The 57,671-nt window shown below is 67.1% G+C and carries 42 protein-coding genes, 1 tRNA gene, 3 rRNA genes and 1 pseudogene (2 of these 47 cut by a window edge); 12 read left to right on the top strand and 35 right to left on the bottom strand.

What is annotated here, in order from left to right:
- On the top strand, positions 1 to 734 hold the 3' portion of the coding sequence (locus ACOGI8_RS06950; protein WP_419856138.1) for a type ISP restriction/modification enzyme. 106 nt of this gene lie to the left of the window's left edge; 734 of the gene's 840 nt are visible here — the last part of the coding sequence; its start codon lies off the left edge, out of view; its stop codon occupies positions 732 to 734.
- A 9-nt stretch (positions 735 to 743) separates the two neighbouring features.
- On the top strand, positions 744 to 1,043 hold the full coding sequence (locus ACOGI8_RS06945; protein ID WP_419856137.1) for a hypothetical protein: 300 nt from the start codon (positions 744 to 746) through the stop codon (positions 1,041 to 1,043).
- A 27-nt stretch (positions 1,044 to 1,070) separates the two neighbouring features.
- Here the strand turns inward: ACOGI8_RS06945 and ACOGI8_RS06940 are convergent, their stop codons facing one another.
- A complete protein-coding gene (locus tag ACOGI8_RS06940) occupies positions 1,071 to 2,753 on the bottom strand; it encodes a thiamine pyrophosphate-binding protein (RefSeq protein ID WP_419856136.1) in 1,683 nt (560 codons plus the stop codon).
- Positions 2,754 to 3,017: 264 nt separating this feature from the next.
- The gene (gene leuS, locus ACOGI8_RS06935) at positions 3,018 to 5,903 is read right to left on the bottom strand and encodes a leucine--tRNA ligase (protein ID WP_419856135.1); all 2,886 of its coding nucleotides are present in this window, start codon (positions 5,901 to 5,903) and stop codon (positions 3,018 to 3,020) included.
- 84 nt (positions 5,904 to 5,987) lie between these two features.
- Here leuS and ACOGI8_RS06930 point away from each other — a divergent pair, with 84 nt between their 5' ends.
- Together ACOGI8_RS06930 and scpA are read left to right on the top strand one after the other, a co-directional pair.
- Positions 5,988 to 7,544, top strand: a complete 1,557-nt coding sequence (locus ACOGI8_RS06930) for a methylmalonyl-CoA mutase family protein (protein WP_419856134.1) — start codon at positions 5,988 to 5,990, stop codon at positions 7,542 to 7,544.
- Positions 7,541 to 9,850, top strand: coding sequence for a methylmalonyl-CoA mutase (gene scpA, locus ACOGI8_RS06925; protein ID WP_419856133.1), 2,310 nt, complete (start codon positions 7,541 to 7,543; stop codon positions 9,848 to 9,850). The genes ACOGI8_RS06930 and scpA overlap by 4 nt, the downstream gene beginning before the upstream one ends.
- Before the next feature lie 21 nt (positions 9,851 to 9,871).
- Here scpA and ACOGI8_RS06920 read toward each other — a convergent pair whose 3' ends face one another.
- Positions 9,872 to 10,426: a hypothetical protein gene (locus ACOGI8_RS06920; RefSeq protein ID WP_419856132.1), complete on the bottom strand. Its 555-nt coding sequence runs from the start codon at positions 10,424 to 10,426 to the stop codon at positions 9,872 to 9,874.
- 71 nt (positions 10,427 to 10,497) lie between these two features.
- Here ACOGI8_RS06920 and meaB point away from each other — a divergent pair, with 71 nt between their 5' ends.
- Complete coding sequence (gene meaB, locus ACOGI8_RS06915; protein WP_419856131.1) at positions 10,498 to 11,484, top strand: methylmalonyl Co-A mutase-associated GTPase MeaB; 987 nt, start codon at positions 10,498 to 10,500, stop codon at positions 11,482 to 11,484.
- A 58-nt stretch (positions 11,485 to 11,542) separates the two neighbouring features.
- On the opposite strand, the gene ACOGI8_RS06910 is transcribed toward meaB, so the two are convergent.
- Together ACOGI8_RS06910 and ACOGI8_RS06905 are read right to left on the bottom strand one after the other, a co-directional pair.
- On the bottom strand, positions 11,543 to 12,502 hold the full coding sequence (locus ACOGI8_RS06910; RefSeq protein ID WP_419856378.1) for a ribonucleotide-diphosphate reductase subunit beta: 960 nt from the start codon (positions 12,500 to 12,502) through the stop codon (positions 11,543 to 11,545).
- A 188-nt stretch (positions 12,503 to 12,690) separates the two neighbouring features.
- Positions 12,691 to 15,219 (bottom strand): ribonucleoside-diphosphate reductase subunit alpha, encoded by a 2,529-nt coding sequence (locus ACOGI8_RS06905; protein ID WP_419856130.1) that lies wholly within the window; start codon positions 15,217 to 15,219, stop codon positions 12,691 to 12,693.
- Between the two features lie 382 nt (positions 15,220 to 15,601).
- Here ACOGI8_RS06905 and ACOGI8_RS06900 point away from each other — a divergent pair, with 382 nt between their 5' ends.
- Positions 15,602 to 16,861, top strand: a complete 1,260-nt coding sequence (locus ACOGI8_RS06900; RefSeq protein WP_419856129.1) for an NAD(P)/FAD-dependent oxidoreductase — start codon at positions 15,602 to 15,604, stop codon at positions 16,859 to 16,861.
- A gap of 13 nt (positions 16,862 to 16,874) precedes the next feature.
- Here the strand turns inward: ACOGI8_RS06900 and ACOGI8_RS06895 are convergent.
- The 6 genes and pseudogenes from ACOGI8_RS06895 to ACOGI8_RS06870 all read right to left on the bottom strand — a co-directional run bounded on the left by ACOGI8_RS06895 (position 16,875) and on the right by ACOGI8_RS06870 (position 21,343).
- Positions 16,875 to 17,246, bottom strand: a pseudogene (locus ACOGI8_RS06895) (DUF427 domain-containing protein).
- Positions 17,247 to 17,336: 90 nt separating this feature from the next.
- Complete coding sequence (locus ACOGI8_RS06890; RefSeq protein WP_419856128.1) at positions 17,337 to 17,945, bottom strand: DUF6642 family protein; 609 nt, start codon at positions 17,943 to 17,945, stop codon at positions 17,337 to 17,339.
- A 14-nt stretch (positions 17,946 to 17,959) separates the two neighbouring features.
- Positions 17,960 to 18,037: transfer RNA gene (locus ACOGI8_RS06885), tRNA-Pro, on the bottom strand.
- A gap of 53 nt (positions 18,038 to 18,090) precedes the next feature.
- Positions 18,091 to 18,336, bottom strand: a complete 246-nt coding sequence (locus ACOGI8_RS06880) for a hypothetical protein (protein WP_419856127.1) — start codon at positions 18,334 to 18,336, stop codon at positions 18,091 to 18,093.
- Entirely contained in the window at positions 18,333 to 19,724 is a 1,392-nt protein-coding gene (gene der, locus ACOGI8_RS06875; protein ID WP_419856126.1) for a ribosome biogenesis GTPase Der, read from the bottom strand. Before der ends, ACOGI8_RS06880 begins: the two co-directional genes overlap by 4 nt.
- Complete coding sequence (locus ACOGI8_RS06870) at positions 19,721 to 21,343, bottom strand: DUF512 domain-containing protein (protein ID WP_419856125.1); 1,623 nt, start codon at positions 21,341 to 21,343, stop codon at positions 19,721 to 19,723. The genes der and ACOGI8_RS06870 overlap by 4 nt, the downstream gene beginning before the upstream one ends.
- A gap of 45 nt (positions 21,344 to 21,388) precedes the next feature.
- Between ACOGI8_RS06870 and ispH the strand changes: the two genes are divergently transcribed.
- Genes ispH through ACOGI8_RS06855 form a run of 3 tightly spaced genes read left to right on the top strand, consistent with a single transcriptional unit; the run spans position 21,389 to position 23,009 of the window.
- The gene (gene ispH / locus ACOGI8_RS06865) at positions 21,389 to 22,432 is read left to right on the top strand and encodes a 4-hydroxy-3-methylbut-2-enyl diphosphate reductase (RefSeq protein ID WP_419856124.1); all 1,044 of its coding nucleotides are present in this window, start codon (positions 21,389 to 21,391) and stop codon (positions 22,430 to 22,432) included.
- A gap of 43 nt (positions 22,433 to 22,475) precedes the next feature.
- Positions 22,476 to 22,748 carry a type II toxin-antitoxin system Phd/YefM family antitoxin gene (locus ACOGI8_RS06860; RefSeq protein WP_419856123.1) on the top strand — a complete coding sequence of 91 codons (273 nt, stop codon included), beginning with the start codon at positions 22,476 to 22,478 and terminating at the stop codon, positions 22,746 to 22,748.
- Between the two features lie 18 nt (positions 22,749 to 22,766).
- Positions 22,767 to 23,009, top strand: a complete 243-nt coding sequence (locus ACOGI8_RS06855; protein ID WP_419856122.1) for a type II toxin-antitoxin system RelE family toxin — start codon at positions 22,767 to 22,769, stop codon at positions 23,007 to 23,009.
- A gap of 36 nt (positions 23,010 to 23,045) precedes the next feature.
- On the opposite strand, the gene ACOGI8_RS06850 is transcribed toward ACOGI8_RS06855, so the two are convergent.
- From ACOGI8_RS06850 to ACOGI8_RS06820, 7 genes are all read right to left on the bottom strand, one after another.
- On the bottom strand, positions 23,046 to 23,741 hold the full coding sequence (locus tag ACOGI8_RS06850) for a lysophospholipid acyltransferase family protein (RefSeq protein WP_419856121.1): 696 nt from the start codon (positions 23,739 to 23,741) through the stop codon (positions 23,046 to 23,048).
- The gene (gene aroA, locus ACOGI8_RS06845) at positions 23,738 to 25,828 is read right to left on the bottom strand and encodes a 3-phosphoshikimate 1-carboxyvinyltransferase (RefSeq protein ID WP_419856120.1); all 2,091 of its coding nucleotides are present in this window, start codon (positions 25,826 to 25,828) and stop codon (positions 23,738 to 23,740) included. The genes ACOGI8_RS06850 and aroA overlap by 4 nt, the downstream gene beginning before the upstream one ends.
- Entirely contained in the window at positions 25,825 to 26,967 is a 1,143-nt protein-coding gene (locus ACOGI8_RS06840) for a prephenate dehydrogenase/arogenate dehydrogenase family protein (RefSeq protein WP_419856119.1), read from the bottom strand. The genes aroA and ACOGI8_RS06840 overlap by 4 nt, the downstream gene beginning before the upstream one ends.
- 72 nt (positions 26,968 to 27,039) lie before the next feature.
- Entirely contained in the window at positions 27,040 to 30,663 is a 3,624-nt protein-coding gene (locus ACOGI8_RS06835; protein ID WP_419856118.1) for an indolepyruvate ferredoxin oxidoreductase family protein, read from the bottom strand.
- A gap of 195 nt (positions 30,664 to 30,858) precedes the next feature.
- Entirely contained in the window at positions 30,859 to 31,701 is an 843-nt protein-coding gene (locus ACOGI8_RS06830; RefSeq protein WP_419856117.1) for a pseudouridine synthase, read from the bottom strand.
- A 5-nt stretch (positions 31,702 to 31,706) separates the two neighbouring features.
- Entirely contained in the window at positions 31,707 to 32,510 is an 804-nt protein-coding gene (gene scpB / locus ACOGI8_RS06825) for an SMC-Scp complex subunit ScpB (RefSeq protein WP_419856116.1), read from the bottom strand.
- Positions 32,507 to 33,313, bottom strand: coding sequence for a segregation and condensation protein A (locus tag ACOGI8_RS06820; protein WP_419856115.1), 807 nt, complete (start codon positions 33,311 to 33,313; stop codon positions 32,507 to 32,509). Before ACOGI8_RS06820 ends, scpB begins: the two co-directional genes overlap by 4 nt.
- An 86-nt stretch (positions 33,314 to 33,399) precedes the next feature.
- Between ACOGI8_RS06820 and trpS the strand changes: the two genes are divergently transcribed.
- Entirely contained in the window at positions 33,400 to 34,401 is a 1,002-nt protein-coding gene (gene trpS, locus ACOGI8_RS06815) for a tryptophan--tRNA ligase (protein ID WP_419856114.1), read from the top strand.
- A 146-nt stretch (positions 34,402 to 34,547) separates the two neighbouring features.
- Positions 34,548 to 35,933, top strand: a complete 1,386-nt coding sequence (locus ACOGI8_RS06810; RefSeq protein ID WP_419856113.1) for a hypothetical protein — start codon at positions 34,548 to 34,550, stop codon at positions 35,931 to 35,933.
- Positions 35,934 to 36,056: 123 nt separating this feature from the next.
- Here the strand turns inward: ACOGI8_RS06810 and ACOGI8_RS06805 are convergent, their stop codons facing one another.
- The 3 genes from ACOGI8_RS06805 to ACOGI8_RS06795 all read right to left on the bottom strand — a co-directional run bounded on the left by ACOGI8_RS06805 (position 36,057) and on the right by ACOGI8_RS06795 (position 39,096).
- Positions 36,057 to 36,362, bottom strand: coding sequence for a superinfection immunity protein (locus tag ACOGI8_RS06805; protein WP_419856112.1), 306 nt, complete (start codon positions 36,360 to 36,362; stop codon positions 36,057 to 36,059).
- A gap of 78 nt (positions 36,363 to 36,440) precedes the next feature.
- The gene (locus ACOGI8_RS06800) at positions 36,441 to 37,367 is read right to left on the bottom strand and encodes a tyrosine recombinase (protein WP_419856111.1); all 927 of its coding nucleotides are present in this window, start codon (positions 37,365 to 37,367) and stop codon (positions 36,441 to 36,443) included.
- Between the two features lie 64 nt (positions 37,368 to 37,431).
- A complete protein-coding gene (locus tag ACOGI8_RS06795; RefSeq protein WP_419856110.1) occupies positions 37,432 to 39,096 on the bottom strand; it encodes a CTP synthase in 1,665 nt (554 codons plus the stop codon).
- 148 nt (positions 39,097 to 39,244) lie between these two features.
- Between ACOGI8_RS06795 and ACOGI8_RS06790 the strand changes: the two genes are divergently transcribed.
- Positions 39,245 to 40,750 carry an amidohydrolase family protein gene (locus tag ACOGI8_RS06790; protein ID WP_419856109.1) on the top strand — a complete coding sequence of 502 codons (1,506 nt, stop codon included), beginning with the start codon at positions 39,245 to 39,247 and terminating at the stop codon, positions 40,748 to 40,750.
- 43 nt (positions 40,751 to 40,793) lie between these two features.
- Here ACOGI8_RS06790 and ACOGI8_RS06785 read toward each other — a convergent pair whose 3' ends face one another.
- From ACOGI8_RS06785 to ACOGI8_RS06720, 14 genes are all read right to left on the bottom strand, one after another.
- Positions 40,794 to 41,936: a hypothetical protein gene (locus tag ACOGI8_RS06785; RefSeq protein ID WP_419856108.1), complete on the bottom strand. Its 1,143-nt coding sequence runs from the start codon at positions 41,934 to 41,936 to the stop codon at positions 40,794 to 40,796.
- Between the two features lie 31 nt (positions 41,937 to 41,967).
- Positions 41,968 to 42,870: a glycosyltransferase gene (locus ACOGI8_RS06780; protein ID WP_419856107.1), complete on the bottom strand. Its 903-nt coding sequence runs from the start codon at positions 42,868 to 42,870 to the stop codon at positions 41,968 to 41,970.
- On the bottom strand, positions 42,867 to 43,928 hold the full coding sequence (locus ACOGI8_RS06775; RefSeq protein ID WP_419856106.1) for a copper transporter: 1,062 nt from the start codon (positions 43,926 to 43,928) through the stop codon (positions 42,867 to 42,869). Before ACOGI8_RS06775 ends, ACOGI8_RS06780 begins: the two co-directional genes overlap by 4 nt.
- A 13-nt stretch (positions 43,929 to 43,941) precedes the next feature.
- Positions 43,942 to 45,114: a putative cytokinetic ring protein SteA gene (steA, locus tag ACOGI8_RS06770; RefSeq protein WP_419856377.1), complete on the bottom strand. Its 1,173-nt coding sequence runs from the start codon at positions 45,112 to 45,114 to the stop codon at positions 43,942 to 43,944.
- Between the two features lie 2 nt (positions 45,115 to 45,116).
- Entirely contained in the window at positions 45,117 to 46,718 is a 1,602-nt protein-coding gene (recN, locus tag ACOGI8_RS06765) for a DNA repair protein RecN (protein ID WP_419856105.1), read from the bottom strand.
- Complete coding sequence (locus ACOGI8_RS06760; protein ID WP_419856104.1) at positions 46,718 to 47,587, bottom strand: NAD(+)/NADH kinase; 870 nt, start codon at positions 47,585 to 47,587, stop codon at positions 46,718 to 46,720. The genes recN and ACOGI8_RS06760 overlap by 1 nt, the downstream gene beginning before the upstream one ends.
- Positions 47,584 to 48,444, bottom strand: a complete 861-nt coding sequence (locus tag ACOGI8_RS06755) for a TlyA family RNA methyltransferase (RefSeq protein ID WP_419856103.1) — start codon at positions 48,442 to 48,444, stop codon at positions 47,584 to 47,586. The genes ACOGI8_RS06760 and ACOGI8_RS06755 overlap by 4 nt, the downstream gene beginning before the upstream one ends.
- 64 nt (positions 48,445 to 48,508) lie before the next feature.
- Entirely contained in the window at positions 48,509 to 49,528 is a 1,020-nt protein-coding gene (locus tag ACOGI8_RS06750; RefSeq protein ID WP_419856102.1) for a 2-oxoacid:ferredoxin oxidoreductase subunit beta, read from the bottom strand.
- 88 nt (positions 49,529 to 49,616) lie between these two features.
- Positions 49,617 to 51,497 (bottom strand): 2-oxoacid:acceptor oxidoreductase subunit alpha, encoded by a 1,881-nt coding sequence (locus ACOGI8_RS06745; protein WP_419856101.1) that lies wholly within the window; start codon positions 51,495 to 51,497, stop codon positions 49,617 to 49,619.
- A gap of 128 nt (positions 51,498 to 51,625) precedes the next feature.
- Entirely contained in the window at positions 51,626 to 52,732 is a 1,107-nt protein-coding gene (locus ACOGI8_RS06740) for a class I fructose-bisphosphate aldolase (RefSeq protein WP_419856100.1), read from the bottom strand.
- 120 nt (positions 52,733 to 52,852) lie between these two features.
- Positions 52,853 to 53,704: a hypothetical protein gene (locus ACOGI8_RS06735; RefSeq protein ID WP_323673612.1), complete on the bottom strand. Its 852-nt coding sequence runs from the start codon at positions 53,702 to 53,704 to the stop codon at positions 52,853 to 52,855.
- A 275-nt stretch (positions 53,705 to 53,979) separates the two neighbouring features.
- Positions 53,980 to 54,096, bottom strand: a 5S ribosomal RNA gene (gene rrf / locus ACOGI8_RS06730).
- Positions 54,097 to 54,172: 76 nt separating this feature from the next.
- Positions 54,173 to 57,255: ribosomal RNA gene (locus ACOGI8_RS06725) — 23S ribosomal RNA — on the bottom strand.
- 283 nt (positions 57,256 to 57,538) lie between these two features.
- Positions 57,539 to 57,671: ribosomal RNA gene (locus ACOGI8_RS06720) — 16S ribosomal RNA — on the bottom strand (it continues 1,387 nt past the right edge of the window).
- Together the 16S, 23S and 5S rRNA genes form the textbook arrangement of a ribosomal RNA operon.

The following is a 57,671-nucleotide window of genomic DNA, read 5'->3' as shown; positions in this document are numbered from 1 at the left end:
ACATCTCCAAGGACGACATCTGGGAGTACCTGTACGGCGTGATGCACTCGCCGGAATGGCGCATGGACTACCGCCACGACCTGCAACGCAACCTGCCGCGCATCCCGCTGGCCGACGACTTCGAGCCGTTCCGGGCAGCTGGGCGCAAGCTGATGGACCTCCACATCGGCTACGAAACCGTCGACGAGTACCCCGTGCAGTGCCTCGTGGATGGCGAGCCAGACGAGGGCGACGCCGACGGCAGCGCATACCGGATCGAGGGTCGGATGCGCTGGGGCAAGGGCTCTGACGGCACCGAAGACCGCACGGTGCTGGTGGTCAACAACCGGTGCCAGCTTGTGGGGATTCCAGTCGAGACGGTGCATTACACCGTCTCGGGGCGCACCCCGCTGCAATGGGCCATCGACAGCCTCCGCGTCAAGCACGACAAGGCATCAGGCATCATCGACGATCCGAACGGGTGGCGCGACTGGGCAGACGAGCCGTTCAATCTGATTCGCCACCTGCGCCGACTGGTGACCGTGAGCTACGAGTCGGCCCACATCATCGCCTGGTTGCCGACCTCGCGCCCCGGTGAGTCGCACCTGTACGAGCCCGGCCCCGTCACTCTGGCCGACATCATCGAATCGCAGGGCAAGGGACCTCCTCTCGAAGACTCCACTGGCGTCATCTACACCGACGAAGAATTCGTCGCCCATCTCGAATCAATTCCATACGACACCGCTCCCGAGTGACCAGGGATCGTGCCGACGTACGCCTCCTCCGCGCGGTTTCGCCGCGACATTGCGAAGCTCACGAGAGCACAACGGCAAGAGTTCTACACCGCACTCGCACTCTTCGTTGCCGATCTGCGAGAGATCGAATCCGGCAACCGACACTGGTTCCGGAAGGGAATTGTCAGCAAGCTGCATGGTGTCGACGGCTTGTTCGAATTCCGCTGGGCAGACGACGGACGGGCCACATTTTCCCTGGGAAACCCGCCCCGGCAAGGACTGCGGCACATCGAGTGGCGCCGCTGCGGCACCCACGACATCCTGCCGTAGAGCCGACCGGCGGAAGTGCGGCTCCGGCTATACGTAGGTGGAGCCCTTCATGGCGCCGCGGTCCTGGCGGATCTCCACATTGACCAGTGCCGGCATACCCGAGTCGAAGGCTCGCTGAAGCGCAGGTGCGATCTGGTCAGGCTCGGTCACGTGCTCGCCATGACCGCCCATGGCCTCGACCACCTTGTCGTAGCGGGTGTAGTTGAGCTCGGTGGCCACCACCCGGTCCTGGCCGTAGAGGCCAGCCTGCGGCCGCAGCATCTGGCCCCACGCAGCGTCGTTGCCGACCACGCCCACGATGGGCAGGCCGAATCGCACGGCAGTGTCGTACTCGAAGCCGTTGAGCCCGAACGAGCCGTCGCCGTAAACGATCAGTACCCGCTTGTCTGGGTGCGCCTTCTGCGCCGCCAGCGCGAACGGCATCCCGACGCCGAGGGTGCCGAGCGGGCCAGGGTCCATCCAGGTGCCGCGCCTGGGCACCCGGATCACCTTGGAGGCCTGGGCCACGATGTCGCCGCCGTCACCGATCACGATCATGTCGTCGGTGACGGCGTCGGCGATCTCGCGGCACAGCCTCAGCGGGTCGATCGGCACCTCGTCGCTGTTGAGCTCGGCGCTGCGGGCCTCGTCCAGCTCGGCTTCGCGCGTGCGCAGCGCCGCGAGCTGTGCGCTGGCGTCCACGGTCACGCCGGTGGCCTTGAACACGTCCAGCAGCGCATCGAAGTTGGCACCGAGGTTGCCGACGAGGCTGACATCGGCGGGGCGGTTCTGGCCGATGAGCGTCTCGTCGAGGTCGAGTTGCACGATGCGGGCGTCGGCGGGGATGGCGCGGCCGAACTTCATGCGGAAGTCGAGCGGCGTGCCGGCCAGGATCACCACGTCGGCGGCTTCGAGTGCTTCCTTGCGAGTGAGCGAGAGGAACGACGGGTGATCCCACGAGATCTCCCCGCGTGCCATGCCGTTCACGTAGCACGGCACGGACGTGGCATCCAAGAATGCCGCTAACGCGTCGCCGCCCTCGCTCCATTTCAGTGCCGTGCCCGCCATCACGACGGGCCGCTCCGCAGAAGCGATCAGCTGGGCCGCCTGTTCGGTCAGCGGAGCTGCAGCCGCAGCGGCCACCCGGTAGTCGCGAAACCGGGGCACCTCGACGGCATCGAGATCGACCGGCCCGTGCAGGATGTCCATGGGTATCTCGAGGAAGGCCGGGCCGGGCACACCGCTGAGTGCCGTACGCACGGCCAGTTCGATGTACTCAGCGATGCGGCGGGTTTCGCCGCATGCACCCGACCATTTCGTCACCGGCCGCATGAGCGACACGTGGTCCATCTCCTGCAGCGAGCCACGGCCAGCGTGCTTGAACGGCCCCTGGCCGCCGAAGACCAGGATCGGCGAGTTGGCCCGCCATGCATTCGCCACGCCGGTGACGCCGTCGGTCACCCCGGGGCCCGCGGTGAGGATGGCCACGCCCACCTTGCCCGGGTGCAGGCGCGCCCACGCGTCGGCGGCATGCGTCGCTGCTTGCTCATGGCGGACGTCGACGACCTCGATGCCCTCGTCGAGGCAGCCGTCGTAGATGCCCATGACGTGCCCGCCCGACAAGGTGAACACGCACTCCACCCCGGCCGCCTTCAGCGCCTTGGCGGCCAGCTTGCCGCCGTGGGTCTCGGTTTCCGTCACGCCCAAGGCGCGCCGTTCCTTGCCGCTCATCTGGAACCTCCGCAAAACAATCCTGTCGCAAGAGCTTGGCACGCGGCCTACCTTTGCGCCGCGGCGTACAGCCGTCTATCGCCCGCCGAGCGCGGTGCCTCTCATGCTTTTAGCCCCTACAGGGCCAGCCTGCGCGAAGAGCCGCACCAGCGAACCGGTGCGGCTCCGAGCGACCCGAAGGCCAAGGGCCGAGAGAAGGTTCTCCGCCGCGGCACTTCACACGCTCGGCGTCGGGCTCGATTCCCGATCGGTCCACTGCCGAGCCTAGCTGAGCACGATGTTCACCAGTTTGCCGGGGACCGTGACGACGCGCCGGATGTCTGCGCCAGCAGTGAGCTGGACGATGCGATCATCGGCCTTGGCGGCGGCTTCGAGATCGGCCGGCGAGATGCCGGCGTCGACCGTGATGCGGCTGCGGACCTTGCCATTCACCTGCACGGGCACCTCGATCACCTCGGCCGACAACAGTGCGGGGTCTGCCTGTGGGAATGGCGCGTAGACGATCGTGGTCGAGTTCCCGAGCTTCGACCACAGCTCCTCGGCCAGATGCGGCACCAGCGGTGCCAGCAAGCGCACCAGCACATCGGCGACAGAACGGGGCGTCGGACCGCCTCGGCGGGTCAGCTCGTTGTTCAGCTCGGTGATGCGAGCGATCGCCGAGTTGAACCGCAGATCCGACATGGCGTCGGTGACTGCGGCGATGGTCCGGTGCACCATCCGCTGGAGGTCAGCGTCGGGCGCGACGTCGGCGACCGTCAGCTCGCCGGTCTGCTCGTCGACCAGGCTCCGCCACACCCGCTGCAGCAGCCGGTGCGAGCCAATCACCGAATGCGTCTCCCACGGGCGACCCTGATCGAGCGGACCCATGAACATCTCGTAGGTCCGCAGCGTGTCGGCCCCGTACGCGCTGTAGATGTCGTCGGGCGTGACCGCGTTGCGCAGCGACTTGCCCATCTTGCCGAAGTGGCGGGTGACCTCGGCGTCGCCCCAGAAGAACTTGCCGCCGCGCTCGACGACCTCCGACGCTTCCACGTACACGCCCCGGCTGTCCTGGTAGGCAGCCGCCTGGATATAGCCCTGGTTGTACAGCCGGCCGAACGGCTCGGGGCCGCTCACGTGACCCAGGTCGTACAGCACCTTGTGCCAGAAGCGCGCATACAGCAGGTGCAGCACGGCATGCTCCACGCCGCCGACATAGAGGTCGACGCCCCCGACGCCGCCATCGGGGTCTGCCATCCAATACCGCTCCACCTCGGGATCCACCAAGGCGTCGTCGTTGGCGGGATCGAGGTAGCGCAGGTAGTACCAGCACGATCCGGCCCACTGGGGCATCGTGCTCAGCTCACGACGGTATGTGCGCTCGCCGTCGCCCAGGTCGTAGGTGGCGGTGGCCCACTCGGTGGCACGGCCGAGCGGCGGTTCAGGTTCCGACGACTCGTCCAGCGCCCGGGGTGCCCAGTCGATCAGCTCGGGCAGCTCTACCGGCAGCTCGCTTTCGGGCACTGCCAATGCAAGACCCGTCTCGTCGAACACGATCGGGAACGGCTCGCCCCAGTAGCGCTGCCGGCTGAACAGCCAGTCCCGCAGCTTGTAGGTGACCGTGCGGCGGCCGCAGTCCCGCTCCTCCAGCCAACCGCAGATGGCGTCGATGGCGTCGGCCTTTTCCAAGCCGTTCAAGAAATCGCTGTTGATGGCCGGCCCGGGACCGTCATAGGCCTCGCCGTCGAAGTCTGGCGGCGGCTGCACGGTGCGCATGATCGGCAGCCCGAACTGGACGGAGAAGTCCCAGTCGCGCTGGTCCTCTCCGGGCACCGACATGACCGCGCCCGTGCCGTAGTCGATCAGCACGTAGTCGGCGACGAACACCGGCACCGGCGCGCCGCTTGTGGGCACGCGGCAGTTCACGCCCAGCCACACGCCGGTCTTGTCGCGCTCGGTCTGGCGCTGCAAGTCGGTCATCGCTGCTGCCTGGGCCCGGTACGCGTGGAGGGCCTCACGGGGCGTAGTGGCACCCCCGGTCCAGCGCTGATCGGTGCCAGAGGGCCACACGTCTGCGACCAGCTCGTCGACGAGTGGGTGCTCGGGCGCCAGCAGCATCGCCGTCGTCCCGTAGATCGTGTCGGGACGGGTGGTGAATACCTCGATGGCTGGGCCGGAGCTGTTCGCATTGGAGATGGCTAAGCCAGAACTGCCGGGCTCGGCGTCGGTCGCGAAGCTGATGTATGCGCCCTCGCTTCGGCCGATCCAGTTGCGCTGCATGAGCTTGACGCTCTCGAACCAGTCCACTCGGTCGAGGTCGGCCAGCAGCCGGTCCGCATATGCCGTGATGCGCATCATCCACTGCTTCATCGGGCGGCGGAAGACTGGATGGTTGCCCCGGTCGGACCGCCCCTCGTTGGTGACCTCCTCGTTGGCCAGCACCGTTCCCAGCGCAGGGCACCAGTTGACCGGGGCTTCGCCCAGATAGGCCAGACGGTGCTCGTCGAGCTCGGTACGCCGCTCGACGTCGCTCATCTCGGCCCACACAGCACCGCTGGTGGTTGCCTTGCCCCCGGTCTCGAACAGCTCGATCAGCTCAGCGATCGGGCGGGCCCGCTGCGCGTCGGCGTCGTACCAGGAATTGAAGATCTGCAGGAAGATCCACTGCGTCCAGCGGTAGTACTCGACATCGGTGGTGGCCAGCGATCGCTGGTCGTCGTGCCCGAGCCCCAGCCGGGCAAGCTGGCGCGACATGTTGGCAATGTTCCGCTCCGTGTTGACGCGGGGGTGCTCACCGGTCTGGCGGGCATGCTCCTCAGCAGGCAGACCGAATGCGTCGTAGCCCATCGGGTGCAGCACCACGTAGCCGCACATGCGCTTGAAACGTGCATACACGTCGGTGCCGATGTAGCCCAGCGGATGCCCCACATGCAGTCCCGAACCCGATGGGTAGGGGAACATGTCCATAATGAAGAGCTTGTTCTTGTTGGTCGCCGGATCCGCCGGCGACGTGCCGGGATTGGGCGTGCGGTAGGTGCCGTCGGCCTTCCACCTCTCCTGCCAGCGCAGCTCGATCTCGTTCGCCATCTCGGCGTTGTAGCGATACGGAGGGAGCTCGCTCCCCTCAGCTGAATGCGCGACAGCGACGTCGGCCGATGAGGGGGGATTCATGCGGGAAAGGATGCCACGGTCACCCGCAAATCACTAAGAGAGAGCCACATTCCCGTCCGGAAGGTGACCGCTACCCTGCGGACCGTGGCCGAGACATCCCCATCGCAGCACGACACCGCGCTCAGCGATCCTGGCTTCGCGGATGTCTCCGAGAGCGACTGGGAGGCCGCGGCCGAAGGCGCGCTGCGGGGCGAGCCGCTGTCGTCGCTCCACTCGACGCTGCTCGACGGCATCGAGACCGCCCCGCTGTACACCGCGCATCGCCACGGCACCGAGGCTGATCCGTCAGGCTTGCCCGGCAGTGCACCGTTCACCCGAGGCGCCGCCGCCGCAAGCGGCGCACTGGGCTGGGAGGTGCGCCAGATCCACGACGTACGACTCGCGAGCACGCCCGATGCCGTCGCCGTGGACACGACATCGGGCGTGGATGCCGTCACTGTTGCCCGGGGCTGGGACGCCGACGGTGATGCCGTCGCACTCGCGGCAGGCATCGGCGATGCGGCCGGCGCCGGCGTAGCGATCCACTTGCAGTCCGGCGCATCGCCCGCGCACGCCGCGGCTCTGCTAGATGTCTTCGACCGTCACGGTGTGGAGCTCGCAGGGCTGCGCTCGTGGCTGGGTCTCGACCCGATCGCGGCGGCCGCAAGCGGTTGGCACTGGGCCAATCCGGGTGACTGCGCCACGCTCGACTCCTCCATGTGCAGCGCAGCGCGCAGCGCCGCCGAGATTGCGCAGCGCTCGCCTGGGGCCGTGCCACTGGAGGCTGACGGGTCGGTCTTCGCCGATGCCGGCGCCGGCGACGCCACCGAACTGGCGGCGATGCTCGCGACCGGGGTGGCGTGGCTGCGGGTGCTCTGCGACAACGCCGACGGACCGGGGCTCGACCCGGCTGCGGCTGCCGGCCTGCTGGGCTTCACGCTGTCCGCAGGACCCGACGCATTCGTGGTGACCGCCAAGTGCCGGGCGCTGCGGATGTGCTGGACCCGTGTGCTCGGCACCTGCGGCGTCGACGGCGTCGACGGCGTCGGCGGCGAGGGGCCGCCGATGCGGCTCCACGCCGTCACGGCGACAGCCATGCTGAGCGCTGTCGACCCGTGGGTGAACATGCTGCGCGCCACCACGGCCACCTTCGGCGCCGCAAACGGCGGCGTCGACGCCATCACGGTCCGCCCCTTCGACGCCGTCAGCACTGGGGCGCCGTCCAGCGGCCTGGGGTGGCGCGTCGCCGCCAACACGCAGCTGATCCTTCGTCACGAGAGCCGCATCGGATCGGTCATCGATCCCGCCGGGGGAAGCTGGTACCTCGAAGACCTCACGCGCAAGCTGGCGCACGCAGCCTGGCGCCGCTTCAGGGAGATCGAAGCGACCGGCGGCATGTGCGCTGCGATGGCCAGCGGCGATCTGGAGGCATCGATCGCCGCCGAACGAGCGCTGCGCGACGAGCAGATCGCCGCCGGCCAGCACGTGCTCGTCGGCGTCACCGACTTCGTGGACTCGCAGGCTGCGCAGGACTCGGGGGCGAGCGTCTCCGCTGGCGAACTGGCCGGCACGCCTGCGGTCGGGCTGGGCGTGCACCGCTGGGCAGCGCCCTACGAGACTGGGACGAATGACGAAGCTGTGACGGGAGATGCAGGGTCATGAGCGTCATCGGCGACTTCTCGAACGTTCAGCTTGACGACACCGGGTCGGCCCAGGCGAGCTCGAACGGCGCTAGCCGCCCTGGATCATCGACGCCGCCCGAATCGTCGGCACGAGCAGCGTGGGCGGAGCGATTCGCCTCCGAGACCGGCCGCGCCCCCGCTCCCAGCACCACGCCCGAAGGCATCGACATCGCGCCGCTGTACGTCGCTGCGGACGTCGCCGACCTCTACGACAGCGGACCCGACACCGGCGGGAACAGCCCCGCAGGGCGCACGTACCTCGACGGCTACCCCGGCTTCGCCCCGTACCTGCGCGGTCCGTACCCCACGATGTACACGAACCAGCCGTGGACCATCCGCCAGTACGCCGGCTTCTCCACCGCCGAAGACTCCAACGCCTTCTACCGGCGCAACCTGGCCGCAGGCCAGCGCGGCCTGTCGGTCGCCTTCGACCTCGCGACCCACCGGGGCTACGACTCGGACCACCCCAGGGTGAGCTCGGACGTGGGCATGGCAGGTGTGGCCATCGATTCGATCCTCGACATGCGCACGCTGTTCGACGGCATCCCGCTCGACCGCATGAGCGTGTCGATGACCATGAACGGGGCGGTGCTGCCGGTGCTGGCGCTCTACGTGGTGGCGGCCGAGGAGCAGGGCGTCGCGCCCGCGCAGCTCACCGGGACCATCCAGAACGACATCCTCAAGGAGTTCATGGTCCGCAACACCTACATCTACCCGCCCCAGCCCTCCATGCGGATCATCAGCGACATCTTCGAGTTCACCTCGGCCGAGATGCCTCGCTACAACTCGATATCCATCTCCGGCTACCACATGCAGGAAGCCGGGGCGACTGCCGACCTCGAGCTGGGCTACACGCTGGCCGACGGCCTGGAGTACCTGCGCTGCGGCATCGGCGCCGGCATGGGCATCGACGACTTCGCCCCGCGCCTGAGCTTCTTCTGGGGCATCGGCATGGACTTCTTCATGGAGGTCGCCAAGCTGCGCGCCGCCCGGCTGCTGTGGGCCAAGCTGGTCGCCGGCTTCGAGCCCGAGAATCCGCGGTCGCTGTCGCTGCGCACGCACTGCCAGACCTCGGGCTGGTCGCTCACCGCCCAGGATCCGTATAACAACGTGGTGCGCACCTGCATCGAGGCCATGGCCGCCGTCGACGGTCACACCCAGAGCCTGCACACCAATGCCTTCGACGAGGCGTTGGCGCTGCCGAGCGACTTCAGCGCGCGCATCGCCCGCAACACGCAGCTGTTCCTGCAGCACGAAGCCGGCGCGACCCGGGTGATCGACCCCTGGGGCGGGAGCTACTACGTGGAGCGGCTCACCGCCGAGCTGGCGCAGCGGGCTGCCGCCCACATCGACGAGATCGAGCATCTCGGCGGCATGGCTCGCGCCATCGAGGCCGGCATCCCCAAGATGCGCATCGAAGAAGCCGCCGCGCGCACCCAGGCCCGCATCGAGGCCGGGCAGCGCACGGTTGTCGGGGTCAACCGCTACAGGTCTGAGCTGTCCAATGAAGTCGACATCCTGCGCGTCGACAACGCCGAAGTGCGAAGCGCCCAGCTAGCAAAGCTGGACCGTCTGCGAGCCGACCGCGACGCCGATGTGGTGCAACGCTCGCTGGACGCGTTGCGCGAGGTAGCCCGCAGCGGCGAGGGCAACCTGCTGGCCGCATCCGTCGACGCGGCGCGCTGCCATGCCACCGTGGGAGAGATCAGCGCGGCGATGGAGGACGCCTTCGGGCGGCACACTGCCCAGATACGCACGATCAGCGGCGTGTACGGGAGCGAGATGGCTGGCGACAGTTCGGGCGACGCAGGCGACGGCAGTACCGGTCCGATGGCAGCCGCTGTCGATGCCGTACGCAAACGGGTTGCTGCCTTCGGCGAACAGACCGGGCGGCGGCCGCGCATCCTCATCGCGAAGATGGGCCAGGACGGCCATGACCGGGGCCAGAAAGTGGTGGCCACCGCCTACGCCGACCTCGGCTTCGACGTCGACATCGGCCCCCTGTTCAGCACACCTGCCGAGACAGCTCGCCAGGCCGTCGAGAACGACGTCCACGTCGTCGGCGCCTCATCGCTCGCCGCGGGCCACTTGACGCTGGTGCCGGCGCTGAAAGAAGCGCTTGGCGAGCTCGGCCGGCCCGACATCCTGATCGTGGTCGGCGGCGTCATCCCGGCGCAGGACTTCGACGCGCTGCGCACGGCAGGCGCCGCCGCCATCTACCCGCCAGGAACGGTCATCGCCGAAGCTGCGGCCGAGATGCTGGATCTGCTCGAAGGGACTGGCTAGAGCCCTGCCGCGGCCGCAGGCTCAACGATGGCGGCGTCCCACGTTGCGGACCTTCTTCTTGGCCCGAGCGGCGCGGTAGGCCGAGCTGGACGCCGCTCGCATGCCGCGCGGCGCGGCCGCGAGCCGCGCGTCGGCTTCTTCTAGGTGGCTGTGGTAGCGGCGGTGCACCCACAGCTTCTCGTCGCCGACGACGATCTGCCCCCACGCCGAGCCGCGGATGTCGAACGGCGCTGTGCGCTCGATGCGGTCGAGCAGCTCGACCGGCTTGGCCGGCCTCAGCGCCCGGGTGCGCATGACCACGATGTCGGCATCGGTCAGTGCGAGCAGGCGGTAACGCGACATAGTCAGCACTGCTGCTGTCGCGAAGACCGTCGTGGAGATCAGGCTGACCTGCACCCACGGCAGATCCACCGTCAGCACGATGCCGGCCAGCGCCGCCACGCCGATCACCAGCATCGAGAAAGGGTGCAGCCCGCCCTGCGCCGGCACGAGTGCGTGCAGGTGGTCGCCTTGGTTCAGGTACTGCTCGGCGGGGTGAGAACGGTCCCCCGTGCGCATCCGCTTCAGCAATCCCACCCGCACATTGTGCCCGAAGTGCCGGTCCGCGCAGGCAGGCCGTCGCCGTGGCTCCCGGTACCTTGCTACCGATGGCCGAAGTCAATGTCGCTGAGCTTGCCGCTGGCGTGCGCGCCTGCGACCGCGCCGCCATCGGCCAGGCCATCACGCTCGTGGAGTCGCGGCTGGCTGACGATGCCGAACCGGCGCAGGAGCTGCTCGCCGAGCTGCTGACCGACACCGGTGGTACGCATCGAGTGGGCATCACCGGTGTGCCCGGCGTGGGCAAGAGCACGCTCATCGAGACACTCGGAACTGCGCTGACGAAGCAGGGTCACCGTGTGGCCGTGCTGGCCGTCGACCCGACGTCGGCGCTGCACGGAGGCTCCATCCTGGGTGACAAGACCCGGATGACGGCACTGGCCAATGACCCAGATGCCTTCGTACGGCCCTCGCCAACGGCCGGACAGCTCGGCGGGGTGACGCGGGTGACCCGCGAGACGATCCTGGTGCTGGAAGCAGCGGGATTCGATGTGGTGCTCGTCGAGACCGTGGGCGTCGGCCAGTCAGAGACGGCCGTGGCCGGCATGGTGGATTTCTTTGTGGTGCTGATGCTGCCGGGCGCCGGCGACGACCTGCAAGGCATCAAGAAGGGCATCCTCGAGATCGCGGACCTGATCGCGGTCAACAAGGCCGACGGAGACAACGTCGAGCGGGCCGCCAACGCGGCACGCGACTACCAGCTGGCGCTGCACATGACCAAGCCGGCGTCGCCGACTTGGACTCCCCCGGTGATCACCTGCTCAGGTCTGACCGCAGACGGCCTCGAGACGCTGTGGGACCACGTGGCCGAGCACCGCCGGCTCATGTCGGCATCGGGCGAGCTGGCAGCCCGCCGGGCGGATCAGCGGGTGCGCTGGATGCGCGCCATGCTGACTGAGCGCATGCGCGCACGGCTGACGACGCGTGCTCAGGACCTGCTGGCCGATCTCGAAGACGAAGTGCGAGCCGACCGTCTGACGCCGACCGCTGCGGTGGACCAGCTGATGGCAGCCTTCGACGGGTCGGCGGACGCCTAGCGAGAAGTCCTCGTCGAAGGCGACCTCGCCTAGAAGTCCTCGTCGAAGGCGACCTCGCCTAGAAGTCCTCGTCGAAGGCGACCTCGCCTTCGATGCCGACCTGGTAGGCGGCGACGGTGCGCTCGAAGAAGTTGGTGAGCTCCTGCACGTCCTGCAGTTCCATGAACGAGAAGGGGTTCTTGGAGCCGAAGTTCTTCGGCAGCCCGAGCTGGGCCAGCCGCTGATCGGCCACGAACTCCAGGTAGGACCGAGTGTCGGCGACAGACATGCCCGCCACGCCGCCTGACAGCACGTCGCGCGCGAACTGCGTCTCGACGTCGACCGCCTCGACGATCATCTCGCGGATCCGATCGGCGAGATCCTGGTCGAACAGGTCGGGCTCCTCTGAGCGGATCGTCCGCACCACCTCGAACGCGAAGTTCATGTGCGCCGACTCGTCACGGAACACCCAGTTCGTGCCGGCCGCCAAGCCGTTCAGCAAGCCCTTCGACCGCAGGAAATAGACGTACGCGAATGCCGCGAAGAAAAACAGCCCCTCGATGCACGCCGCGAAGCAGATGAGATTCAGCAGGAAGGCCTTGCGGTGCTCGACGGTGGAGAGCTGGTCGAGCGACCACACGCTGTCCATCCAGCGGAAACAGAAGTCGGCCTTGGCGGCAATGGAGGGAATGTTCTCGATGGCCGAGAACGCCGCCGCTCGCTCATCGAGATCAGGGATGTAGTGATCCAGCAGCGTCAGGTAGAACTGCACGTGCAGCGCTTCCTCGTACAGCTGCCGGCTCAGGTACATGCGAGCTTCGGGGCTGTTGATGTGCTGGTAGAGGTTCAGCACCAGGTTGTTGGCGACGATCGAGTCGCCGGTGGCGAAGAACGCCACGAGCCGGTTGATGAGGTGCCGCTCGGCAGGCGCCAGCTTGCGGTTGAGGTCGACGATGTCGTCGGAGAAATCGATCTCCTCGACCGTCCAAGTGTTGCGGATGGCGTCGCGGTACATGTCGAAGAACTGCGGGTACCGCATCGGCCGCAGTGTCAGCTCGAAGCCAGGGTCCAGGATGTTGCCGCTGCGGACAGCGGAACCGGCGCCCGGGCCGGTCTGCGACCCGCCGTCTGGAAGCGGCTCGGGCCCCAATTCGGGCGCTGTCTGCACGAGTGCCATGGGGATCCTCTGTCTGTGTCAGGTGGTTCTGCCAAATTGCTCGCGACGCCTCATTCGCAGGCTTCGCAGGTCTCGGGGTTCTCCAGCGAGCACGCCACGGCATCGGCTGCTGCTGTGTCGGCGGCTGTGTCGATGACCGCGGCGGCCGAGCCCGCCGCGGCTGGGTCGGGCATGGTCGAGACGGTCGCTTGCGTTGCGGCGCCGCCGTTGGGCTGGCCCCCATCGCGCTGGGCGCCATTGCTGGGAGATGCGTTGTCGGTCGTGGTCTGGTTGATGCGCGTCGCCGGTCGGGAGCGCAGGTAGTACGTGGTCTTCAGGCCCGATTTCCAGGCGTGCATGTACATCGAGGAGAGCTTGCCGATGTTGGGGCTCTCCATGAACAGGTTCAGCGACTGGCTCTGGTCGATGAAAGCGCCCCGTGCGGCGGCCATGTCGATGAGCGCCCGCTGGGGCAGCTCCCACGCAGTGCGGTACACCGAGCGGAGGTCATCGGGGATCTCGGCGATGGCCTGCACCGAACCCTCGGCCATCTTGATCTTGTTGGCCATGGCCTCGCTCCACAGGCCACGCTGCTGCAGCTCTCGCACGAGGTAGCGGTTGATCTGCATGAACTCACCCGACAGCGTTTCTCGCTTGAACAGGTTCGACACCTGCGGCTCGATGCACTCGTAGCAGCCGGCGATGGACGCGATGGTGGCAGTGGGCGCAACGGCCACCAGCAGCGAATTGCGCAGCCCGTGCTGGCCGATCCGCTCGCGCAGCTCGGCCCAGCGTTGAGGTTGGGACGGCTCGATGCCCCACAGGTCGAACTGCAGCTCTCCCGCAGCGGCTCGTGTCTGGTCGAACGCGCCGTGCGGCCCGTGCTGGCGAGCCAGCTCGCAGCTTGACCAGACCGCCCAGTAGTAGATCTCCTCGGCGATGCGGGCCGCGATCTCGACCGCCTCAGGCGAATCGAACGCCAGATTGAGCTGGAAGAACACGTCCTGCAGGCCCATGACGCCCAGCCCGACCGGACGCCAGCGCTCGTTCGACCGGGCGGCCTCGGGCGTCGGGTAGTAGTTGATGTCGATGACGCGGTCCAAGTAGGGCACCGCCGTGCGCACGACCTCTCCCAGTGCGTCGTAGTCGACGGTTCTGCCGCCATCCGGGCCCTGCCGCACGAACTTGGCGAGATTGACCGAGCCGAGATTGCAGACCGCCGTCTCGGCGTCGCTGGTGACCTCGAGGATCTCGGTGCACAGGTTCGACAGGTGGATGACGTTGCCGGGCCCGCCGGTCTGGTTGGACTTGGCGTTCGAGGCGTCCTTGAAGGTCATCCAGCCGTTGCCGGTCTGGGCGAGCGTGCGCATCATGCGGCTGTACAGCTCGCGGGCTGACACCTGCCGCTCGTACAGTCCGGCAGCTTCAGCTTCCCGGTACGCATCGGTGAACTCGTCGCCGTACAGGTCGGTGAGATGCGGCACCTGCTTGGGATCGAACAGCGACCATTGCCAGTCGTTCTCTACCCGGCGCATGAACTCGTCGGGCACCCAGTTCGCCAGGTTCAGGTTGTGGGTGCGCCGGGCATGGTCGCCGGTGGAGTCCTTCAGCTCCAGGAACTCCTCGATGTCGGCATGCCACGTTTCGAGGTACACGCACGCAGCGCCCTTGCGCCGGCCGCCCTGGTTCACAGCCGCAACCGACGAGTCGAGCGTCTTGAGCCACGGCACGATGCCGTTCGACAGGCCGTTGGTGCCGCTGATCAGCGAGCCGCGTGACCGCACCCGGTGCCAGCCCACGCCAATGCCGCCGGCGAACTTCGAAAGCTTGGCGATGTCGGAATAGCGGTCGTAGATGCCTTCGAGCGAATCGGTGGGGCTGTCAAGCAGGTAGCACGACGACATCTGCGGGTGGGCCGTGCCCGAGTTGAACAGCGTGGGCGACGACGGCAGGTAGCGCAGGCTGGAGATGAGCTCGTAGAACGAGATGGCCTCTTCGGCCGTCTGCGACAGACCGCAGGCAACGCGCAACAGGAAGTACTGCGGGTTCTCGATGACCGTCCGGCGCTGCGGATGCCGCAGCAGGTAGCGGTCGTACACGGTGCGGAGCCCGAAGAACTCGAAATCGCCGTTGCGCTGCGCTATGACCGCATCGTTGAGCTTGCGGGCGTTTGCAGCGACGAATGCCACCACATCGGGATGGATGAGCCCGCACTCGCCGCCTTCGGAGATGGACTGGCTGAACGAGTAAATGTTCTGGTTCCGGACTTCCTTGTCGATGTAGGTGGCCAGCAAACGGGCGGCCAGCTTCGAGTAGTTCGGTTCCTCAGAGATCAGCGCAGCGGCCGTGCGAATCGACAGCTCGTCGAGCTCGGTGGTCGTGGCGCCGTCATGAAGACCCGAGATGGTCCGCGTCGCGACCCGCATGGGATCGACACCGGCCAGTTCGGTGGCGCAGCGTTCGACGGCGCGGACGATCTTGTTGACGTCGACGGCTTGCATGGAGCCGTCGCGCTTCTGCACGCGCATGCCGGGGGTGTCTGGGCCCTGCTGCGCAGCCTCGGCCGTCGGTGACGGAGGCGCTGCCTCGGTGACGCTCATCTCGGGCCGTCCGATCGCCCGAGGCCGTCCATGTCTGTGGTGCGGACTGCCATTTCCACGAATCTCTCGCTCCCCGCAGCCTGTGCCGCATGCGGCCCGACTGCCATCCACCCGGCGAAAATGACACCGGTGTAATTCCACGGATGTGAGGAACAGTTATAGCGCGTCAGCCGCAGCGTCGGAATACTCAACCGGAACTGCGGGAATTCCGATCGGCGGACCGCGCGCTCGCAGTGCGGCAGGCCTCGCCCCGACGGCTGCGCAGCGAGGGTGGGGCGGGCGCCCGAACCCTTGCAGGCGCTGGATATCCGGCTAGGCGGCAGCGGCCGGCGGCACCCTGACAACCAGTCCTCGCTCGCGCCGGAGGTGCCACACTGCTGATGTGTCGAACACACCGAATCGCATCGTCGTCGTCGGTGCGTCGCTGGCAGGCGCGCGCGCAGTGCACAGCGTGCGCGCTGCAGGCCATGACGGGCCGCTGACGCTCATCGGCGCCGAGCCGCATCTCCCCTACGACCGGCCGCCGCTGTCGAAGGAATACCTGACTGGCGACAACGATCCCAGCTCGCTGGCCCTCGACCCGGAGGGCGCCTACGAAGATCTCGACGTGGAGGTCATGCTGAGCACCCATGCGGTGGGGCTCGACGTAGCAGCTCGCACGGTCGCTGTCGCCCCGGCGGCAGGCGGCAGCGCCGAGACAGTGCCATTCGACGGCCTCATCATCGCAACCGGCGCAGCGGCTCGACCGCTGCCCGGCGTCGGGAACATGGCAGGCGTGCACACACTGCGGACCCTCGACGACTCGATGGCCATCCGAGAAGGTCTTATCGCCGGCGCACGAGTCGCCGTGGTGGGCGGCGGCTTCATCGGTTCGGAGGTCGCCGCTTCTGCTGCGGCTCGCGGCTGCGAGGTGACGGTGATCGAAGCGGCCCCGGCCCCGCTGGTGCGCGGGCTAGGTGCCGAGATGGGCACGCGGGTCGGCGCGCTGCACGGCCAGAACGGCGTCGAGCTGCGGCTGGGCATCGGCGTCGACGGCGTGCTGGGAACCGACCGTGTCGAAGCGGTTGCCATGGCTGACGGCAGTCGCGTCCCCGCTGATCTCGTGGTCGTCGGCATCGGGGTAGTACCCAACACGGCGTGGCTGGAAGGCTCGGGACTGCAGATCGACAACGGCGTGGTCTGTGATGAGACGCTGTGCTGCGGGCCGCAAGGCATCTATGCCGTGGGCGATGTTGCGCGCGCCGGCAATGGCTGGCTGGGGCCGCTGGGGGTTTCCGACCCGGTTCGGGTCGAGCACTGGACGGCGGCAGTCGAGCATGGCATGGCGGTGGGACGCAACCTGGTCGCGCCTGCCGAAGCTCAGCCGTACAACTCGGTTCCCTTCGTGTGGTCCGACCAGTACGACGCCCGCATCCAGATTGCTGGACATCCCGACGCCGACGACGATGTTGAGGTGCTCGTCGGCTCGGCTGAAGATGGCCCAGACTCAGGTCGCTCGTTCTTGGCCGGTTACCGGCACAACGGCCGCCTGAGCGGGGTGATGGCGCTCGACGCGATCAGGCCATTCGTGCGATTCCGCCGCCTGCTGGCCAACCACCCGACGTGGGACGAGGCGCTGGAGCTCGCCGCAACCCTCGGTTGATCGGCTCCGCCGCTTAGTTGACGGTTTGATCTACCTCGTCACGCTCGGCATAGAAGCTCATCAGACCGGCGATCTCCGCCATCTCGGGGATCGGATCGGGGTAGGACCACACGACGTCGTCGTAGCTCTGACCGTTGACTGCTACTGACCAGTAGCTGGCATCGCCCTTCCACGGTCAATGAGTGGACAGCACAGTCGGGTGCAGCAACTCCATCTTCACGTCTGAAACCGGCAGGTAGTGGCGCGGTGGGAGCCGTCCTTCGGTCAGCACCAGAGCCGAGGTGGAATCGGCCACGACCACGCCGTCCACCCGGACGGTGACCCGCCCTGGCTCCTGCACGACCGAAATCTCGGGCTTGCGATGTTCAGTTGCGGTCTCGCTCATCGGCGCTCCCCTTCGCTCCGTCAGGCACATCATTGCACCGCGCTCGCCAGCCGTGTGTTGCTCCCTGCTGCCCCTCGGGAACACCGCCGATCAGTCAATGATCTTGAGGCCGAGCAATTCGCACAGATAGGGATGCTGGCGGCGGATACGGTCCTCCACAGCGTCCATCCTCGTGTCGTCGTTCAGCGCCTGCAGAAGCAGAAGCTCGAATGCCGGGAGCTCCAAGCTGCCGCCGACCCGCTCGAGAAAGCCGATCACCGCCGCAGCTCCGGACCGCTCCTGGAATTGCCGCAAGGCCGCGTCGTCGGTGCGCATGATCTCGCACGAGCTGAAATAGATGATCCGTCCGCCGGCCCGTCCGTCGAGCACGTCGGCGAGCTCCTCCAGGGTCACCTTGGTGGAGCCGCTCAGCCAGAGTTCTCCAGGTTTGCCGTGAAATCCGAAGTGCCCGATCTGATAGTCGCGGTAGCGCTGCTGGGTCCATTTGCGGACGTAGTAGAAGAGCTCGGGCGCGGTGCCGATGTCGCGCCGGATGAACTTCAGGCCACTGAGCTCGCGGACGGTCTGCAGGAGCGTGGCCACGCCGAACTGCTGACGGAGATCCGCATCGGAGTCGTCGCCTTCAAATGCGAAGACTCCTGTGGCGAGCCGCCGTGACACCCTGCCGCCCGGAGCAACCGCTGGCACACCCTTTGCCATGACAAACCCCGCTGTGGTCGGGCTGAGAGGATTTGAACCTCCGACCCCTGGTCCCCCAGACCAGTGCGCTAACCAGACTGCGCCACAGCCCGTTCCGCAGGCACGATACCGGCTGGGTTGAATGGACAGTTCAACGTCGAGCCGCTCAACTGATGACGCCAGCGATCCACTGGATCAGCCACACGACGCCTTCGACCGCACGCCAGCCCAAGTACACGGTCGCCATGATGACGACGAGCCAGAAGTGCCACGGCGCCCCCGAACGCCGCTGCTGGGCCTGGTCGCTTTCGCCGCTCCTGCGCCGGCCGGGATGACGAGGTCCGTCTGGAAGCGGGCGACGATTCTGCCGCTGGGCGGTCGAGGGCGCTCCGCGTCTGGACAGCGGCCTCATCGTCGGCGCACTCGCAGTTTGAGCGGCGTCTTCGCTAGGCCCAGCTCTTCGCGCAAGCGGCGCTCGAGGTATCGCAGGTAGGTAGCTGGGAGCTCCCGGTTGGCGAACAACGTGAACGTCGGCGGCTGCGTTGCGGCCTGGGTGGCGTACAGCACCCGTGCTCCGCCTGGCGCCGGCTGTACGGACTGCGCGAGCTGGACGATTTCGTTCACCTTGGCAGTCGGCGCTCTCGATTCGTATGCCTCCATCGCGGCGGAGACTGCGGGCACCAGCCGATGCACGCCCCGACCCGTCAGCGCGCTGATGCGCAACACGGGTGATTCGCCGACGAAGTGCAGGCGACGCGCCAGCTCCCCCAAAACGCCTTCACGATGCCCGGCATCCAGCGTCTCCCATTTGTTGAGCAGCACCACGATCGGGCAGCCCGCGGCGTCGATGCGCTCGGCGAGACGCTGGTCCTGTGCCGTCACTCCTTCAGTGGCGTCGATGACCAGCAGCGATACGTCGCAGGCATCGATGGCCCGCAGCGCCCGCAAGTTGGCGTAGTACTCAGTGTCCGCGTCGACCCGCGCCTTGCGGCGCATGCCTGCGGTGTCGACGAACCGCACCGGGCCTGCCTCGGTCTCCACGAGGGTGTCGATGGTGTCACGGGTCGTGCCGGGTTGGTCGTGCACAACGGACCGTTCGTCGCCGATGAGCCGGTTGAACAGCGTCGACTTGCCGACGTTGGGCCGCCCCACGATGGCGACCGCCGGCACCGCCGCCTCGGGATCGACGGGCGCTTCGTCCTCGCTGCTGGGCCCGTCACGGTCGGGGGCTGCCGCGTTTTGGAACTCGTCGAACTCGTCTGTCTCGTCCAACTCGTCGTCTGCGGCCTCGTCCGCGCTGAGCTCGAACAGGTCAAGCACCCGATCGAGCACATCGCCGACGTTGCGGCCGTGGAGGGCGGACACGGCCCAGGCTTCGCCCAGCCCGAGGCCGTTGAATTCCCACCGACCGTCATCACGAGTGCCGCTGTCTGCCTTGTTGGCGACCACCAAGGTGGGCTGGCCGCTGCGCCGCAGCATGGCGGCGATGCGAGCGTCGGGTTCGGTGATGCCGACGGTGAGGTCGACCACCAGCAGCAACACGTCGGCGTCGCCCATCGCGCGCTCGCTCTGGGAGGACACCTTGCCGTCAAGCGTGTCGCCGTCGGCGGACCACCCGCCGGTGTCCACCACGATGAACTTGTGCCCGCGCCAGGCGGCCTCAGCTGCCTTGCGGTCGCGCGTCACGCCGGGCTCGGGCGCCACTACCGCCTCGCGGCGGCCGACAAGCCGGTTGAACAGCGTGGACTTGCCGACGTTCGGCCGACCCACGATGCCCACCACGGGCAGTTCGGCGCTCATTGCGAGGCACCTTCTGTGTGCGATGCAGTGTCGCGCGGAGGGGCCGCAGCGGACGGTGCTGCGGCGGCAGCGTCAAGCAACTGTCGCAGGGCGCTGCCGTTCGTCGGGACGATCTCGACGTGCCGGGGCAGCTCGGCGGGTGTCATGCCGTCGAGGAACTGCCCGCCCGACAGGCAGACGTCGGCCAGCAGGTAGCGATGCTCGACCGGCTCGGCGGCCAACGCGGCGGCGATGTCGACGCCGGCGAGTAAGCCGGTCACGCCGATGTTGCCGCCGAAGAAGCTGTTGGGCACTTCGATGACCCGTGCCTCCGGCGGGCTCGGCTTCTCTCGGGCGATGGCATCTGCGTGCCACTGGCTCACCAACGGTGCCAGCACGGCAGCTCCGTAGGTGCCCGTCAGGATCCCGATGGGCTGGGCGGCTGGTTCGCCGTTGGTAGGGCGGATCTTTCGAGCAGGGCCATGACGGGGTGATCCCGGCAGCGCCACGGCCACCGGCGTCGACGTCGGCTGGGGTCCGAGACTGAGCGGCAATCCGTCGATGTCAATCTCGCCGCTGCGGTTCGCGCCATGTCCGGGCACCCGCACTGCGCGATAGCCCTCCGCCGGCGCCCCGTCCACCCACGAGAAGAACCCCGCCGCCGGCGCGCGCTGCCTGAGACCGCGTTCGGATCCGGCATCTCCGCCGTCGGCGGCCTCACCGGCCGCCCAGAACTCCTGGGAGAATGCCTGCGCCATGCCGATGCCGTCCTCGTGCATCGGGAAGTCGCCGTACGTCGCCGCTGCGGGAAAGGGTCGACCCGCCAGCAGGTAGTACTCATCGGCAGCGAACACCAGCCGGCGGCCGAGCACATCCAGATAGCGCTGCTGCCACTCCTCGCACAGGTCGACGACCGCCGCAGCTTCCGCGGCCGTGTGCGGGCGCATGGCCGGCTCTCGCTGGTGGGAGCTGACCCCGAGCGGCACCACCGCCAGCGTCGCCAGCGACGGGAACCGATCCAGCACGCCTGCCAGCGTGTCGGCCAGCATCCGCCCGTCGTTCACGCCCGGGCACACCACGACCTGACCGTGAACCTCGATGCCCCCGCCGAGCAGCGCGCTCAGCCATCGCAGGCTTGTCGCGCCGCGCGGGTTGCGGAGCATTCGAGACCGCACGTCAGGATCGGTGGCATGGATCGACACGTACAGCGGCGACAGCCGCTCGTCCAGCACCCGTTCGAGGTCCAGTTCGGTAAAACGGGTCAGCGTCGTGAAGTTCCCGTACAGGAACGACAGCCGGTAGTCGTCGTCCTTGAGATAGAGGCTCCGGCGCAACCCGTGGGGCAGCTGGTAGATGAAGCAGAACTCGCAGTGGTTGTCGCAGGTCTGCACCCGGTCGAAGATCGCCGCATGCACCTCGGCGCCCAGCGGGACGCCAGCGGCCTTCGGAATGTCGATGGCAATCTCGTGCCCGTCGCGCAGCACCGCCAGCGTGGGATCCGCCTCGTCGACCAGCAGCTGCCAGGCGATCACATCAGTCGGGATGACGCCCGAGATCGACACCACCTCATCGCCGGGCGTCAGCCCGGCAGTCTCGGCCGCCGAGTCGGGCTGCACCGCCACCACAACCGGCCGGGACATGGGTTCAGGATAGGAAGCTCTCACGGCGTCGGTAACGTCAACTGGGTGGCTGTGGACCAGGTGCTGCTGGCGGCGCCTCGTGGCTTCTGCGCCGGCGTCGAAATGGCCATCAAGGCGCTCGCCTGGCTCGTTCGCTCATTCCCGCCGCCGGTGTACTGCTACCACGAGATCGTCCACAACCGCCTCGTGGTAGATCGCTTCGAGCGACTCGGCGTGGTGTTCGTCGACGACGTCGCCGAAGTGCCGCCCGGTCGGCCGCTCATGCTCTCAGCGCACGGTTCGGCACCCGATGTCGTCGCCGAGGCCCGGCGGCGCGGCGGCTACGTGGTGGACGCCGTCTGCCCCTTGGTGACCAAGGTGCACCACGAGGTCCGCATACGTGCTGGCAAGGGCTTCAGGGTCGTCTATGTAGGCCACGAAGGTCATGACGAGGCGGTCGGGACGATGGCGGTGGCGCCCGAGTCGATCTCATTGGTCTCGGAACCTGCCGATGTCGACTTGCTCGACGACACCGACGCACCCGTGGCAGTGCTGGCCCAGACCACGCTCAGCCACCGCGACTGGTCCGACGTGGCCGAAGCCGCGAAGGATCGCTTCGGCGACGTCTGGATGCCGGGTCGCTCCGACTTGTGCTTCGCCACGACCAATCGGCAAAGCGCACTGGCCGAGATCGCTGCGGCCTGTGACGCCGTGGTCGTCATCGGCTCAGCGAACTCGTCGAACACCATGGCATTGGCCAAGGTGGCAGCGGAGTCAGGCTGCGAGCGCGTGCTGCGTGTGAACGCCGCCGCTGAACTGCCCGACGACCTGCGCGGCACGGTAGGAGTCACCGCCGGGGCTTCCGCGCCGGAAGAGCTCGTGGATGCGGTGATCGCACGCTTGGCGCCCGCTGGGGGCACTACCGAGGTGACGATCACCGACGAGGACGAGTACTTCCCCCCGCCGCGAGAGCTGCGTGACCTGCTCGACGCCATGCAAGCGGCCGTTCATGCCAGCCTCGCTGTGCCCCCCAGAGCGCGAGTTCGCGCCACGGATCGGTCCATCGCCGCCAGCAATGTGCTGGCCACGCTCGCGGGCCCGGCGAGTTGAGAAGCCGTCGAACCTTCTGCACGGAATACTGTACACTTCTACTGTGTCATCACGGCTGGAACCCATCCCATCGACGGCGCCGCTGACAGACGTCCGCAGCAACCTCAGCGAGATCGTCGACGAGATCGATCGCACCGGCACACAGTGCGTCATCACCAAGCACGGCCGGCCGGTAGCAGTCATCGTCTCGCGTGACGAGTACGAGTCGCTCGTCGAGACGCTCAACATCTTGAGCGACGACGACACGATGGCGGCCATTGCGCAGGGCGAGGCCGAGTTCGCCGCAGGCGAATTCATTCGACTCGACGAGATCTAGCGACACAAGATCAGGGCTGTGCCCGAACTGTCACGCAGTGCAGCCAAATCGCTGAGAGGGCTGCCTCAGTCGCAACGCCAGCGGGCGATGGAGATAATCCGGCGCCTCAACAACAACCCTGCGCTCGGCAAGAAGCTGCAAGGCAACCCGCGCGGCTTCCGCTCGGCCCGCCTCGGCAGGAGCCATCGCATCATCTACCGGGTCTCGGACGACGTGATCCGAGTCACCGCCATCACGCCACGCAGAGACGCCTACCGCTGACGCGCGTCCACTGCGGCTATAGCCCGAACGCCTGGCTCAGTGGACGTTGGGGGTGCCGACGTCGGCTTGGGCCTGGTCGAAGAGCTCCTGGATGCGCTCGCGCAGCTCCTCGGTGAACTCACGCACTGCTCGTCGTGATGTCCGGCCACTCGGTCCCAGCGGCGGCGGGTCCATCGGCTTGCCGACGATGAACTTGATCCGGCGGGGGTACATGAACTTGGCGCCTCTCGGCATGGCTGCGGCAGTTCCGCCAATGCCGACGGGCACGATCGGGACCTGCGCCCGCGCCGCCAGGTACACCGGTCCGTCCATGAGCGGCAGCACCCGCGGCCCGTCCTTGCGCTCGCCCTCGCCGAACATCACGACCGGGTCGTCGCCGTCGGTCAGCGCATTTAGCGCAGTCCTCAGCGCTGCCCGATCCGGCGCGTCACGGTTCACCGGGAAGCAGCCGATCGTCGTGAACAGCCAGCCCGGAAAGCGGTACTTCCACATCGAGTCCTTGCCCATCACCCGCATCCGCGCAGGAATCGCGGCGTGGATCGGCGTGTCGATGTAGCTGCGATGGTTGGGCACCCACACGCACGGGCCGTCGGGCAGGTTCGTCAGCCCATCAACGGAGATCCGGTTCCACGCCCGGAAGACGCCCCAGATTGCGTACTTCATGATCTTGTAGACGGCCATGTTCAGCGGCCTGTCGCGCAGATCGGTCTCGGGCCGGCCCGATCCGCTCATCGGCCTTGGACCGAGCTGGGACGGATCGGGACCTGGAGCCCAGCCGCACGGCGATACAGCGCGGTGATGATCTCGACAGCCTCATCCTGCGACAGCTCGCTGGTGTCGACAATGACCGCGCGGGGTGCCACCTGCAGCGGCGAGTCGGCCCGGCCCGAGTCGAACCGATCCCGCTCGCTCAACTCCGCGGCCAGCGCTGCGACGGCTCCGTCGTCGTGACTCGCATCGTCGACGCCGCCCGCCGAGTCGGCCTGCTGGGCGAGGCGACGGCGGGCCCGCTCCGCAGGCGCAGCAGTGAGGAACACCTTCAGCAAAGCGTCAGGGAACACCACGCTGCCGATGTCGCGGCCCTCCATCACCCCCCCGCCGACGAAATTCGCCCAGTCGCGCTGGCGTCGGGTCAGCACCCAACGCACCTGGGGGTTGGCCGCCACCACGCTGACGCTGCGATCCACCTCTGCACTGCGGATCGCCGCCGTGGCATCGGCGCCGTCGACCATCACCTGCTGGGCGTTGCTCACGCTCGAAATCTGGATATCGGCGCTGCGGGCAATACCCGCTACCGCCGCGAGGTCATCGAGATCGACTCCAGCTTGCAAGGCCGCCCACGCCACCGCCCGGTACATCGCGCCGGTGTCGAGATAGTCCATCTCGAGCTCGCCGGCCACTGCGCGGGCCACGCTGGACTTGCCGGAAGCGGCGGGACCGTCGATCGCGATCACCGTCACCCGTTGCTCCGAGACTGGTTCACGGGAGCCGCGGAGCGCCTCGATCGCATCGAAGAAGTCGGGGAAGGTCTTGGCGACGCAATCGGGATCGTCGATGTCGATCCCGGCCACGCGCAAACCCATCAGGGACATCGCCATCGCCATCCGATGGTCGCCGTGGCAGTCGACCAAGCCCGCCCGGAGCCCGAAGGGGTTCGCTCGGACGGTAATGCCGTCGTGCTCGGCCACGGCATCGACGCCGCGCTTGACGAGCTCGGTGGCCGTGTTGCCGATGCGGTCGGTCTCCTTGCGGCGGATGAATCCGATGCCGCCGATGGAGGTGGTGCCCTCCGCGAACGCTGCCACCGCAGCCAGCGTCTGAGCGGTGTCGGAGAAGTCGCGCAAGTCGAACGAGCCTCCGAGGAGCATTCCGCTCGGCGGCGCACCGACGGCGATGGCATCGTCGCTGACGGTGACATCTGCCCCCATCTCGCCGAGGACCTCAGCGAATCGCACGTCGCCTTGGATGCTGTGGCTGCCGAGCCCTTCGACACGCACCTTGCCGCCGCACAGGGCAGCAGCGGCCCAGACATAGCTCGCGGCAGACGCATCGGGCTCGATCACATAGTCGGCGGCCCGGTAGCGGCCTTCGGTCACCACGAAGCGATCGGCACTCGGGACGGTCACGTTCGCGCCGAAGGCCTCCATGACCGCGACCGTCATGTCGATGTAGGGCCGGCTGACGGCGTCGAAATCGGAATCGATCTCCACATGAATGCCGCCGCGCAGAGGGCCGGCGAGCAGCAGGCCGCTCGCGTACTGGCTGGAAGCGTCGGCCCGGATCCGTATGTGACGCAGAACAGCGCTCGCATCGTCGACGGCCTGCGATGACACGTCAATCGGCAGGCAGCCGTGCTCGCCGAGTTCGCGCACCTTGACGCCCAGCGAGCGCTGTGCCGCCAGCAGATCGTCCAGCGGGCGCGTGCGCAGCTGGGGATCGCCGTCGAGCAGCCAGCGGCCGCCGAGGGCGGCGACCACGGGCAGGATGAAGCGGGCTGTCGTTCCCGACGAGCGCGCGTGCACCATGACCGGCTCGTCTGGCGCGTCATGCGATACCGAGCGCCGTCCGCCGATGCCATCGATGATGAGCCGACGCTTGCCGCGATTCACCCGCACTACCGCTCCGAGGGCAGTGACCGCTTCGATCATGGCCTCGGTGTCGTCCGCGAACAGGACCCCGTCGAGCGTGCTGCGCCCGGTGGCCAGGGCCGCACACAGCACGGCCCTGTTCGTGATGCTCTTGGAACCCGGCAACAGCGCCGTGCCCGATGCGCCATTGGTGAAAGGGTCGATGACCCCGATGACCCGCCCTGCGCTCATGCCAGATCGCGCGTGGTGGGGTGATACCCCTGCCCGGCCAGAGCCGCGAGAAAGCGCTGCGCCTCGGTTCGCGCCACCACGAGCACGAGCACACCCTCGGCCCCCTCAGTCGAGTGGGCCACCTCAATGTCGGCCACGTTCACGTCGCAGTCCGCTGCGAGCATGGTGATGGCTGCGATCTGGCCCTTGCGGTCCGGGATCGGTACCCGCACTTCCAGCAGCTCCTGTGGCCGCACATAGCGCGACGGCAGGTTGGTGCGGGCGCGCCGCGCCTGAGTGAGCACGGCGCGCAGTCCCTCACGGTCGGCTCCGGCGACTACGTCGCGCATCTGCGTCAGACGCTCGGACAACTCGTCGAGCACGTTCACGATGGCATCGCGGTTCTCACCACAGATGTCCAGCCAGATGCCCGGGTGTCCGGCGGCGATCCTGGTCATGTCCCGAAAACCGCCTGCCGCCAGGCGCAGCAGCGGTGCGTCATCGAGGGCTCGATCGTCGGCCAGGCACATCAGCGACGCGGCGGCGAGGTGCGGCACATGGCTCACTACCGCAACGAGAGCGTCGTGCCGTTCGGGCGTCATCGTCACCACGTCAGACCCGAAACCTGCCAGCACTGCCTGGCAGGCACGCAGGGCGCTGTCGTCGGTGGCTTCATTCGGCGTCAGGGCCCACACTGCACCGGCGAACATGTCGGGATTCGCGCCTTCGATGCCGTCCTGTTCGGAGCCGGCCATCGGATGGCCCGGCACGAAGCGTGCATCGGCGATCACCTGGGCGACCGGCGTCTTGACGCTGCCGGTGTCGGTCACCACGGCGCCCGCAGCGGCGGTGTCGGCGAGTGCGATCGCAACCTGGTCGGCCAGCATCGCTGCGGGCACCGCCACCACGCAGAACGTTGCCTCGGGGTCGGTGCCGACCGCATCGAGACAGCCGAGCTCGAGTGCCCGCTGCGCGTGATCGCCGACGGCGTCGCGCCCCGTCACATGCCATCCCGACTTGCGCAGTGCCGCTGCGACCGATCCGCCGATCAGGCCCGTGCCCACGACCTGGGCGCGGCCCGCCGGTTCGTTGGCGCGCGGCGGCGCCGCTGCACCGGCAGGCGACGGCAACTGCGTTGTCTCGGCAGGACTCGAGGCCACGCCACGAAGGGTACCGATGGCTCTGAACGTCGCCGGTTTGGGCCGGCGAGATGCCTGCTGGGCCCCGGCGGCTCAGTCGGGCGGCGCCAGCTCGGCGACGTGGGCTGCCAGCTCCGTGCGGAACGTCTCCACCGTGGCCATCTTGACGTCCTCGTAGCCGCGGACCAGCTCAGCCAGCCCGGCGATGGCGACCGCCTGTTCGTAACGCGCTGCGCCGGCATCGCGCTCCAGCGCTTCGAGCGCTGTCTCGAGCGCCGTCCGGTACTCGCCAGGCAGCGCTTGCTCGGTCCGGCGGACCTCGGTGCGGCCGAACGGATCGCACCATCGACCCCGGAGGCGCTTGCCGCGCGCCAGCAGCGCGAATACCGGCCGCCATGCTGTCGAGAACCGGATCTTGCCCGTGCGCCCCAGGGCTCGCAGCAGCGGCGGGTGCAGGCTCCACGACACCGTGCCGCCGACCGACGCAGCCAAGTCCCGCGCCGCAGCATTCGCCTCCGGATCGGACATGAGCCGGGCCACCTCGTACTCGTCCTTGTAGGCCGTCAGCTTGAAGTGCCCTGCTGCCCCGACGGCTGTCAGCCGGCCGGAGCCGTCTCCCGCTGCCCGGTCTGCGCTCGCCACGCGTTCGACTGCGTGGAGGAACTGCATTGCCAGATCCTCTGACTGGTAGGCGCACAGCTCGGCTGCATACCGGCGCAGCGCCGTACGCAGCTCGTCGGGTTCTCCCGCTGTTTCCCTGAGCGCGAGCCCATCGGTCAATTCGTCGATACGGGCCGCCAGCCGCTCGGGCATCGCGATGTCAGGACCGGTGCCCGTGGCAGTGCTCGCATCGGGGTCGGCCGCATTCGCCGTGCGCCGCGCCGCGGCCGCGGTCACCGCCGCCGGATCGCAGATCATCGCCCGGCCCCAGCGGAACGCCACGAGGTTCTGGGCGACCGCAACGCCGTTCAGCTCGATGGCCGCCTCCACGCTCGCCGGCGTGATCGGCAGCGCGCCCGCCTGGACGGCCATGCCCACCACGAACACATTCGCCGTCACCGCAGAGCCGCAGAGTGCGGTCACCAGCGAAGCGACATCGGCCCAGTGCTGCTTGCCGTCGACAGTGACCGCAGCCACCCGCTCGAGCAGCTCGGATGTCGCGGGCATGTCGATACTCGGATCGGCGACCATGGCGCCGGTCGGCGTCGGCGATGTCGACCCGACGACCATGGTCCGGGTCGGGTCGGCGACGTCGAGTCCTGCCGCCGATGCCGCTACGAGCAGGTCGAAGGCCACGATCACATCGGCCTGGCCGCTGCCGAGGCGTGCCGTGGCCGGCCCGCCGATCCGCTTCAGCCGCAGATCGCCCACCACCGTGCCTGCCTTCTGCGACAACCCGATCTGGTCGAGACCTCGCACCTCGAAGCCGTCGAACATTGCTGCCGTGCCGAGCACCTGGTTGACCGTCACCACGCCGGTGCCACCGATCCCGCACATGCGCACCGACACCTCGTCGGGACCGACGAGCGGCACCGGATCGGGTAGCTCAGCGGGCGGCTCGGGTCGAGCGCCGTCGCCGGAGCCATCGCCGCCGCTCGCTGCTCGCTTGCGCCGCAGCGGCGCCAGCATCTCGCGCACCGCAGTGCGGAACGGCCCCGGCTCGGTCACCGTCATGAACGACGGGCAGTCGCCGTCGAGGCACGAGTAGTCGAGGTTGCACGACGTCTGATCAATGCGGGTCTTGCGCCCGAAGAACGTGTCGACCGGCTGCACCGACAGGCAGTTGCTCTTGGCGCCGCAATCGCCGCAGCCCTCACAGATCCGCTCGTTGATGAGCACTCGCTTGGGCGGCGTGGGCTGTGTGCCGCGCTTGCGGGCCCGTCGCGCCTCGGCCGCGCACTGCTGATCGTGGATCAGCACCGTGACGCCGTCGATGCCGGCGAGCAGCTCCTGGGCCTCGGTGAGGCGATCGCGATGCCACACCTCGACACCGGCAGGCACCGCACGGCCGCGGTAGCCAGCCGGGTCGTCGGTGGTGATGAGCACCTTGGCCACGCCTCCCGCCAGCAGCCCGGCGGCCACGTCGGGCACCTCCAGCTGCCCGGCGGGATCCTGCCCACCCGTCATGGCGACAGCCCGGTTCCACAGCAGCTTGTAGGTGATGTTGGTGCCCGAGGCCACCGCGCCGGCGATCGCCAGCTGGCCGCTGTGGAAATAGGTGCCGTCGCCCAGGTTTTGGAAGATGTGCTGCGTTTCGACGAAGGGCGACATGCCGATCCACTGGGTGCCCTCCTGGCCCATGCACGTCAAGCTCACGATGTCGCCGACCCGCTCCGGATCCATGAACAGCGCCATCGTGTGACAGCCGATCCCGGCGCCCACGAGGGCGCCGTCGGGTACCTCGGTGGACCGGTTGTGCGGACAACCCGAGCAGAAGTACGGCGAGCGGCTCTGCCCGGGTGCCAGTGCCACTTCGATGCGCACGCGCTCCGGCTGGCGCTGCACCAGCCGGTCACCGATGCGAGCCTCCAACCTCCCGCGCAGCGGCTCGATCAGCTCATCGGCTGTCAGAGCTCCGTACGAGCTGAGCAGCATCTGATCGCGCTCATCGGTCTTGCCGACGATGCGGGGATGGTGCGATTGGTTGTAGAGGGCGTCTTTGAGCAACGACTCGATATTGGGACTCTTCTCTTCGATCACGAAGATCTCCGTGACCCCGCGGGCGAAGTGCCGGGCCCGATCGGGGCTGAACGGAATCGGCATGCCCATCCGCACGAGCCGGACACCTGCGTCCCGGACCGATTCATCGCTATCGAGGCCCAGCCGCCGCAGTGCCTCGCGAACCTCGCGGTAGGTGATGCCTGAGGCCACGATCGCAATCCAGGCGTCTGGCGGATCGATAGTGGCGTCGTTCAAGCGGTTAGCTGCGGCGTACGCGATGGCCAGCTCGTAGCGGACCTCGACGATCTCGCGCTCGATGTCGACCGTGTGGGGCGTGAGGAGGTAGCCGTCGGGCCGGTGGCGGTACGGTTCGCCGTCGACGAGCGGGATGACCGGATCGAACCGGTCAGGATCCAGCAGGACCGTCGCAGCGCCGTCCGCCACATCGGCCACGATCTTGAGGCCCGTCCACAACCCCGTCGTCCGGGACATGGCGATGGCATGGCGACCGAGATCGAGCGCCTCGGCGGGCGTGCCCGGGTACAGCACTGGGATGTGCAGGTCGGCCATCGAGCCAGCCGAGCTCGACGGGATCGTGGAGCTCTTGGCAGCGGGGTCGTCACCGGCAATGGCCACTGCACCGCCGCACGGATCGGTGCCGGCGAAGACCGCATGGCGCAGCGCGTCGGTCGCGCGGTCGACGCCGGGTGCCTTGCCGTACCACAGCCCGACGACGCCGTCGTAAGTGGCATCGGGGCGGGTGGTGGCCAGCTGGCTGCCCATGACGGCCGTCGCGGCTTGATCTTCGTTGACAGCCGATGAATGGACGATCGGCAGATCCGTGGCGCTGCGGGCAGCTTCGACTGCGGCGTCGTAGCCGCCGAGTGGCGAACCCGGATAGCCCGACACGAACGCCGCCGTGCGCAGGCCCGCACGCCGGTCGGCCCGCAGCTGTTCGATCGGCAGGCGAGCCAGGGCTTGCAGTCCGGTCATGAACGTGGTGCCGCTGTCGTCGGTGTAGCGCCCCGACAGCCGGTACGTCTCAGCGAGGCTCATCTGCGTGCTCCTGTGTGCTGGTATCGGTTCGGGTCGGGCATGCCAAGGCTCGTCCGTGTGTCACTCCCATTGTGGTCGCTGCCTGTGACATGGCGAGTACGTCGAACAGCACTCCTCGACGCCTACGAAGCAGCGCACTGCTGCGCCACAGCGCTCGCGTCGTTGCCGAACTGCTCGCGTCGTTGGCGGTCAGCGTCAATCGCTGCGCCGCTTCGCGGCGCGGTGCAGCTCACGGACTTCATCGGCGGACAGCATCCGGTGCTCGCCGGGGCGCAGTCCGGGGTCGGTGAGCGGCCCGATGCGCGTGCGCACCAGCCGCACGACCGGATGTCCTACGGCTTCGCACATCCTGCGGATCTGGCGGTTGCGGCCTTCGTGTATCACGATGCGCAGCACCGACGCCTGGGGCATCGACACGGCAGCAGGCGCGGTGGGCCCATCGTCGAGCTCGACACCTGTGCGCAACTGCGCCAGCGCCCCGCGTGCCGGCACCCCATCCACATGGGCGAGATACTCCTTGGGCACTCCCCACGACGGATGCGTCAGCCGGTGAGTCAGCTCGCCGTCGTTGGTGACGATGATCAGCCCTTCGGAGTCGGCGTCCAACCGCCCGATCGGATACACGCGAGCTGCAGCAGGCACCAGATCGGTCACGCAGCGCCTGCCCCGGTCGTCCGATGCCGCGCTGAGCACGCCGCGCGGTTTGTTCACCAGGTAGTGGACCATCGCTGCGTCCCACGTGACGACGGCACCGTCGACCTCGATCCGATCTGCCGGGTCCGCACGGTCTCCGACCCGGGCAACTGTGCCGTTGACCGTGACGCGTCCCGAAGCGATCAGATCCTCGCACTTGCGGCGGCTGGCAACGCCGGCACGGGCCATGACCTTGTGCAGCCGCTCAGCGCTGTCCTGTTCGCCGTCGGGCGACACCGCTTCACGGTCATCCGGCATGCTGCGGCCCAGACCTCCCTGGGCACTGTCCTGTTCGCCGTCGGGCGAGGCTGCGTCGCCGTGGTCCGGCGCGCCCGCGGGTGTCACGACGGCTAGCCGTGCTGGGGCACTGCGAGGCGGTCCATGGCTTCGACCGCTTCAGGGTCCACGCGCAGCTCCGCCAACGACGGCAGGTCGTCGAGACTGTCGAGGCTCAGCCGTTCGAGGAAGGTTGCCGTCGTTCCGAGCAGAGCGGCATTGCCCGGACCCGGATCGCGCGCGACCTCGGCGATGTAGCCCTGATCTGCAAGCGTGCGAACAACGCCGTCGGCATTGACGCCCCGGATGGCGCTGATCTGCGCACGTGAGATCGGCTGCTTGTACGCGACCACCGCCAAGGTCTCCATCGCCGCCGCGGACAGGCGGGCTGACCGGCGACTCCCCACGAAGCGCTCCACGTATTCCGCGACCGCTGCGGCGGTCTGAAGTTGGTAGCCGCCAGCCACCTGCATGAGAGCGAAGCCCCGATCGGCTCTGGCATATTCCCGGGCGAGTTCGTTGCAGATCGTCGCGACGGTTGCCGTGGGTGCGCCAGTGACCATGGCCAGCACATCGACCGGCACCGGCTCGGTCGCCACCATCAGCACAGCCTCGACGGCTGCATACAGCTCATGATCATCGATCGATCGCGACGCGCCGAGCCCTTGGTCGTCGGCGCCAGCTTCCCCTGCGAAGTCAACGAGGCCATTCGCCGTCTCCGATGCGCCGTTGACGGTGCCGCCGTCGGCGGGAATCGACGGATGGGCCGGCGGGCGAGTCGCGGGTGCAGCGGGCGTGTCCTGCGGCGCATCAAGCGGTTCAGCGACCGTGCGGCCCTCATCGCTGACCAGTCTCAGGCCGCGCGCGGTACCGCTCACGCAGCGTCTTCCCCGTAGCCGCCGGCCGCCGCCGGCAGGGCTGCCCCGTCGCCGATCCACTCCACACCGATGTCGCCGAAGCGCTCGGCCTGGGTCAGCTCGACAAGGCCCGATCCGAACAGCTCGAGCACCGCCAAGAAGTACACCACCACCACAATGCGCTCGGTGATGTCGCAGGTGAGCTCCCGGAAGGTCGCTGGGCCCGCCGATGCGAGCTGCTCGACGATCTTCGCCGCCGCCTCGTCCACCGTGATGCCGGCGGCCCTCAGGTGACTGACGTCGACCCGCGGCACGGGCCGCGGCGCGAGCGCCCGTTCCATCGCCGCGGCCAGGTCATCTCGAGATGCTCCCGCGAGCAGGTCCGGCGCAAACACCAGGAAGCGCTCGGGGGGACCCGCGGTGCGGGGCCATTGCAGCGCCGCGGCGTCCCAGCGCTCGCGCAGCAGCCTTGCGGCCGCGCCGAACGTGCGCCCCTCGACCAGCCGGGCCAGTGCGGCATCGCGCAGGCCGTAGGCCGCCAGTTCCTCCTCCAGATCCAATTCGACCGGCGGGGCCGGCAGCAGCCGGCGGGACTTCAGCTCAATCAACGTCGCTGCCAGCAGGGCGAATTCGCTGGCAGCGTCAATATCGATTCTGCCCTCGACGTCAGCGGTGCTGACATTCACAGCAGCCATGACAGCGACGAAGTCGTCGACCAGGCGCGTCAATGACACGTCCCAGATGTCCACCTCTTGGGAGACGACCAGCTTCACCAGCACGTCGAGCGGGCCCGCGAAGGCCTCGGTGCGAACCTCGTGGGCCACGCGGCCCGAAGGTACCGCGGCATTCCTGTGCGGCACGGGATATTTGCAGGGCTCTCGCGGACACCGTTCCGGTACCGTCAGGCGCCATGACACGAGTGCTCTCGGGCATCCAGCCCACCGGCGACGTACACCTCGGCAACTATCTCGGGGCGCTGCGGCAGTGGGCGATCGACCAGCACGATGCCGACGCCTTCTACTGCGCCGTCGACCTGCATGCCGTCACGGTCCAGCAGGATCCGGCCCAGCTGCGCGAAGCCACCCTGGGCACGATGGCCACGCTGATCTCGGTTGGCCTCGATCCCGAGGTCTGCACGCTCTTCGTGCAGAGCCACGTGCCCCAGCACACGGAGCTGTCCTGGCTGCTGGAGTGCACAGTGTCGCTCGGCGAGCTGCGCCGCATGACCCAGTTCAAGGACAAGTCGGCACGCTCGGAGGGGGGCGAGATGGGCGGCGACCACGTCTCGGCCGGCCTCTTCACGTATCCGGCGTTGATGGCAGCCGACATCTTGATCTACGACGCCGATCGAGTGCCGGTCGGCGACGACCAGCGCCAGCACCTCGAGCTGACACGTGATGTGGCGCAGCGGTTCAACTCCCGTTACGGCGACACGTTCGTCATTCCGGAGGCTGCCATCCCCACGGTCGGTGCCCGCGTCATGGACCTGCAGAACCCCACGTCGAAGATGTCCAAGTCGGCCGAGAGCCCCCAAGGCTCGATAGGCATCTTCGATGATCATGCCGACATTGCACGCAAGTTCGCCCGCGCAGTGACCGACTCCGAGTCTGAGGTGCGTTACGACCCCGACACGAAGCCGGGCGTTTCGAACCTGCTGTCGATCCTGGGTGCCGCAACAGGCCGGAGCCCTGCTGACTCGGCGTCGGGCTACAGCCAGTACGGAGCGCTCAAGACCGACACAGCGGACGCGGTCATCGCGATGCTCGAGCCCATCGCGGCGAAGAAGGCCGAGCTCGACGCAGATCCCGCCGAGCTCGCCCGCATCATCGCCGCCGGCGCCGACAAAGCCGAGGCCGTGGCATGCGGCACCTTGGCCCGCGCCAAAGAGGCCATGGGCTTCCTTCCCAAGTAACTGCCTCAGGCCCTCGAAGAGGGCACGCAGGCCAAGCCAGATGGGGCGTCAACGCACTCACAGCTCGTGGTGCGTGCCAGGAAATTTCCTGAAATTGATGCGCGCGAGTGTTTGCATTTGTCTGCATACAAATGTATGCTCTCTTCATGTTCGGCGACGTCGTGCGAGAACTCGCCCCCGGCTACGTAGACGCACCCGAAGCCGACAGCAGCCTGGCGTCGACTTGGCCCGCTGCTGGGTCGGCATGGCCCAATGAGGCGGCGGTGTGGGCCGGCGGCGGCACGGCCGACTGCAGTGTCGATCTGGGGGCGCTGAGCGGCTGCGAACTCAAGGCGCTGGTCGTCGAGTTGGCGGCCGAGCGCTCCCGTATCGAGGGCCGCTACCTGGCGGCGGTGGGTGAGCTGGCGTCGCGCAACGGTGCGCAATCCGCCGCGTACATCCTGCGCGATCAGACGCGCATGAACTGCGCGCAGGCCCGCTCAGAAGCCCGCCTGGCCGAGAGCCTGGTTTCGGAGGGATTCAGCAGCACGCTCGACGCGATGCAGGCCGGCGAAATTCACATGTCGCATGCGAGGGTGATTGCCCGCGAGGCGCCCAAGAAACACCGCCGCAGCGAAGACGACTTCTTGGAGCTTGCCCGCGTGTATCCCTCCGACACGATCGCCCGGCACCCCCTCGCCTACCGCAGCCAGCAGGTCGAAGCCGACCTCGCAGCCGAGGCTGCCGCCGAGAACCTGAGCCCCATCGACGCCGAGTTGGCGTTGCAGCGTCATGAACGCTTCGCGTCGCTGCGGGTGGGCGACGACGGCATGTGGCATCTGCACGGCAAGTTCGACTTCCTCACCGGGCGCGAGCTCAGCACTGCGCTCGAAGCCCAACTCCGGTCGCTGCGCCGCCGCGCCGAACTCGATACCGGCGGTGCCGATGGCGCCCACTCAGGCCCATCCGGCGACGGCAGTTCCTGCAGCAACACGAACAGCGACAGTCCGATGCCGACACGCCGCCAACTGCTGGCCGATGCGCTCAGCGAGCTTGTCGCCGGCACCGCCTCAGCACGACACGCCAAGAACAACCTCATCATCGTTGCCGACTACGACGTCACGAGCGATCGGCTCGCCAACCCCCGCCTCGACGACGGCACTCCCCTGTCGGCGCAGATGCTCGTGGAGCTCGCCGTCGACGCCAAGGTGCTGCCCGCTATGTTCAAAGCCGACTGGTCAGAACTCGCGTTGGGACGCACACGCAACGCCAACGACGCCCAGCGCCTCGTTCTTGCGGTGCGCGATGGCGGCTGCATCGGTTGCAAGCTCACCTCCGAGCACACCCAGGCGCACCACATCGACTACTACGAGAACGACGGCCTCACCGAAGTTCCGAACCTCGCGTCGATGTGCAGGCCGTGCCACCGTGATCTCCACACCCACGGCCGCAAGATCCACACCCCTCCCGACGGCCGACCCCGACTTCAGCCACCCGAACCCCGCAACGCCGACCCGCCTAGCCAAGGTGGACCTGTCAGATTCTGTGTGTAACCGGCCCTGATGGTATTCATCGGGTGCGGTATGTGATCCGGTCACTCGTCGGGATGAATCACCCCGGGTTTCGTGGAGGCTCTGGGGTGACTTACGCACCCCTCTCGACAATGCGCTCAACACCTAGGTGTTCAAATCAGAATCCGAGCGCAGGATCCGGCTGGCGCGCTGGGTCCACGACTCCCTTTCATTCGAGTCATGCTGCGCTTTGTCTCGATCAATGGACGACCATGAGGACCAGAAGAACGCAACCAGCCAACCGAGGACGGTCCACCCGCCCAGAATGTTCAGTGCGATAACGGTGCCGGCTCTGGGATGCCTCCTCAATAACGCCACCATCGATGGCAGGAAATACACCCCAGCCGCCAGTCCACCAATCAGCAGCAAGGGCTCCCAGCGGACATTGTCGAGGTTGGCGAGAAGGATCAACTGACCACTCCCCTCAAGGACGCCCAGCTGTGCCGGTTGACATCAGGGATGGCTGGTCTTCTGTTTGAGTCTCTCATGTCAATAGCGGGCGCGGGGGTGGGCTTGGCGGTAGACCTCGGTGAGCCGTTCCTGTGACACTGCGGTGTAGCGCTGGGTGCTCGAGATCGACGCATGACCCAGCAGTTCCTGCACGCTGCGGATGTCGGCACCGCCGTCGAGCATGTGCGTTGCGCACGAGTGGCGCAGGACATGGGTGGTGAGCTGGTCGGGTCCGAGACCGACGCGGTCGCCGTGGCGGCGCACGATCAGCCAGACGCCCTGGCGGGTGATGCGGCGGCCCCGGGCATTCAGGAACACCGCTGCGGCGTCGTCTCTCGACCGCCACGCAGCAGGCTCCAGCGCCCCGCGCCCGGCGCCGCTGAGCCATTCGCCCACGGCATCGGCGGCGTGACGCCCCACCGGCACGACGCGCTCCTTGCCGCCCTTGCCCCACACCCGCATGAGCCTCTCGTCGAGGTCGACGTCGCCCAGCGACAGCGCCACCAGCTCGCTGGCCCGCAGGCCCATGCCGTAGAGCACTTCGAGCATTGCCCGGTCTCGTCGCACCAGCGGGCTGTCGCCCACGGGGGATGCCAGGAGCTGCTCGACCTGATCGCGCCGCAACGCCCGCGGCAACCCGGCAGGCGCGCGGGGCACGTCGAGCGTGCCTGCAGGATCGCCCGTCGTCAAGTCCTCGGCTACTAAGAACCGGTAGAGGCCGCGAAGGCTGACCGCAGCCCGAGCGACGGTTGAAGCGGCCCGTCCGAGATCATCACGCAAGTGCGACAGGTAGGCGGCGATTTCAGTTGAGCTGGCGCCGAGCAAGTCGACATCTCGTGCCGCCAACCATCCCGCGAACGCATCGAGGTCGGACCGGTACGACGCAACTGTGCGCGCTGACCGTCCTCGCTCATTGGACAGCCAGCCCAAGTAGTCCTCGGCTTCCATGACCAGGGCAGCGGGCATCGCCTATCCAATGTGTCAGCCTGCACTGACGTGGGTCAAGATCGCGCCAGAACGAGGCGTCGGTCTAGGCCAAGGGTTCAGTGCCCAGCGGCCCTGTTCCAGTCGATGCCGGCAGCAGCTGAGGATTGCGTCCCTCGGCTCGCGCCAGCGCGGCGCCCACCAGTCCGCAGAACAGCGGGGCCGGGCGGTTAGGACGGCTCTTGAACTCCGGGTGGGCTTGGGTGCCCACCCAGAACGCGTGGCCGTCCAGCTCGATGAACTCTGCCAGCCGCCCGTCGGGCGACAGCCCACTGCACTGCAGGCCGCCCTCTTCCATCCGCTGCCGGTAAGCGCTGTTCACCTCGTAACGATGCCGGTGCCGCTCGTTGACCAGCGTGTCGCCGTACATCGCCGCCACGCGGCTGCGCGGCGCCAGCCTGGCCACGTATGCGCCGAGCCGCATGGTGCCGCCCTTGTCGGAGATACCGCGCTGCGCATGCATGAGATCGATCACCGGGTGCAGCGTGTTGGCGTCGAACTCGGTCGAGTTGGCACCCAGCAGGCCCAGCTCGTTGCGGCAGAACTCGATGACCATGACCTGCAGCCCCAAGCACAGGCCCAGGCACGGAATGTCATGCTCACGTGAGTACGCAGCCGCGGCGATCTTGCCCTCGATGCCCCGGGAGCCGAATCCTCCTGGGATCACCATCCCGTCGAGGTGACGCAGCCGCCCCGCAGCAAGCAACCCCTCGATCTCCTCGGAGTGGATCCACTCGATGTCGACTTCGACACCGTGGTAGGAGGCCGCATGGCGGAGCGCCTCCACTACAGACAGGTAGGCATCGGGCAGCGCCACGTACTTGCCGATGATGCCGACGCGCACCGTCGCCTGCGGCGCCTTGATGCGTGCGAGCATCGCCTCCCAGTCCGCAAGGTCGGGCTCGACATCTTCGAAGCCGAGGATCCCGCACAGAAAGCTGTCGAGACCTTCGGACCGCAGCACCATCGGGATCTCATAGAGGACCGACGAATCGGGGGCATTCACCACGCCAGCCAGCTCGACGTCGCTGAGGTTGGAGATCTTGTTGCGCAGGCCGTCCTCGATGGGACCCTCACTGCGCAGCACGATGGCGTCGGGCTGCACGCCGCGACTGCGCAGCTCGGTCACCGAGTGCTGCGTGGGCTTGGTCTTCTGCTCGCCCGACGGGCCGATGAACGGCACTAGCGTGACGTGGACGTAGCACACGTTCTGCTGGCCGACCTCGAGACGCATCTGCCTGATGGCCTCGAGGAACGGCAGGATCTCGATGTCTCCGACGGTGCCGCCCACCTCAGTGATGACCACGTCCACGTCGCCGTCGGCGAGCTTGCGGATGCGTTCCTTGATCTCGTCGGTGATGTGCGGGATGACCTGCACAGTCCGACCCAAATACTCCCCCCGTCGCTCGTCGGCGAGCACCTTCTGGTAGATCGAGCCGGTCGTCGCATTCGAATCACGGGTCAGCGACACGTCGATGAACCGCTCGTAGTGGCCGAGATCAAGATCGGTCTCGCCGCCGTCGTCGGTGACGAACACCTCACCGTGCTCGTACGGGTTGAGCGTGCCGGGGTCGACGTTGATGTACGGGTCCAGCTTCTGCATGGTGACCCGCAGTCCCCGGGCGGCCAGCAGCCGGCCGAGCGAGGCCGCCGTGAGCCCTTTGCCGAGGGAGCTGGCAACTCCGCCGGTGACGAAAATGTGCTTAGCCACGCGGCATCTTCGGTGGACGCTCTCGCATGTGTCATCAAGCTACCGTCGCTTCGGCTGAGGTTGGCTGATCCTCACGGAAGTCCGGCAATTGCCTGCCGGATCCGCCGAGATCGTCGCCCCGAGTGAACAACCGGCCGGACGGAACATCATGAACGACGCATCAGACAAAGCCCAGGCGGCTGCGACGGCGGATCTGCTAGTGCACGGTGCCGAACTGCTGGCGACGTGCGATGAGCAGCGGCGCGAGATTGCCGGCGGCTGGGTCGCCATCACCGGCGGACTCGTCAGCGCGGTCGGCGATGCCTCGCAGATGCCGCCCACAGCAGACCGGAGCATCGACGCCGGCGGCTGCCTTGTCACGCCCGGGCTCGTCAACACCCACCATCACATGTACCAGAACCTCACCCGGTCGTACGCTCCGGCGCTTCGGGGAGGCTTGTTCGACTGGTTGACCACGCTGTACCCGCTGTGGGCGCGGCTCGATGAGCAGGGCGCGTACCTGTCTGCCTGGGTAGGTCTGGCCGAGCTGGCGCTAGGCGGCTGCACCACCAGCACCGACCACCTCTATGTGCATCCCCGGGGTGCAGGCGACTTGATCACAGCCGAGATCACCGCGGCCGCCGAGTTGGGCATGCGCTTTCACCCGACCCGCGGCTCGATGTCGCTGGGCCAGTCCGACGGCGGGCTGCCGCCCGATGAGGTCTGCCAATCGCCTGAGGAAATCCTGGCGGAATCGGAGCGGCTGGTCGGCGTGCACCATGACCGCTCGCCCGACGCGATGGTCAGGATCGCGCTGGCGCCGTGCTCGCCTTTTTCCGTCTCGACCGAGCTGATGACGGCGACGGCCGAACTGGCGGAACGCCTCGACGTCCGCCTGCACACCCACCTGTGCGAGGACCCCGGTGAGGACGGCTTCTGCATCGAGATGTTCGGGATGCGACCGGTGGACTACTTCGAGCACTGCGGCTGGGGCTCGAATCGTTCGTGGATCGCGCACGGCGTGCAGCCCAATGCGACCGAGATCACACGGCTGGGATCCTGGGGCACCGGCGTGGCGCACTGCCCGAGCTCGAACCTGCTGCTCGGCGTCGGGCTGGCGCCGGTGCGCGATCTGCGGGCTGCGGGCGTGCCGGTGGGCCTGGGGGTGGACGGCTCGGCCAGCACCGATTCGGCATCGATGTGGACCGAGGCGCGCAACGCCCTGCTGGTCGGCCGTCTGCGCGACGGCCAGCGGCACCTCAGCGCCGACAAGGGCCTCGACAGCGGTCGCCCTGCCGACGGCGCCGCAGGCCAGAACGTCGATGGCGCCGAAGGAGGCGATGCAGAACGGGACGGCACGACATATTTCTCTGCGCGCGAGGCCCTGGACCTGGCGACTCGTGGCAGCGCAGCGTGCCTCGGCCGCGAGGGCGAGATCGGCGAGCTGTCGCCCGGTGCATGCGGTGACCTCGTGGTGTGGCAGCTTGACGGGCCGGCGTTCGCAGGCGCCCTCTCCGATCCCATCGAGGCATGGCTGCGCTGCGGCCCCCTGTCGGCCCGGGACACGATCGTGGCTGGTCGCCCGGTTGTCTCCGGCGGCCAGATCGTTCATCCCAGCCTCGACGAGCGCTTGACCGAGCATCGCCACTGCGCCGTTGCGATGCAACGGGCATAGAGCAGAGCGCCGCTGCCATGCAGCGGGCATGGGTGTCGGAGACTCAGTTGCGGTAGGGCGAACCGAGCCGGTCCAGCCAGCGGAGCGGCGGCACTGCATCGATGATCCGACTGAACGACCAGCGCTCGCTCGCCAGGTTCAGGGCCGCCAAAAACGCCAGCACCGCCCACTCGACCGACGCCGGGGACATCGCGACGGTGGCCAGCCCCAGCGCAGCGCCAAGCGGATTGACGCCGGTGTCGCCAAGCATGTGCGCTTCCGCCAGTTCGCTGCGCAGCAAACCGACCGCGGCGCCAACGGCACCCGCAGCCCACAGGGCCGGCGAATGCCATGCGAACCATCCAGCGCCGACCTCCGCGAACCGAAATCCTTGCGGCCAAGGGGAACCGAACACAGCGGCAGGCACGAGCCCGCAGAGCCACCATGCCAGCGCAGCCTTGGTGGCTCGGCCCGGCGCTCGGTCGAGCAGATTCAGCAGGTTGGCGCTCAGCGCTACGACCGCAGCCCCCCGCAACCACGGAATCATGGTCCAGGACTCATGTGATCCGATCACGAGGTGCTCAAACGAGCGCATCACGGCGTACCCGTCGCCCCATCCCCTGCTGCTCCACAAGACGGCGACGTTGCCGAACAGCAGAATCTGCACGCTGAGGAGCGCAACCGCTCCCCCACCGAGTGCTTTCTGCGCTCCGGTCGTGAGCCGTCGAGTGCGCAGGCTGCGCGCCAGGTGCGCGGCGAACCCGCTCGCATCACCATCGCCCCGGGTGTCATCCCGATATCCCAGCAATCCGAAGGCCACAAGAGCCGATGCCGTCGCCACCGCGCCCGTGGCGCTGGCCACGGGTGGAGTGCGGAGCGCGTCTGTAGGCACGAGATCCAGTGGACCCGACCCTTCGAACACTTCGGCTGGCGCACGGCCTATCGAGCCGGAGACGTAGGCAAACCAACCAGTGGCGCGGCGTGCCAAGGCCGCCACGACACTTGCGCTGGCAACGCCGACGGCGACGACGAGCAGCCCCGAGGTCGCAATGATCCGCTGGCCGCGGTAGTTGACCCCCGTCCAGCGCTGCCGTCGCATCCGGGGTCTCGCCAGACGCCACAGCAGCGCCGCCGCAACCGCCGAGCCGACGAGGATCAATGCCAATGCGGCAGCAGTCCGAACGGCGATGCCAGCGCTGATAGTCACTGGATGCGGGTAGTGCAGCAACGCACGTGGCTTACGAATCGCTCGTCGGCCGGCGACCGCGTCCCCCCGGCAGACTCCGCAACCGCCGAAGAGGACGCCAAGGCCGCAGGTTCCGAAGCGAGCGCGGCGGTCCGAGCTGCCGTGCTCGCTGCCATGACTGGCGTGCCGCGCGCCCGAGCTGCTGCCCCTGGTCGCGCACCGGCACTCCGCGAGCCGCCGAGGTGACGCGGGCCGCCAGTGAGGCGGCCAGGCAGTAGACCGCCTTCGGCCAGCCGGTGCGGGCTGCCACGGCGAGGTAGACGTGTCGCCCGATTCGCGCTCGATGCGCGAAGCCGCTGAGATCACGCCCGGTTTGCCGATGGCTGAATCCGATCTCGACTTCGCTGATGCGGGCACCTCGGTCGGCCGCATCGAGCGTCAGACCGATCTCGAGACCGAATCCAGGCGCGAGCTGCAGCGATCTCAGCAGCGGACCCCGAACGGCGCGCTGACCCGAGAGAGGTTCAGCCAGTTCCAGTCCCGTCTCGGAACGCAGGACACGTGCCGCGAACGCCTTGACGAGCCCGAACCCGCTCGGGCCCTCAGCAGCATCGAAGACGGCGATCGTCATGTCGGCTTCGCCTAGCGCAATTGGCTGCAGAAGATCACCCGCCAGCGCGGCTGAGCCGCCCAGATCGGCGTCGATGAGGAGATAGACGTCGGGGGCACCGGACGCCGCGATGCCTGCGGCGACCGCTGCTGCTTTGCCGCGATTACGTGCGAGTTCGATGACGCGCGCTCCTGCGGCCGCAGCGGCAGCCGCTGTTCGGTCCCGGGAACCGTCGTCAACCACGATGACGTCGAGCACATCGGGCACGGTTCGCAGCGCCGTCACCGTGGCACCCACCGTGTCCGCCCGGTCGAAGGCAGGCACGATCGCCACGGCGTGGGTCATGACGGGCCCAGACCGTGGTTGAGATCGGCTCCCGAGAAGTGATCGACCGCAGGCAGCCGCTCCAGCGCAACCAGCAGCGCCAGATCGCCCGAGAAAGTCTCGACATCGTCGACGCTCGAGAACGATCCTGCGAGCACGGGGTCGGACCGGACTCGCTCCAGCACTGCGCCGTAGCCAACGCCTGCTGCCCCGGGCGCAGGTACTTCGACGATGACGCCGGTGCCCGAGTGCCCGTCATCGACGGCAGCCCTCAACAGGTCGAAAACAAAGTCCTGGTTCAACCCGGCCGCCGCCGCATCGGTGACCACCACAAGTCGCAGTTGCTCCCCGCCAAGCAGGTGCAGCGCGACGGCGCCAGTGCCGTCATGAGTCACCAGTTCCAAATCACGGAGCAAGGTAAGCGCCGTGCGTGTCGGCGGGACCGCCGAGAAGCCGCGAGAGAAACCGTCAAGCGCCCCGAAGTCGGTGACCGCGTTGACATCGTCGGCGAGTATCTGGCTGGACCCGGCTTCTGCTGGCCTGAACAGCGCCTGAGGCAGCAGAAAGCGAAGCGCTCTGCGCACGGCGTTGCGGCTGTCACCTGCCAGCGAGAAGGCGTCGGCGATGCTCTGGCGCACACCTGAGTTGTGCAGGCGGAGGTCATCGCTGAGCCACAGCACCCCGCCATGGCGCGCATCCGTTGCATCGAGACGTGCGCGAATGGCCGCTACTGCGGCCCGGTCCGTGGATTCCGGGGCGACGATGAGCGTTGTCGTGCCGCTCAGTCGTCCTTGGGGAAGGTACGGCCGTACGAGATCCTCCACCTCGAACCGCACGGATCGCGCCGCTTCAACGCTCGCGAGCGCTGCGTCGCGTGCTGCCTCAACCTCGCCGAGCTCCGCCTCGGCCTCGGCCTGTCGCTCGATCGCCGATTCGGTGTCGGCCTGCAACTGGTCCACGCGTGATTCCAGGTTGCTCACCAGCACTGAGTCCACGAACGTCGAGCCCAACGCCAGGCCGATCGCCAAGGCCAGAAAAACTGCCGCGATCGACACAATGTGGTAGCGGAGGTTGACCATACGCCCGACCGATCTACAGGCCCATGTTGATCCACAGGGTGCGCAGCAGGAGCCGGCCCGGCTCGGTCACTGCGGCGATGACGCCGATGGTGACGAGCGCCGAAACGATCAGCATCGCCATGTCGCGCTTGCGCACCTGGGTGCGGTAGAGACGGCTCACGCCCTTCGCATCCACGAGCGCCGGAGACACCTGCATCCGGGTCAGAAAGGTGGATGCCATGCCGCTGCGGCCCTTGTCGAAGAAGTCGACCATCGACGTATGGGACCCCACCTCGACGATCTGCTCGGCTCGCTGCTCGAACGCCAGCCGCAATGCCAGGTCCTCGCTGGTTCCGGGCGCGGCGATGACGTCGTAGCTCAATCCGGCGTCGTCGAGGCGGACCGCGCCCGGCGCGCCGCCTTCGAGATAGGCGTGCACGATGAGCTGCGCCCCGCACTCGAGTGCCCGCGGCGACACCGAGTCGAAGTCGCCGATGATGATGTGGGGCACGAGACCGGCCTCGAGCAGTGCATCAGCACCTCCGTCCACACCGATGATCACGGGCCGCATATCCGACATGTAGCCCGACCGGCGTAGTGCCGCCAGATCTTCGCGATAGTCGATGCCGCGCACCACCACCAGCACGTGCCGGCGTCGCAACTGGTGCCGCAGCGGCGGGATCTCCAGCTCATCGGTGAGAACCTGCGGCTCCCGCTCCAAGTACTCGAGCGTGTTCCGGGCAAAGCTCCCGAGTTCGCTGCGCACCGCCACGCGCGCCGATTCCAGCACGCGTTCGAAGTGCTCGGCATCGCGCCGGTACCCGGTCCCGATCACCTGATCGCCGCGCATTACCTCATCGCCTGCGATGGCCAGCTCCTCGCCGTCTTGGAGCGACGCGAACACTCCCTCGCCGATGTCCTCCAGCACCGGCACACCTGCTTGCGCGAGCGTGAGGCCGCCCAACGCCGGGTACCGGCCGGTCATCGTCGGCTCTGCGTTGATCACGGCGATCGCGCCCGCGGCCAGAAGTCCGTCGGCGGCGACCCGATCGAGATCTGCGTGGTGGATCACCGCAATATCGCCGCGTTCCAAGCGGCGCAGCAGGTTCTTGGTGCGACGGTCCACGCGGCACCGTCCCGCGATCCCCGCGTGGCTGCGGCCGCGGCGCGAGCGCTGGCGTCTCCACAGCGAACGCGAGCGAAACATGCTCACTCTCGGGCGCCGCCCCGCGTCGCGGCGGCCACCTCCAGCAATTCAGTCGCGTGCTGGCGGCCACTCGCCCATGCAGGCTGACCGGCGAGCATCCGCGCCAGCTCGCTGACGCGATCAGGTCCCGTCACGGCGACGAGACTTGAAGCCACTGCGCTGCCATCGTCAGTCTTTCGAACGGCCACCTGGTGATGTGCGAACGCCGCGACCTGCGGGAGATGCGTGACCACCAGCACCTGGTGCTGGCCGGCGAGCGAAGCCAGCGCCTGACCGACGGCGACGGCGGTCTCGCCGCCGATGCCGGCGTCGACCTCGTCGAACACGAGGGTCGGTGGGCCAGCGGTCAGGACGAGCCGCAGCGCCAGCATGACGCGCGCCAGCTCACCACCCGATGCCACCTTCGACAACGGGCCGGGCGGAGCGCTGCGGTTCGCGCTGAAGTGCAACTCGACGCCGTCGCTCGGCGCCTCGCCGGTGACGCTGACCTCCAGCGTGCCGCCCGCCAACGCCAACGATGTCAGGTGCTCGCTCACCGCAGCGGCGAGGCCAGGTGCAGCCGCTCGACGAGCTGCAGCCACAACATGAGCCTCGGCTTCGACATGGCGTTGCGCCGCGTCGATACCGGCCTCCAGCTCGGCGGCCAGCTCGGTGTGACGTTCAAGCTGCGACAGACGCTCCGCTGCCTGCGCACCGAACTCGCGCACGTCGGCGAGCGTGTCGCCGTACTTGCGGGTGAGCTCGCGCAGGAGCTGGTGCCGGGCGCGGACGTCGGCGAGCGCCTGCGGGTCGTCCTCGATCGTCTCGAGCACGCCCCTCAGCTGCGCAACGGTGTCATCGAGCTCCGCTGCCACAGCACCCAAGCGGTCGCCCACCGGGGCGAACGCCTTCCGGGAGGCCAGCAAGGCCGCCGCAGCTCCCAGCCGGTCGATAGCGCCCTCGTCTCCGGCGAGTGCCTGGCGGGCCGCATGACCGTCCGCCAGGTGCGATGCAGCATCGGCCAGCAGATCCTCCCGCTCGACGATCCAGCGCAGTTCGTCCGGGTCGTCCAGCTGCACCGACGTGATCTCGTCCACCTGATACCGCAGGAGATCGATCTCCTGCGCCCGCGCTCGCGCATCACCGCCGAGCGCAGCCAGATTCTCCGTGAGCGCGCTCAGTTCGCCACGCGCCGCCGCCAGCGGGCGCACATCGATGCCGCCCCAGCGGTCGAGTGCCTCGCGCTGAGTGCGAGCGCGCAACAGCGATTGGTGCTGGTGCTGCCCGTGAAGGTCGACAAGCCCGGCCCCGAGCTCTGCGAGCTCCGCCGCCGACGCCATGCCTCCGTCCACATAGGCACGGCTGCGACCCGCTGCGGGGATCACACGGCGCAGCACTCGCTCCGCCCCGTCGGCCTGCACGAACCTGCCCTCGACAACTGCCTCGACCGCGCCGGCGCGCACCATCGCCGGATCTGCACGCCCGCCCATGAGCAGCTGCACCGCCTGCACCACCAGCGTCTTGCCGGCGCCCGTCTCGCCGGTCAGCGCTGTCATGCCTGCGCCGAGCACCAGGTTGGCATGGGAGATGACGCCAAGATCGTGCACCGCCAGCTCCACGAGCATCAGCGGTCCTTGAGGCCGAACTTGTGCTTCAGCACACGATGGAAGCTGTCGCCGCCGGCGGTGACGAACCGTGCGTCGTACGGGGCGCGCGTGACGACAAGTTCATCGCCGGTCGTCAGCAAGCCGGCTGAGCGCCCGTCCACGGCGGCGAGCGCCGGCCGTTCGCTGATCACCCGGATGCCGATCTCGGTGTCGGGCGGCAGCAGCAGCGAACGATCGAAGAGCATGTGCGGCGCAACCGGAGTGACCTGCAACGACGAATGCGTCGGAGCGACGACCGCACCCCCTGCCGAGAGGCTGTACGCCGTAGAGCCCGTCGGCGTGGACACGATGAGGCCGTCCGCCGCGTAGGTCGCGAACACGTCTCCGTCGAGCCACACTTCCAGCCGGACCGTGTGCCCCGGGTCGCGTTTCTCGAGCACGACTTCATTCAGCCCGGTCCATGTCTCGGCGTCTTGGGCGCCCACGTCATGGGCACCTCTGTCCCGGACGCGGGCACTGACCATCATCCGCTCCGAGACATCCAACGACCCCCCGAGCGCGGCAGCGACCATGTCGGTGAGCTGCGCCGGCTCGAATTCGGTCAGGTAGCCGAGATGGCCGACGTTGACGCCGAGTACTGGCACGCCCGCGGCGGCAACCAGATCGAACGAGCGCAGCATGGTGCCGTCGCCGCCGATGCTCACAGCGAGATCCGGGACGGTCGGGATCGGTTCGTCGACGCCGAGTTCAGGGCGGCCGATTGCCGCTGCCTCCACGCCGCCCATTGCCACACCATGACCCTCGCCCTCAAGCCAGACCACCAGCTGTTTCGAAGCCGTCAGCGCTTCCGCGCGCTCGGCGTGGGCGATGATCAGCACGTCGCTCATGCCGGTGCCCCCTCAGAAGCGGCACGGAGTGCGGTCTCGATGGCCGTTTCGATGGCACTGTCAAGATCGAACGACTCGGATCGGGCATCGACGGGCGGTCGGCATTCGTGATCGGCAGCGCGACGGCAGTGCAAGAAGAACTCGACATTGCCTGTGGCGCCTCGCAACGGCGATGCGGCGACACCGGTGGGTGCGAGGCCCTGGCGGGAAGCGCTCGAGGCCACGTCGCTCACCACTCGCCGCCACACGTCGGGGTCGCGCACCACTCCCTTGCCGCGCGAGGCCTCGCGCCGGCCGGCTTCGAACTGCGGCTTGGCAAGCAGCACTGCTTCGCCACCGTGTGCCGTGCACGCCGCCAGGTTCGCCATCACCGTGCGCAGCGAGATGAACGACAGATCGGCGGTGATGATGTCCGCCGGGCCGCCGATATCGGCAGGTCCGATGTGTCGCACGTTGCACCGTTCTCGCACGGTGACGCGGGAGTCGGCCCGCAAGCGGGCATCCAGCTGCCCCCAGCCGACATCGATCGCTACGACTTCCGCCGCGCCCCGCTGCAGCAAGCAATCCACGAAACCGCCCGTCGAAGCGCCGGCATCGACCGCTCGCCGCCCCGCCACGTCGACCCCGAATTCGCCCAGCGCAGCATCCAGTTTCTCTCCGCCGCGTGACACGAACCGTGCCGGCTCGCCGCTGAGCTGGACCGGCTCGGCGGCCGACACCATGCGAGACGATTTCTGTGCGACCGAGCCCCCCACGAGAACCCGGCCGTCGGAAATGAGCACTTGCGCCGCTGCGCGAGACGAGGCCAGGCAACGGCGCACGAGCTCGTTGTCCAAGCGTCGTCGGACGGCGTTCATGCAGCCGAAAGTACCAGCGCGCCCGCGGCGCACCGCAGTGGTTTACGCGACGAAAGGGGTGTCTTCAGACGTACCAAGTGCCGCGTGAGCGCAGCAGCTGCGCAATGTCAGCGGCACCTTGCTTCTGCTGAGCCGCCGCCAGTTGCCGAGTGGAGGCCATGGCGTACTCGCTGCGCCGCACGGCGCGGAACACGCCAACCGGCGTGGGCTCAAACGGTCCGCGCGCGAGACGCGCCAGCATGAAGGCGGTCGAGGGATCGTGCTTCGTCTCGTCATGGGTGAGCAATTCGTCGGTGCTCACATCGGCGGTGTGGACAACCCGGGCGCAGCCTGACTCGTCGATGACCCCGAACTCGCCGTCGGCCCCGAAGCGAATGGGCTCGCCGTGCGTCAACGGGATGAGGTTGGCATCGCGGTTCTGTTTCTTGGTGACCCCTTCGAAAGCGCCGTCATTGAAAACGTTGCAGTTCTGGAACACCTCCACGAACGCGGCGCCGTCGTGCTCGTGCGCCCGCCGGAACGTGTCCATCATGTGCTGGCGGTCCATGTCGTGCGTGCGCGCCACGAACGACGCCTCGGCACCGAGCGCCACGGCCAGCGGATTGAACGGCGCATCGAGCGAGCCCATTGGCGAGCTCTTGGTGACCTTGCCGATCTCGCTCGTGGGGCTGAATTGGCCCTTGGTCAGGCCGTAAATCTGGTTGTTGAACAGCAGCACCTTGATCTTGACGTTGCGGCGCAATGCGTGGATCAGGTGATTGCCGCCGATCGACAGCATGTCGCCGTCGCCGCCGATCACCCAGACGTCGAGATCGGGCCGGGCCATCGCCAAGCCGGTGGCGATGGCGGGTGCTCGGCCATGGATGCCGTGCACGCCGTAGGAGTTCATGTAGTAGGGGAACCGGGCAGCGCAGCCGATGCCCGACACGAACACCGTGTTGTGCGGTTCGGTGCCGAGGCTCGGCATCAGCATCCGCATCGCCGTGAGGATGGAGTAGTCGCCGCAGCCCGGGCACCAGCGGACCTCCTGGTCGGAGGCCCAGTCTCCGGGCTGTGTAGTCGGCGTGATCGAGGTGTCGGTCATCGTGCTGTTCGCCTCTGTCTGTACTCGCTGAACCTGTACTTGCTGAATTCGGTGGTCTTGTACTCGTGGGTCATCGTCTCGTTGGCGCCTAGCTGCCCGCCAGCTCCTCCAGGCGCTTGCGGACCGCTGCAGTCACCTCGCCGGTCGTGAACGGCACACCGTCGATCTTGCCGATGTGCTCGACGTCGATCAGGTACTTCGCCCGCACCAGATCACACAGTTGCCCCTTGTTCATCTCGGGACACACCACGGCCCGGTAGCGCCGCAGCACGTCGCCGAGATTCGCAGGCAGCGGATTGAGGTGCCGCAGGTGCACATGCGCCACCCGGTGGCCGTCGTCGCGCAGCCGTCCGGCGGCAGCGTCGATGGCACCCCACGTGGAGCCCCAGCCCAGTACGGCGAGATCGGCGTTTGCCTCGCCGGCGACCTCGACATCGGGAACGTCGACACCGTCGATCTTGGCCTGCCGCAGATCCACCATCAACTGATGATTCTCGGGCTCGTAGGAGATGTTGCCGGTGCCGTCCTCTTTCTCGATGCCACCGACGCGGTGCATCAGCCCCGGCGTGCCGGGAATGGCCCACGGGCGAGCCAGCGTGTCGGGATCCCGCAAGTACGGCAGGAAGATGCCGTCACCGTCTTCGTTGGTGCCGTTGAACTCCGTCGCGAAGTCGACACCGATGTCCGGCAGCTCATCGACATCGGGCAGCAGCCACGGCTCGGAGCTGTTCGCCAGATAGCCGTCGGACAGCACGATGACGGGCGTCCGGTACTTCAGCGCGATGCGAGACGCCTCGATCGCGATGTCGAAGCAGTCCGCAGGACTGCGCGGCGCTACAACCGGCAGCGGCGACTCGGAATGCCGCCCGTACATGGCCATCATCAGGTCTGCCTGCTCGGGCTTGGTCGGCAAGCCGGTCGACGGGCCGCCGCGCTGGATGTCGAGCACCACCATCGGGAGCTCGAGGCTCACGGCGAGGCTGAGCGTCTCGCCTTTGAGCGCCAAGCCGGGACCCGATGTGGAGGTAAAGGCCAACGCACCGCCAAAGGCCGCCCCCACTGCTGATGCCGCAGCAGCGATCTCGTCTTCGGCTTGGAATGTCCGCACGCCGAAATTCTTCTTGAGCGACATCTCGTGCAGGATGTCCGAGGCCGGCGTGATTGGGTACGAACCGAGGAACACTGGCAAACGCGCGAGCTGGCCTGCCACGACGCAGCCCCAAGCCAGCGCCGTATTCCCGTTCACGTTGGTGTATTCGCCAGGTGTCAGCGGGGCTGGCTTCACCTCGTAGTGAGCCTCGAAGATCTCAGCTGTCTCGCCGAAGTTGTAGCCGGCCTTGAACGCTGCGGTGTTGGCGTTGATGACCTGTTCGCGACCCCGGAACTTGGTGTTGATGAACTCGAGCGTCGGCTCGACCGGCCGCGTGTACATCCACGAGATCAGGCCGAGTGCGAAGAAGTTCTTGGAACGCTCCGCATCCCGCGGCTTCACGCCGTGCTCGGCCACGGCGTCGCGGGTGATCTGGCTCATCGGCACCGGGTACGAGCGGTAGTCGTCCAACGTGCCGTCATCGAGCGGATTGCTGGAGTAGCCGGCCTTCTCAAGGTTGCGGTCGTTGAAGGCATCGGTGTTCAGGATCAGTGCGCCGCCCTGAGCGAGGTTGTGCAGCTGCGCCTTCAGCGCCGCCGGGTTCATTGCCACCAGCACCGTCGGAGCGTCGCCCGGGGTGGTGATGTCAAAGTCGGAGATGCGCACCTGGAACGCCGAGACACCGGCAAGCGTCCCTTGCGGGGCGCGGATCTCAGCGGGGAACTCCGGCAGCGTCGACAGATCGTTTCCGAGCGCTGCGGAGATGCTCGTGAATTGGTCACCGGTGAGCTGCATGCCGTCACCGGAGTCACCGGCGAAGCGAATGATGACCTCGTCGATCTCCTGCAGCGGCAGTTCGCGCGATGCGGTATCGGTCACTGTGTCTCCTAGGGGAAGGGCTCCTGGCGGGAATGGGTCCGCAGTAGTAGGGCCTTGGGGGGAATGCGGCCGCTCCAGGCGACCACGCTAGCCGCGGCTGGGTGGATGCAGCCGGGTCGGATCACGCCTCAGGCGATGGTCACCGCCTGGTCCAAATAGACGTCCTGGATGGCGCCGAGCAGTTCGACGCCTTCGGCCATGGGCCGCTGAAACGCCTTGCGTCCTGAGATCAGCCCAATGCCGCCAGCTCGCTTGTTGACGACTGCGGTGGTGACGGCTTCGGCCACGTCGGTAGCCCCCGAACTGGCGCCGCCGGAGTTGATGAGCCCGACGCGTCCCATGTAGCAATTCGCCACCTGCCAGCGGCACAAGTCCACCGGATGGTCCGTCGTGAGCTGGTCGTACACCGCAGCGTGCGTCTTGCCGAAGCCCGGTACCGAGACGAAGGCGCCGTTGTGCTCGGGCAGCTTCTGCTTGATGATGTCGGCCTCGATCGTGACGCCGATGTGGTTGGCCTGTCCGGTGGCGTCGGCCGCCACGTGGTTGTCTACCTGAGTCGGCTCGCCGTCGGCGCCTTCGGCCGACTGGTTGATGGCCGAGTTGCGCAGGTAACACCACAGCACGGTGAACATGCCGAGGCGGTGCGCTTCCTCGAATGCCGCGGCCACCTCGGTGATCTGGCGGCCGCTCTCAGCCGAGCCGAAGTAGATCGTCGCGCCGACGCCGGCAGCTCCGAGCTCATGTGCTCGCTGAACCGAGCCGAACATGATCTGGTCGTAGGCGGCCGGGTAGGTCAACAACTCGTTGTGGTTGATCTTGACGATAAGCGGGATGCGATGGGCGTAGCGGCGGGAAACCGCTCCGAGCGCGCCGAATGTCGTGGCCACGGCATTGCAGCCGCCCTCGACCGCCAACTCCACGATGGAGGCCGGATCGAAGTAGATCGGATTCGGCGCGAACGACGCAGCACCCGAGTGCTCGATTCCCTGATCCACCGGAAGGATGGAAACGTAACCGGTGCCGCCGAGGCGGCCATGGTCGAACAGCGACTGGAGGCTCCGCATGACCTGCGGCGAACGGTCGGTGCCGGCGACGACATCGGTTACAAAGTCGGGCCCGGGCAGCGTAAGCAAGTCGCGCCCGATGCCTTCGCATTTGTGGTCCAGCAGATAAGAGGCCTGCTCACCCAGCAGGCGCACAATGTCGGTGGTCACGATGTACGGTTCGCCTCGCATTATCTGACGGCACCGGTCTTGGAGCTGGTACCAGGGACTGGTACGGGGGGCGGCGCACGCCGAATGACGGACTCACTCTATCCGCGCGGTTCCGCGAGAAGGCTGACCCGGAACAGCTCGTCAGCTGTCGTGGCTGCCGAGCGCTGCAAGCCGATCCTCGACGTCCACGAAGCCGGGATCGACATCCGCGATCCGGGCGAATCCACGCCTGGCCCGCTGGAGGTCTCCGACCCGGTCGTACAGGTCCGCTAGCGCGTACCACAGCCGCAGGTGATGCTCCTTGGGCCGCTTAGGACGCAACGGACCCGCCTCAAGCAGGCGAATGGCATCACGCGGCCTGCCTTCATCGGCTAGCGCTCCGGCTGCCACGATCCGTCCCTCCGTGATCGTCTGGGCATCAGGATCGGCGTGCCTCAGCCGATCCCACACGTCGTGCACCTCGTTGAGCCGTCCGAGCGCCCGGTAGCAATCCGCGAGCACCGGCAGCTGATCGACCGCTCCCGTCAGCTGCTCGTACTGTTCGAGCCGGTGCGACGCAGCAGTCCATCGGCCGAGTCGGTACAGCGTCAGGCCGTACAGCTCCTGCACTTCGGCAATGGCGGCATAGCGTGATGCCAGCGGCCGCAGCGTCGTGAGGGCATCCCCGAAGCGCTCAGCCAGGAAGTCCTCCCCTGCCTCGCGCAATCGCTGCGCCAGTCGCTGCTGTTCTGCCGATGGCATGCCCCGCACGCCGACCGGATCGAGCTGAGGAACCTCAAGTCGCACCTTGGAGCGACGACGGCGCGGTGCGTCCTGCGGCGCATGCTTGGCGCGCTCGGGCGGCGGTGGCTGCTGAGGTCGCGGGCTCTGGCGCTCAGGCACCTTTGCCGCGTAGGCGTCGCCCCGGTCGGCGCCGGGAATCGGCCGCAGCACCGATGCGCCTTTGCGGGCCACCCCACCCCAGTCGGTGCGGCGAGCCGCCCGGGATGCCACCTCGTCGACGGGCTTATCGGGTCGCCGCGGAGCGTCCGAGCGGCGCTGCTGGGGCCGCCGACCGCGATCGCGACGCTGTTGATCATCGCCATCAGAACGGCCCCGGGGACCACGATCAGGCTGACCGCGACGGCTTCGATCCTGCCGCTGGCCACGGTCGCGATCGGGTCGCCCGCGCGTCGGTTTGCGAGGCGGGCGCCGGTTCTGCGTCACCCCACGAGGGTAGGCCCGCAAGCGCGAAGAACCCCCGCCGCAAACACGACGGGGGTTCAGGGTTCCGGCAGCGACCTACTCTCCCAGGGGAATTGCCCCCAAGTACCATCGGCGCGGGCAGGCTTAACTTCCGTGTTCGGAATGGGAACGGGTGTGGCCCTGCCGCCATAACCACCGGAGATCTGTCGGTGCAGACTCCTGCACGCGATGCACGAGCAGCACACGCTCGGGTGCGCTTCCTCAAGGCTGAGTACCGATACCAAGCCCTCGGCCGATTAGTACCGGTCTGCTGAACACATTGCTGTGCGTACACATCCGGCCTATCAACGTGGTTATCTGCCACGGGCCTTACCTGGTTGTACCAGTGGGAGATCTCATCTTGGAACAGGCTTCGCGCTTAGATGCTTTCAGCGCTTATCCCTTCCGCAGGTCGCCAACCAGCCGTGCTCCTGGCGGAACAACTGGCACACGAGAGCTGCGTCCATCCGGGTCCTCTCGTACTACGGACAGCTTTCCTCAAATCTCCTACAGCCACAGAGGATAGGGACCGAACTGTCTCACGACGTTCTAAACCCAGCTCGCGTACCGCTTTAATGGGCGAACAGCCCAACCCTTGGGACCTGCTTCAGCCCCAGGATGCGATGAGCCGACATCGAGGTGCCAAACCTTCCCGTCGATATGGACTCTTGGGGAAGATGAGCCTGTTATCCCCGGGGTACCTTTTATCCGTTGAGCAACGACGCTTCCACACGCAATCGCTGGATCACTATGCCCTGCTTTCGCACCTGCTCGACCTGTATGTCTCACAGTCAAGCTCCCTTGTGCCATTGCACTCGACGACTGATTGCCAACCAGTCTGAGGGAACCTTTGGGCGCCTCCGTTACCATTTGGGAGGCGACCGCCCCAGTCAAACTACCCGCCTGGCACTGTTCCCGAACCCGATCAGGGTCCTAGGTTAGAGTTCCGACATGAGCAGGGTCGTATTTCAAGGGTGACTCCACGCATGCTGGCGCATACGCTTCCTAGTCTCCGACCTATCCTACACAACACGTGCCACAACCCAATACCAAGTTATAGTAAAGGTCCACGGGGTCTTTCCGTCCTTCTGTAGCCAACGAGCATCTTTACTCGTACTTCAATTTCGCCGGGTCTGTGGTTGAGACAGTGGGAAAGTCGTTACGCCATTCGTGCAGGTCGGAACTTACCCGACAAGGAATTTCGCTACCTTAGGACCGTTATAGTTACGGCCGCCGTTTACCGGGGCTTAGGTTCACAGCTTCGCTCCGAAGAGCTAACCGTTCCCCGTAACCTTCCGGCACCGGGCAGGCGTCACAGCGTATACATGGTCTTACGACTTCGCACGCTGCTGTGTTTTTAGTAAACAGTCGCTTTCCCCTATTTTGTGCCACCCTTTCCGGCTCGGGCAGCTAGTGCCGTCACCTTCGTAGGGTCATCCTTCTCCCGAAGTTACGGATGCAATTTGCCGAGTTCCTTAACCACAGTTCTCCCGTTCGCCTGAGTATGCTCTACCTGCCTACCTGTGTTGGTTTAGGTACGGGCACCACGTGAACTCGCTAGAGGCTTTTCTAGGCAGCATGGAATCAATGACTTCGCCTGTAGCGGCTCGGCATCGCGTCTCGGACTTCATGGGGCCCGGATTTACCTAGTCCCCGTCCTACTCGCTTACCCCAGGTCTACCATCGCCTGGGTTCACCTATCCTCCTGCGTCCCCTCATTGCTGTCCTCGGTGCGGTGGGTCGGTTCGTCGTTCCCCGAAGGGAGGACAGCCCCTTAGCAACCGCATTTTGGACTGGGCGCGCACGTGGTGGTACCGGAATATCAACCGGTTGTGCATCGACTACGCCTCTCGGCCTCGCCTTAGCTCCCGACTAACCCTGGGAGGACCAGCCTTCCCCAGGAACCCTTGGGCTTACGGCGGAGGGGATTCGCACCCCTCTCTCGCTACTCATGCCAGCATTCTCACTCGGACCCGCTCCACCGGCGCTCACGCTCCGGCTTCGCTGCAGGCACGACGCTCCCCTACCCCTCGAGCTCGCTCGCAAGCGAACTCAAAGGCGCGGCTTCGGCGGTGTATTTAGCCCCGTTACATTATCCGCGCAGGACCACTCGACCAGTGAGCTGTTACGCACTCTTTCAAGGGTGGCTGCTTCTAAGCCAACCTCCTGGCTGTCTGGGCAATCCCACATCGTTTGCCACTTAATACACACTTAGGGGCCTTAGCCGGCGCTCTGGGCTGTTTCCCTCTCGTCCAACGAAGCTCATCCCCCGTGGACTCACTGCCGCACTCTGGAGCCATGGCATTCGGAGTTTGACTGGGGTCGGTAAGCTTGTGGGCCCCCTAGCCCAATCAGTGCTCTACCTCCATGGCTGAACGTGCGACGCTGCACCAAAATGCATTTCGGGGAGAACCAGATATCACCGTGTTTGATTGGCCTTTCACCCCTATCCACAGGTCATCCGCCCAGTTTTCAACCTAGGTCGGTTCGGGCCTCCACGGAGTCTTACCTCCGCTTCACCCTGCCCATGGATAGATCACACGGCTTCGGGTCTACAGCATGCGACTGTGCGCCCTATTCGGACTCGCTTTCGCTCCGGCTTCCCATCACTGGTTAACCTTGCCACACACCGTAACTCGCTGGCTCATTCTTCAAAAGGCACGCTGTCGCGCTTGGACACAAGTGCCCAGTAGCGCTTCAACTGCTTGTAAACCAATGGTTGCAGGTACTATTTCACTCCCCTCCCGGGGTACTTTTCACCTTTCCCTCACGGTACTAGTTCGCTATCGGTCGCCGACACATATTTAGCCTTACGAGGTGGTCCTCGCAGATTCACGCCGGCCTTCACGGAACCGGCGCTACTCGGGAGCAATCCCAGGAGGCAAGCAGATTTCGCGTACGGGGCTGTCACCCTCTGCGGCCCGCCTTTCCTGTACGGTTCCGCTATCTGCCTGCTTTGTAACTCCTTGACCGATCTGGTGCTCGGTCGGGGATGTCCCACAACACCGATCCGGCAACGCCACCAGGCTTTACCACCGGATTCGGTTTAGGCTCTTCCCATTTCGCTCGCCGCTACTCCGGGAATCGCTGTTGCTTTCTTTTCCTTAGGGTACTGAGATGTTTCAATTCCCCTCGTTCCCTCTACCTGCCCTATAGATTCAGGCAGGAGTGACACCCGATTAGAGGTGCCGGGTTTCCCCATTCGGATATCCACGGATCAAAGCCTATTCGGCGGCTCCCCGTGGCTTATCGCAGCCTATCACGTCCTTCATCGGTGTTCGGCGCCAAGGCATTCACCATTGGCTCTTCGTAGCTTGGTATATCGATACTCAGTCTCGAAGAATCAAATTTCCTCTGCCACAGTCTCAAATGTGACAGTCACAGAGGACTTTGATGCTCGTGCATCGCTATGCAGTTATCAGAGAGCCGCGGCGTCAAGGCGCGACGCAGCGCTCCCTGGCAGCAGAACAGAGGACGAGCTGGCTGCAATCGGCTGAAGATCTACTCCAGCAAACTGATACAGACAGCACCAGTGCTCCAACTGGGAATCTCCGTCTGAGATCTGAGACCACGGTGGTCTCATTCTCGGAGGTGACTCCTTAGAAAGGAGGTGATCCAGCCGCACCTTCCGGTACGGCTACCTTGTTACGACTTCACCCCAATCGCTCACCCCACCTTCGACAGCTCCCTCCCTTGCGGGTTGGGCCACTGGCTTCGGGTGTTGCCAACTTTCGTG

It is taken from the genome of Candidatus Poriferisodalis sp. (assembly GCF_965204195.1).
GTDB lineage: Bacteria > Actinomycetota > Acidimicrobiia > Acidimicrobiales > Poriferisodalaceae > Poriferisodalis.
This window is presented reverse-complemented; position numbering and strand designations above follow the sequence as displayed.

What these genes read in the sequence shown, in the direction of transcription:
- ACOGI8_RS06940 (WP_419856136.1), bottom strand. Translation starts at nt 2,753, where the DNA reads ATGAGCGGCAAGGAACGGCGCGCCTTGGGCGTGACGGAAACCGAGACC.
- leuS (WP_419856135.1), bottom strand. Translation starts at nt 5,903, where the DNA reads ATGAATCCCCCCTCATCGGCCGACGTCGCTGTCGCGCATTCAGCTGAG.
- scpA (WP_419856133.1), top strand. Translation starts at nt 7,541, where the DNA reads ATGAGCGTCATCGGCGACTTCTCGAACGTTCAGCTTGACGACACCGGG.
- meaB (WP_419856131.1), top strand. Translation starts at nt 10,498, where the DNA reads ATGGCCGAAGTCAATGTCGCTGAGCTTGCCGCTGGCGTGCGCGCCTGC.
- ACOGI8_RS06910 (WP_419856378.1), bottom strand. Translation starts at nt 12,502, where the DNA reads ATGCGGTACCCGCAGTTCTTCGACATGTACCGCGACGCCATCCGCAAC.
- ACOGI8_RS06905 (WP_419856130.1), bottom strand. Translation starts at nt 15,219, where the DNA reads ATGAGCGTCACCGAGGCAGCGCCTCCGTCACCGACGGCCGAGGCTGCG.
- ACOGI8_RS06890 (WP_419856128.1), bottom strand. Translation starts at nt 17,945, where the DNA reads ATGGCAAAGGGTGTGCCAGCGGTTGCTCCGGGCGGCAGGGTGTCACGG.
- ACOGI8_RS06880 (WP_419856127.1), bottom strand. Translation starts at nt 18,336, where the DNA reads ATGAGGCCGCTGTCCAGACGCGGAGCGCCCTCGACCGCCCAGCGGCAG.
- der (WP_419856126.1), bottom strand. Translation starts at nt 19,724, where the DNA reads ATGAGCGCCGAACTGCCCGTGGTGGGCATCGTGGGTCGGCCGAACGTC.
- ACOGI8_RS06870 (WP_419856125.1), bottom strand. Translation starts at nt 21,343, where the DNA reads ATGTCCCGGCCGGTTGTGGTGGCGGTGCAGCCCGACTCGGCGGCCGAG.
- ACOGI8_RS06850 (WP_419856121.1), bottom strand. Translation starts at nt 23,741, where the DNA reads ATGAGCGGATCGGGCCGGCCCGAGACCGATCTGCGCGACAGGCCGCTG.
- aroA (WP_419856120.1), bottom strand. Translation starts at nt 25,828, where the DNA reads ATGAGCGCAGGGCGGGTCATCGGGGTCATCGACCCTTTCACCAATGGC.
- ACOGI8_RS06835 (WP_419856118.1), bottom strand. Translation starts at nt 30,663, where the DNA reads ATGAGCCTCGCTGAGACGTACCGGCTGTCGGGGCGCTACACCGACGAC.
- trpS (WP_419856114.1), top strand. Translation starts at nt 33,400, where the DNA reads ATGACACGAGTGCTCTCGGGCATCCAGCCCACCGGCGACGTACACCTC.
- ACOGI8_RS06810 (WP_419856113.1), top strand. Translation starts at nt 34,548, where the DNA reads ATGTTCGGCGACGTCGTGCGAGAACTCGCCCCCGGCTACGTAGACGCA.
- ACOGI8_RS06800 (WP_419856111.1), bottom strand. Translation starts at nt 37,367, where the DNA reads ATGCCCGCTGCCCTGGTCATGGAAGCCGAGGACTACTTGGGCTGGCTG.
- ACOGI8_RS06790 (WP_419856109.1), top strand. Translation starts at nt 39,245, where the DNA reads ATGAACGACGCATCAGACAAAGCCCAGGCGGCTGCGACGGCGGATCTG.
- ACOGI8_RS06780 (WP_419856107.1), bottom strand. Translation starts at nt 42,870, where the DNA reads ATGACCCACGCCGTGGCGATCGTGCCTGCCTTCGACCGGGCGGACACG.
- ACOGI8_RS06775 (WP_419856106.1), bottom strand. Translation starts at nt 43,928, where the DNA reads ATGGTCAACCTCCGCTACCACATTGTGTCGATCGCGGCAGTTTTTCTG.
- steA (WP_419856377.1), bottom strand. Translation starts at nt 45,114, where the DNA reads ATGTTTCGCTCGCGTTCGCTGTGGAGACGCCAGCGCTCGCGCCGCGGC.
- recN (WP_419856105.1), bottom strand. Translation starts at nt 46,718, where the DNA reads ATGCTCGTGGAGCTGGCGGTGCACGATCTTGGCGTCATCTCCCATGCC.
- ACOGI8_RS06760 (WP_419856104.1), bottom strand. Translation starts at nt 47,587, where the DNA reads ATGAGCGACGTGCTGATCATCGCCCACGCCGAGCGCGCGGAAGCGCTG.
- ACOGI8_RS06755 (WP_419856103.1), bottom strand. Translation starts at nt 48,444, where the DNA reads ATGAACGCCGTCCGACGACGCTTGGACAACGAGCTCGTGCGCCGTTGC.
- ACOGI8_RS06750 (WP_419856102.1), bottom strand. Translation starts at nt 49,528, where the DNA reads ATGACCGACACCTCGATCACGCCGACTACACAGCCCGGAGACTGGGCC.
- ACOGI8_RS06740 (WP_419856100.1), bottom strand. Translation starts at nt 52,732, where the DNA reads ATGCGAGGCGAACCGTACATCGTGACCACCGACATTGTGCGCCTGCTG.